The 56,523-nt window shown below is 67.1% G+C and carries 52 protein-coding genes, 2 tRNA genes and 3 pseudogenes (2 of these 57 cut by a window edge); 29 read left to right on the forward strand and 28 right to left on the reverse strand.

Annotation, left to right across the window (positions count from 1 at the left end):
- The 4 genes from J2744_RS04765 to J2744_RS04780 form a co-directional block, all read right to left on the reverse strand.
- Nucleotides 1-616: the 5' portion of a 2-phosphosulfolactate phosphatase gene (locus J2744_RS04765; RefSeq protein ID WP_209545226.1), read on the reverse strand. The gene continues 131 nt to the left of window position 1, outside the view; the window shows 616 of its 747 coding nt (coding positions 1-616); it begins with the start codon at nt 614-616; its stop codon lies off the left edge, out of view.
- 115 nt (nt 617-731) lie between these two features.
- A complete protein-coding gene (locus J2744_RS04770; RefSeq protein ID WP_209545228.1) occupies nt 732-1,541 on the reverse strand; it encodes an energy-coupling factor transporter transmembrane component T family protein in 810 nt (269 codons plus the stop codon).
- Complete coding sequence (locus J2744_RS04775; protein ID WP_209545230.1) at nt 1,541-3,286, reverse strand: ABC transporter ATP-binding protein; 1,746 nt, start codon at nt 3,284-3,286, stop codon at nt 1,541-1,543. The genes J2744_RS04770 and J2744_RS04775 overlap by 1 nt, the downstream gene beginning before the upstream one ends.
- A gap of 4 nt (nt 3,287-3,290) precedes the next feature.
- Entirely contained in the window at nt 3,291-4,145 is an 855-nt protein-coding gene (locus tag J2744_RS04780; protein ID WP_245203194.1) for a hypothetical protein, read from the reverse strand.
- A gap of 209 nt (nt 4,146-4,354) precedes the next feature.
- Between J2744_RS04780 and J2744_RS15620 the strand changes: the two are divergent.
- From J2744_RS15620 to J2744_RS04790, 4 genes and pseudogenes are all read left to right on the forward strand, one after another.
- Nucleotides 4,355-4,453, forward strand: a pseudogene (locus J2744_RS15620) (IS6 family transposase); the annotation flags it as partial.
- Between the two features lie 106 nt (nt 4,454-4,559).
- Nucleotides 4,560-4,841: pseudogene (locus J2744_RS15475) on the forward strand (hypothetical protein); the annotation flags it as partial.
- A gap of 208 nt (nt 4,842-5,049) precedes the next feature.
- Nucleotides 5,050-5,660: pseudogene (locus J2744_RS04785) on the forward strand (peptide-methionine (S)-S-oxide reductase).
- Nucleotides 5,661-5,765: 105 nt separating this feature from the next.
- Nucleotides 5,766-6,212, forward strand: coding sequence for an FKBP-type peptidyl-prolyl cis-trans isomerase (locus J2744_RS04790; protein WP_321169791.1), 447 nt, complete (start codon nt 5,766-5,768; stop codon nt 6,210-6,212).
- On the opposite strand, the gene J2744_RS04795 is transcribed toward J2744_RS04790, so the two are convergent.
- A complete protein-coding gene (locus J2744_RS04795) occupies nt 6,209-7,099 on the reverse strand; it encodes a DMT family transporter (protein ID WP_209545234.1) in 891 nt (296 codons plus the stop codon). The two genes, J2744_RS04790 and J2744_RS04795, sit on opposite strands and share 4 nt — an antisense overlap.
- Here J2744_RS04795 and J2744_RS04800 point away from each other — a divergent pair.
- Nucleotides 7,035-7,295 (forward strand): hypothetical protein, encoded by a 261-nt coding sequence (locus J2744_RS04800; protein ID WP_209545720.1) that lies wholly within the window; start codon nt 7,035-7,037, stop codon nt 7,293-7,295. The two genes, J2744_RS04795 and J2744_RS04800, sit on opposite strands and share 65 nt — an antisense overlap.
- A 149-nt stretch (nt 7,296-7,444) precedes the next feature.
- Here the strand turns inward: J2744_RS04800 and J2744_RS04805 are convergent, their stop codons facing one another.
- Nucleotides 7,445-8,389 carry a DMT family transporter gene (locus J2744_RS04805; RefSeq protein ID WP_209545236.1) on the reverse strand — a complete coding sequence of 315 codons (945 nt, stop codon included), beginning with the start codon at nt 8,387-8,389 and terminating at the stop codon, nt 7,445-7,447.
- Between the two features lie 209 nt (nt 8,390-8,598).
- On the opposite strand from J2744_RS04805, the gene J2744_RS04810 reads away from it, so the two are divergent.
- The gene (locus J2744_RS04810) at nt 8,599-9,393 is read left to right on the forward strand and encodes a helix-turn-helix transcriptional regulator (RefSeq protein ID WP_209545238.1); all 795 of its coding nucleotides are present in this window, start codon (nt 8,599-8,601) and stop codon (nt 9,391-9,393) included.
- A 24-nt stretch (nt 9,394-9,417) separates the two neighbouring features.
- Here the strand turns inward: J2744_RS04810 and J2744_RS15300 are convergent, their stop codons facing one another.
- The 4 genes from J2744_RS15300 to J2744_RS04830 form a co-directional block, all read right to left on the reverse strand.
- On the reverse strand, nt 9,418-9,837 hold the full coding sequence (locus J2744_RS15300) for a hypothetical protein (protein ID WP_245203196.1): 420 nt from the start codon (nt 9,835-9,837) through the stop codon (nt 9,418-9,420).
- Complete coding sequence (locus tag J2744_RS04820) at nt 9,834-10,031, reverse strand: hypothetical protein (protein WP_245203197.1); 198 nt, start codon at nt 10,029-10,031, stop codon at nt 9,834-9,836. Before J2744_RS04820 ends, J2744_RS15300 begins: the two co-directional genes overlap by 4 nt.
- Before the next feature lie 86 nt (nt 10,032-10,117).
- Nucleotides 10,118-10,459, reverse strand: coding sequence for a hypothetical protein (locus J2744_RS04825; RefSeq protein ID WP_209545240.1), 342 nt, complete (start codon nt 10,457-10,459; stop codon nt 10,118-10,120).
- Nucleotides 10,460-10,545: 86 nt separating this feature from the next.
- On the reverse strand, nt 10,546-11,397 hold the full coding sequence (locus J2744_RS04830; RefSeq protein WP_209545242.1) for an SDR family oxidoreductase: 852 nt from the start codon (nt 11,395-11,397) through the stop codon (nt 10,546-10,548).
- A gap of 154 nt (nt 11,398-11,551) precedes the next feature.
- Between J2744_RS04830 and J2744_RS04835 the strand changes: the two genes are divergently transcribed.
- The gene (locus tag J2744_RS04835) at nt 11,552-12,556 is read left to right on the forward strand and encodes a Gfo/Idh/MocA family protein (protein WP_209545244.1); all 1,005 of its coding nucleotides are present in this window, start codon (nt 11,552-11,554) and stop codon (nt 12,554-12,556) included.
- Between the two features lie 60 nt (nt 12,557-12,616).
- Here the strand turns inward: J2744_RS04835 and pheT are convergent, their stop codons facing one another.
- Together pheT and pheS are read right to left on the reverse strand one after the other, a co-directional pair.
- A complete protein-coding gene (gene pheT, locus J2744_RS04840) occupies nt 12,617-14,398 on the reverse strand; it encodes a phenylalanine--tRNA ligase subunit beta (RefSeq protein WP_209545246.1) in 1,782 nt (593 codons plus the stop codon).
- Complete coding sequence (gene pheS / locus J2744_RS04845) at nt 14,398-15,927, reverse strand: phenylalanine--tRNA ligase subunit alpha (RefSeq protein WP_209545248.1); 1,530 nt, start codon at nt 15,925-15,927, stop codon at nt 14,398-14,400. The genes pheT and pheS overlap by 1 nt, the downstream gene beginning before the upstream one ends.
- Nucleotides 15,928-16,049: 122 nt before the next feature.
- Here pheS and J2744_RS04850 point away from each other — a divergent pair, with 122 nt between their 5' ends.
- Nucleotides 16,050-16,346 carry a HalOD1 output domain-containing protein gene (locus J2744_RS04850; protein ID WP_209545250.1) on the forward strand — a complete coding sequence of 99 codons (297 nt, stop codon included), beginning with the start codon at nt 16,050-16,052 and terminating at the stop codon, nt 16,344-16,346.
- A gap of 32 nt (nt 16,347-16,378) precedes the next feature.
- Here the strand turns inward: J2744_RS04850 and J2744_RS04855 are convergent, their stop codons facing one another.
- From J2744_RS04855 to J2744_RS04890, 8 genes are all read right to left on the reverse strand, one after another.
- Nucleotides 16,379-17,083: a peptidase gene (locus J2744_RS04855; protein ID WP_209545252.1), complete on the reverse strand. Its 705-nt coding sequence runs from the start codon at nt 17,081-17,083 to the stop codon at nt 16,379-16,381.
- Between the two features lie 76 nt (nt 17,084-17,159).
- Nucleotides 17,160-17,810 (reverse strand): nucleotide-binding protein, encoded by a 651-nt coding sequence (locus J2744_RS04860; RefSeq protein WP_209545254.1) that lies wholly within the window; start codon nt 17,808-17,810, stop codon nt 17,160-17,162.
- Nucleotides 17,807-18,625 carry a DUF7857 domain-containing protein gene (locus J2744_RS04865; protein ID WP_209545256.1) on the reverse strand — a complete coding sequence of 273 codons (819 nt, stop codon included), beginning with the start codon at nt 18,623-18,625 and terminating at the stop codon, nt 17,807-17,809. The genes J2744_RS04860 and J2744_RS04865 overlap by 4 nt, the downstream gene beginning before the upstream one ends.
- Before the next feature lie 59 nt (nt 18,626-18,684).
- Nucleotides 18,685-19,578 carry a DUF7856 family protein gene (locus J2744_RS04870; protein WP_209545258.1) on the reverse strand — a complete coding sequence of 298 codons (894 nt, stop codon included), beginning with the start codon at nt 19,576-19,578 and terminating at the stop codon, nt 18,685-18,687.
- On the reverse strand, nt 19,575-19,913 hold the full coding sequence (locus tag J2744_RS04875; protein WP_209545260.1) for a DUF7855 family protein: 339 nt from the start codon (nt 19,911-19,913) through the stop codon (nt 19,575-19,577). Before J2744_RS04875 ends, J2744_RS04870 begins: the two co-directional genes overlap by 4 nt.
- A gap of 106 nt (nt 19,914-20,019) precedes the next feature.
- Nucleotides 20,020-20,313, reverse strand: coding sequence for a DUF7854 family protein (locus J2744_RS04880; protein ID WP_209545262.1), 294 nt, complete (start codon nt 20,311-20,313; stop codon nt 20,020-20,022).
- Nucleotides 20,314-25,959, reverse strand: coding sequence for an LAGLIDADG family homing endonuclease (locus J2744_RS04885; protein ID WP_209545264.1), 5,646 nt, complete (start codon nt 25,957-25,959; stop codon nt 20,314-20,316).
- 105 nt (nt 25,960-26,064) lie between these two features.
- Nucleotides 26,065-26,427 (reverse strand): TRAM domain-containing protein, encoded by a 363-nt coding sequence (locus tag J2744_RS04890; RefSeq protein ID WP_209545266.1) that lies wholly within the window; start codon nt 26,425-26,427, stop codon nt 26,065-26,067.
- A 206-nt stretch (nt 26,428-26,633) separates the two neighbouring features.
- Here J2744_RS04890 and J2744_RS04895 point away from each other — a divergent pair, with 206 nt between their 5' ends.
- Both J2744_RS04895 and J2744_RS04900 read left to right on the forward strand, forming a co-directional pair.
- Nucleotides 26,634-28,976, forward strand: coding sequence for a DEAD/DEAH box helicase (locus J2744_RS04895; RefSeq protein ID WP_209545268.1), 2,343 nt, complete (start codon nt 26,634-26,636; stop codon nt 28,974-28,976).
- Between the two features lie 346 nt (nt 28,977-29,322).
- Nucleotides 29,323-30,090: a topoisomerase DNA-binding C4 zinc finger domain-containing protein gene (locus J2744_RS04900; protein WP_209545270.1), complete on the forward strand. Its 768-nt coding sequence runs from the start codon at nt 29,323-29,325 to the stop codon at nt 30,088-30,090.
- Nucleotides 30,091-30,098: 8 nt separating this feature from the next.
- On the opposite strand, the gene J2744_RS04905 is transcribed toward J2744_RS04900, so the two are convergent.
- From J2744_RS04905 to J2744_RS04915, 3 genes are all read right to left on the reverse strand, one after another.
- Entirely contained in the window at nt 30,099-31,085 is a 987-nt protein-coding gene (locus J2744_RS04905; protein ID WP_209545273.1) for a tyrosine--tRNA ligase, read from the reverse strand.
- Nucleotides 31,086-31,172: 87 nt separating this feature from the next.
- On the reverse strand, nt 31,173-33,227 hold the full coding sequence (locus J2744_RS04910; RefSeq protein WP_209545275.1) for a DUF460 domain-containing protein: 2,055 nt from the start codon (nt 33,225-33,227) through the stop codon (nt 31,173-31,175).
- Nucleotides 33,228-33,302: 75 nt separating this feature from the next.
- The gene (locus J2744_RS04915) at nt 33,303-34,484 is read right to left on the reverse strand and encodes a M50 family metallopeptidase (RefSeq protein ID WP_209545289.1); all 1,182 of its coding nucleotides are present in this window, start codon (nt 34,482-34,484) and stop codon (nt 33,303-33,305) included.
- A gap of 112 nt (nt 34,485-34,596) precedes the next feature.
- On the opposite strand from J2744_RS04915, the gene J2744_RS04920 reads away from it, so the two are divergent.
- Nucleotides 34,597-34,977: a cupin domain-containing protein gene (locus J2744_RS04920; protein WP_209545291.1), complete on the forward strand. Its 381-nt coding sequence runs from the start codon at nt 34,597-34,599 to the stop codon at nt 34,975-34,977.
- Nucleotides 34,978-35,019: 42 nt separating this feature from the next.
- Here J2744_RS04920 and J2744_RS04925 read toward each other — a convergent pair whose 3' ends face one another.
- Both J2744_RS04925 and J2744_RS04930 read right to left on the reverse strand, forming a co-directional pair.
- On the reverse strand, nt 35,020-35,823 hold the full coding sequence (locus J2744_RS04925) for a M14 family metallopeptidase (RefSeq protein WP_209545293.1): 804 nt from the start codon (nt 35,821-35,823) through the stop codon (nt 35,020-35,022).
- An 82-nt stretch (nt 35,824-35,905) separates the two neighbouring features.
- Nucleotides 35,906-36,454: a DUF309 domain-containing protein gene (locus tag J2744_RS04930; protein ID WP_209545295.1), complete on the reverse strand. Its 549-nt coding sequence runs from the start codon at nt 36,452-36,454 to the stop codon at nt 35,906-35,908.
- 136 nt (nt 36,455-36,590) lie between these two features.
- On the opposite strand from J2744_RS04930, the gene J2744_RS04935 reads away from it, so the two are divergent.
- The 9 genes from J2744_RS04935 (at nt 36,591) to J2744_RS15305 (ending at nt 44,128) form a co-directional block, all read left to right on the forward strand.
- Nucleotides 36,591-37,472 carry an EamA family transporter gene (locus J2744_RS04935; protein ID WP_209545297.1) on the forward strand — a complete coding sequence of 294 codons (882 nt, stop codon included), beginning with the start codon at nt 36,591-36,593 and terminating at the stop codon, nt 37,470-37,472.
- Between the two features lie 180 nt (nt 37,473-37,652).
- Nucleotides 37,653-38,537, forward strand: a complete 885-nt coding sequence (locus J2744_RS04940; protein WP_209545299.1) for a DNA adenine methylase — start codon at nt 37,653-37,655, stop codon at nt 38,535-38,537.
- A gap of 74 nt (nt 38,538-38,611) precedes the next feature.
- The gene (locus J2744_RS04945; RefSeq protein ID WP_209545301.1) at nt 38,612-39,706 is read left to right on the forward strand and encodes a restriction endonuclease, SacI family; all 1,095 of its coding nucleotides are present in this window, start codon (nt 38,612-38,614) and stop codon (nt 39,704-39,706) included.
- Between the two features lie 60 nt (nt 39,707-39,766).
- Nucleotides 39,767-40,012: a PadR family transcriptional regulator gene (locus J2744_RS04950; protein ID WP_321169787.1), complete on the forward strand. Its 246-nt coding sequence runs from the start codon at nt 39,767-39,769 to the stop codon at nt 40,010-40,012.
- Between the two features lie 161 nt (nt 40,013-40,173).
- Nucleotides 40,174-40,257 (forward strand) — tRNA-Leu (locus J2744_RS04955).
- A gap of 585 nt (nt 40,258-40,842) precedes the next feature.
- Entirely contained in the window at nt 40,843-42,498 is a 1,656-nt protein-coding gene (locus J2744_RS04960; RefSeq protein WP_209545303.1) for a CTP synthase, read from the forward strand.
- The gene (gene guaA, locus J2744_RS04965; RefSeq protein ID WP_209545305.1) at nt 42,499-43,416 is read left to right on the forward strand and encodes a glutamine-hydrolyzing GMP synthase; all 918 of its coding nucleotides are present in this window, start codon (nt 42,499-42,501) and stop codon (nt 43,414-43,416) included.
- The gene (locus J2744_RS04970; protein ID WP_209545312.1) at nt 43,416-43,796 is read left to right on the forward strand and encodes a DUF7126 family protein; all 381 of its coding nucleotides are present in this window, start codon (nt 43,416-43,418) and stop codon (nt 43,794-43,796) included. Before guaA ends, J2744_RS04970 begins: the two co-directional genes overlap by 1 nt.
- Nucleotides 43,793-44,128 (forward strand): glutaredoxin family protein, encoded by a 336-nt coding sequence (locus J2744_RS15305; protein ID WP_209545314.1) that lies wholly within the window; start codon nt 43,793-43,795, stop codon nt 44,126-44,128. The genes J2744_RS04970 and J2744_RS15305 overlap by 4 nt, the downstream gene beginning before the upstream one ends.
- Nucleotides 44,129-44,169: 41 nt before the next feature.
- On the opposite strand, the gene J2744_RS04980 is transcribed toward J2744_RS15305, so the two are convergent.
- Nucleotides 44,170-45,819, reverse strand: a complete 1,650-nt coding sequence (locus J2744_RS04980; protein ID WP_209545316.1) for an HVO_2922 family protein — start codon at nt 45,817-45,819, stop codon at nt 44,170-44,172.
- 118 nt (nt 45,820-45,937) lie between these two features.
- On the opposite strand from J2744_RS04980, the gene J2744_RS04985 reads away from it, so the two are divergent.
- A complete protein-coding gene (locus tag J2744_RS04985; RefSeq protein ID WP_209545318.1) occupies nt 45,938-47,122 on the forward strand; it encodes a metal-dependent hydrolase family protein in 1,185 nt (394 codons plus the stop codon).
- A gap of 83 nt (nt 47,123-47,205) precedes the next feature.
- Complete coding sequence (gene ligA, locus J2744_RS04990) at nt 47,206-49,374, forward strand: NAD-dependent DNA ligase LigA (RefSeq protein WP_209545319.1); 2,169 nt, start codon at nt 47,206-47,208, stop codon at nt 49,372-49,374.
- 73 nt (nt 49,375-49,447) lie between these two features.
- Here ligA and J2744_RS04995 read toward each other — a convergent pair whose 3' ends face one another.
- Nucleotides 49,448-50,863 (reverse strand): GntP family permease, encoded by a 1,416-nt coding sequence (locus tag J2744_RS04995; RefSeq protein WP_209545321.1) that lies wholly within the window; start codon nt 50,861-50,863, stop codon nt 49,448-49,450.
- A gap of 282 nt (nt 50,864-51,145) precedes the next feature.
- Between J2744_RS04995 and J2744_RS05000 the strand changes: the two genes are divergently transcribed.
- The 4 genes from J2744_RS05000 (at nt 51,146) to J2744_RS05015 (ending at nt 54,901) form a co-directional block, all read left to right on the forward strand.
- A complete protein-coding gene (locus tag J2744_RS05000; RefSeq protein ID WP_209545323.1) occupies nt 51,146-52,132 on the forward strand; it encodes an ABC transporter ATP-binding protein in 987 nt (328 codons plus the stop codon).
- A complete protein-coding gene (locus tag J2744_RS05005) occupies nt 52,129-52,944 on the forward strand; it encodes an ABC transporter permease (RefSeq protein WP_209545325.1) in 816 nt (271 codons plus the stop codon). Before J2744_RS05000 ends, J2744_RS05005 begins: the two co-directional genes overlap by 4 nt.
- A gap of 131 nt (nt 52,945-53,075) precedes the next feature.
- Nucleotides 53,076-53,738 (forward strand): MjaI family restriction endonuclease, encoded by a 663-nt coding sequence (locus J2744_RS05010; RefSeq protein WP_209545328.1) that lies wholly within the window; start codon nt 53,076-53,078, stop codon nt 53,736-53,738.
- Nucleotides 53,739-53,788: 50 nt separating this feature from the next.
- Nucleotides 53,789-54,901 (forward strand): DNA-methyltransferase, encoded by a 1,113-nt coding sequence (locus tag J2744_RS05015; RefSeq protein ID WP_209545330.1) that lies wholly within the window; start codon nt 53,789-53,791, stop codon nt 54,899-54,901.
- 214 nt (nt 54,902-55,115) lie between these two features.
- Here the strand turns inward: J2744_RS05015 and J2744_RS05020 are convergent.
- Nucleotides 55,116-55,189 (reverse strand) — tRNA-Val (locus J2744_RS05020).
- 60 nt (nt 55,190-55,249) lie between these two features.
- On the opposite strand from J2744_RS05020, the gene J2744_RS05025 reads away from it, so the two are divergent.
- The 3 genes from J2744_RS05025 to J2744_RS05035 form a co-directional block, all read left to right on the forward strand.
- The gene (locus J2744_RS05025) at nt 55,250-55,729 is read left to right on the forward strand and encodes a DUF192 domain-containing protein (RefSeq protein ID WP_209545331.1); all 480 of its coding nucleotides are present in this window, start codon (nt 55,250-55,252) and stop codon (nt 55,727-55,729) included.
- Nucleotides 55,730-55,796: 67 nt separating this feature from the next.
- The gene (locus tag J2744_RS05030) at nt 55,797-56,213 is read left to right on the forward strand and encodes an SHOCT domain-containing protein (protein WP_209545333.1); all 417 of its coding nucleotides are present in this window, start codon (nt 55,797-55,799) and stop codon (nt 56,211-56,213) included.
- Between the two features lie 132 nt (nt 56,214-56,345).
- Nucleotides 56,346-56,523, forward strand: the 5' end (the start) of a protein-coding gene (locus tag J2744_RS05035) for a hypothetical protein (protein ID WP_209545335.1). 503 nt of this gene lie beyond the right edge of the window; 178 of the gene's 681 nt are visible here — the first part of the coding sequence; its start codon is at nt 56,346-56,348; the stop codon falls past the right edge of the window.

Consider the following 56,523-nt stretch of genomic DNA (forward strand, 5'->3'; position numbering starts at 1 on the left):
TTGGTCCCTTCCCGAACTGGACGACTTCCCGGTAGATGTCGCGCTGTTCGGGCGTAAGCGGCTCGTCGTGTAATTGTCGAGCGATATACAGCGCGCCAACGAGGTCCTCCGGTGACGGTTTGCCTTTCGACCCGGCAGCGACGAAGTACGTCTCACGATCACTGTCTGCGAGGTGGTTGGCCACTGCCTTCCCGTTTGTTAGGCCGCCGACGTAGATGTCGATGTCGTCACCGCCGGCTAAGCGAAGGTCCGTGACTGCATTCCCACCGTTTGTCGATGTCATCGCTGTCGGCCGCCCATCAACATCGACGTCTTGAACGAAACTCGGCGAATTGAAGAAGTCGTAGCCCTCCTCACCCTGATAGTTTGGACCGGAACTTCCACCAATTTTGGCGTCCGGATGGTCAGCCTTGAACGCCGGTTCGTTCCCCCGCTCCTCAGTGATGTAGATGTACGCTGTACCGTTCGCAAACAGTTCCGGGACCGTTGTTGAGAACTGCGCGACATCGACGACGACATAGTTCCCGGGATCGGGGTCGTCCGGAATCTTCGATCGCCCCAGAATCACCGTCTCCAGCAGCTTCGATTCGAACGGGTCGCCGGTAACCAAACTCATGTCTTTCAACTCTGACCATCGTCGTAAAAAGACCGCTAAGAGTGCTATACACCCGATATACTCGGTATATATCGCTCAATAGATCCGCAACTACAGGACCGTCTACTGAAACGCGTCAGAGGAAGCGTGCGAGCCCGGCCACGACGAGGAGGGAGCCGACGAAGAACCCGACATCGATGGGTCGGAGCTGCATCTCTGCCAATCGAAGCTTTGTGCTCGCCTCGTCATTCAGCGAGTGTGAGAACCCGCGAGCCTCCATCGCCTCGACAGTGACGCGACTTCGCTTGGCGACGTTGAATATCATGGGATAGAACGCTCGCATTGAGAGTTTCAGCAGATACGCATAGTGCCGCCAGCGGAACCATCCCGGTGAGTTAGGGGCTGTACTCCGTAGTCGAAAGGAGTTCACTAAGTCGTGGTATTCTTCGAACAGCACCGGAAGCATCCGGTAGCCGTAGGTGATGAGGAACGTGAACTGCCGTGGAATCCCGAGACTTCGAAGCCCTTGGGAGAGGGTCTTCGGACCCATACTTGAGAAGACTGCCAAACTCGACACAGAGATGATCGTCAACTTCAGCGTGAACGGAACTAGCGCTCGAACTGCCGCGACTGGGTCACCCGTGAAGACGGTCACCACGGCGTACGACGCCAACGTCGATGCGACAGTAAACGCCATCAACCCGACGAGAAACAGACTGACGCGTGAAAGTACTGCGAGCACCGACACAAATGCTAAGAGTCCGAGGAGAACTGCTGTGTCGTAGAACAGCCACGGCACGAACAGGAAGACGACGTACCAGAGCAACAGGACTCTGGGGTCCAAGCGGTGGAGAAACGACCCCTCGTTTTCGTAGGCCGTCCGGAGCAGGTCAGCCTTAATCGTCTCAACGGACGTCGCATCACGGAGCTTGTCGAGTGCCGGCATCACTGCTCTCCCACGATCGGCTTTGTCGTTTCCGTTGCCGACGAACCTGTGGTACCGAATCGGTTTACGAACGCCTCAACCGTAAGTGGCGCAGGGTCGAGACCGAGTTCCGTCCCCAAACGAACGACCTGCGGTGGGCGAAGATTTGCTTGTTCGAGCACACCGAGGTCCGCAAACACGTCGCCTGGCGGGCCGTCAGCGATGACCTCACCGCCGTCAAGCACTACCATACGCGTCGCCCATGACGCTGCGAGTTCAAGGTCGTGGGTTGCAATCACGACCGTCTCGACCCGCTCGCCGGCCCTGTTGATGGTACGACCGACCTCTTCACGGCTTGCGAGGTCGAGACTCCCCGTTGGTTCGTCGAGCAAAACGATCGACGGGTTCGTCGCAAGTCCAATTGCCAGCGACGCCCGTCGCTGTTGGCCAACACTGAGCAGTCGGCCATCCCGCGTCTGTAGGTCTTCCAAGTCGAGAAATTCGATCACGTCGTCGACGCGTTGCTCAACATTCGGGTAGCTTCTGTCAGCGAGATAGTGAGCGACATCAGCGCGGACACTATCGTCGATGAACATCTCCTCCGGATTCTGCTTGACATAGACCACTTCCTCGGCCAGTTGTTCCGGGAGTACACCTGTAGTGTCTGTTCCATCCACAGTCACAGTGCCTTCGTCGGGCGTCTCCAAGCCGGTAACCAGTTGTATGAGCGTGGATTTCCCAGCACCGTTGCTGCCGACGAGCACCACCCGTTCGTCCGGGTACAGGTCTACTGAAAGGTTATCGAGGACATCTTTCGTCCCGCTTCTAAGTGTGTCGTACGAATGCGACACGTTATCGAAGGAGATGACAGGCTCTCCCGTCGGGTTTGTTTCCGGTGCGCCATCAGTTCGCACCCCACCGTCGACGGAGCGATCGATGAATTGAGCGAGACCGTCCGCGAGTGTCACCGGTAGCGGGCCATCATCACCGAGGACACGCTCAGCGATTCGCGTGACCTGTGGCGGATGAACGTCCTGAGCTCTGAGGTCTTCTAACTGGTTGAGCGCTGTCTCCACAGGTAACTTCCAGCTGACAACGCCGTCTTCCACGAGGACCACGCTATCACAGTACTCCGCGATGAACTCCGTCTGATGCTCGATCGTGACGACTGTCTTCCCGTGGTCTTCGTTGAGGGTGGCGAGACGGTCGTAGGTTTCACGAGCATTGACCGGGTCAAGTTGGGCTGCTGGTTCGTCGACGACGAGGATGTCTGGATCAAGTGATAATGCTGCTGCCAGCGCAATCAAGTGCTTTTGCCCACCGGAGAGCTCCCAGACGAAACGGTCTTCGAGCCCGTCTAGGTCGAGCAGATCTAGTGTACGATGGACGCGTTCGCGGTAGTCCTCGTGTCCGTAGTTCATCGGAGCGAATGCGACTTCCTCGAACACCGTGGGGCTGACGAGCTGGTTGTCGAATTCCTGAAACACGTAGCCAACGTGCTGGGAGAGTTCCGAGACAGAGCTCTCAGAGACATCATGCCCCGCGACAGTAACCTGTCCTTGCATGTCACCCTCGTAAAAATGGGGGATAATCCCATTGAACGCCTTACACAGCGTTGTCTTACCCGAGCCGTTTCCCCCGATAACGGCGACGAACTCGCCTGGCTCAATCGCCAGATCTGCGCCGTCCAACACGGCTTCATCAGTCCCAGGATACCGGAACTGTAACTTCTCAACATCGATACGAGAGTTGTGTGTGGCTGTCATCGTCTCAGGCCGGTTTGGTCGCGCGGTACCAGATGGCGACCGCAACGATGGCGGAAACGACGATCGGGACCGCAATGTAGCTCTGTCCGTACATTGCTAGGAACTCCGGCTCCCAAACCACGTTGATCGCCCCACCGACTTCGCTGGCAGCCTCAGCGATGAAGGCGATGGGGAACGCGATGAGCACCGCCGCCAGCGCCTTGAACGAGAAGCCACTCAGCATCGACGCTCCACGTTCGCCTTTGAACGGTTCCATGCCGAGCAGCGGTTCAACTTTGCCGTGGAGTTTGGGATAGAGGTACAGCGCCGGAATCACTCCGAAAATGATGCCGGTGATAAGCATCTGGGTGATGAAGTCGACGCCTTCGAGAACGATGATACTCTCGGGGAGACCGGGCACGGCTTCTAATTCCTCGACGCCGACGTACACCTTCCCGATGTCGATGAACGTGGCGAAGAGTTCTTCCAGCGCCTCAGCCAGGAACACGACAATTGCCAACTGTGTGGTGTTTTCCGGATCCTGGAGCAGTTTCGCCGCGAAGTAATAACAGACCGGAATTAGAAGCAGTCCTTCCATCGCTCCCAGTCCGTCGAACTCTCCGAGCAGTATTTCACCGAACACGATTTCGCCGACTGGGACAGCCAGTGCGGCCCAGTACGTTCTGAAGAGCAGCACCAAGACTATCGGGATGAAGATAAACCCGCCCACGCCCAGTTCCACCGGGCCGACGGTGAACTCGGGCATAATCTCCGTGAAGGCGTTCTGTAACCCAGTAAGAGACATGACGAGAATGAACACCATCATGTCCTGTTTGTCGAACGAGAACAAGTTCTCCGTATCTGCCGACAGTGTGCTCATACTACACCGGAACGCATACTGGACACCTATTTGAATGATTATAATATTTCTACTTATTGATATGAAACATCCACGGCAGCATATATGACTATATATCAATTATCTGTCTCTATTGACCTCCTCTTCTTTAGATCTATTTTTGACTGAAATTGTGGGTCGCTGATTGATCACAGAGGGGATCGAGTTTTCTTTACAAAAAACGCGACTGGGAGTGGACGATTGAAGTAGGGATTCGCCGTCACTTGGCTGGTATGTCGCTTCGTGAAGTAAGTAAACCTCTCGAAAGCTTTGGGGTCGATCGGAGCCACGGACCCTTGTGGGGTCGAAGCCGAAAGCGCGGCCGCATCCAAGTCGGCGCGACCATGTGTTTCAGACGGACCCTTGTGGGGTCGAAGCCTCTACGGCGCCGATGTCGACAGCGCTCGGATCGACATCCAGTGGAGCGACCAGGAGATGTATTCGTTTCACTACGTCGATGCCAACGATGTCAACTAGCGATTCGATCGCCACCCCAATACACACTCACCCGAGAGTCATTTCCACCCTCCACCTGACGCCGCGACGACGGCCACCGAACCATCCTGTATCGATGTGACCGAGGTGTCACTCGTGACGCGTGCCGTCCATGCGATGTGGCGAGCAGCGTACGAGAATGAGGATTTAGATCGATTGAACAGCGCATCACATCCACCGTGACCTCGAGTCGATTTACAAGTATGCTAGTTCGTTGCGAAGCAGATCCAAAGTCGACGGGGCCAGATTGAACGACCGTGTGTCTTATCTACACGCCACCTGGCTACGAGATACACCAACATTCAACATATCCGTCTGGGAGCCTGACTAAGCGTAGATGCGGTCCGATCCACGACCCGCTCTGCGACGACTCGACAGGCAACTACTCCCCATGGACCTCACAGAACCCCAAATCAGAGAGTACGACCGTCGTGCGATAGAGAGAAACGAGACCGAGACGGCGACGTTCGGACTCGGGTGCTTCTGGGGTCCAGATGCGCGGTTCGGCGCCATCGACGGCGTGGTCCGCACTCGCGTGGGTACGCTGGCGGCACGACACGCGACCCAACGTATCACTCCTTAGGAGATCACACCGAAGTGTTCCAAGTCGAGTTCGATCCCGACACTATCACGTACCGGGATCTGCTGAACCTGGTCTTTGAGTCGCACACCCCACACCATCAGACCAGAAACACGCAGTGCCAAAATGTCGTCCTCACGGCGACAGGAGCCCAGCAAGCGACCCTCGAAGAGTTCCTTCTCTCACAGGGCTTTACAGCCGATGGCATCGGCACACGTATCGAACAGCTCTCGCGGTTCTCCCCGGCGGAAGACTACCATCACAAGTACAAGCTCCGGGCCGTCTCCTCGCTCATGGACGCGTTCGACGCGGCGGACTACGACGACGAAGCACTGCGTGGGTCGCTGATCACCGCCACGCTGAACGGCTACGCCGCCGGACACGATGTCGCGCTGGTCGAAGAGCCCTCGGCGTCTGGGTAAGCCCGCTGGTTCTCGATTTGCGTGGGGTACCTGCTGTCCACAGATGCCACAGCCTTTCCGTGTGGCACGTCTCGTGTTCGTATGTCGATAGCTACTGGCGATTCTGTGACGCTTGAGTACACTGGCAAACTAGACGATGGGACCGTGTTCGACACCTCCAAGGAGTCAGTCGCCGAGGAAGCCGGCCTCGCCGAAGCGCAGCCCGACCGCGAGTATACACCGCTGACGGTCGAAATCGGTGGCGGACAAGTGATCGAGGGGATGGAGGAAGGGCTACTCGGATTGGAAGCTGGCGAGACAGAGACGCTGACCATCCCGCCGGAGAAGGCCTACGGGCAGCCCAGCGAGGAGAATATTGAGGAGTTTGAGACTGATGAGCTCCGAGAGATGCTCGGTGGACAGCTCCCCGAGGAGGGAGCCTATCTCGAGGCCCAAGACGGCAGCCAAGGCGAAATCATCCACGTCGACGAGGACGTCATCCGCGCGGATTTCAACCCGCCGCTCGCCGGGGAGACGCTGACGTTCGACGTCGAAATCATCGAGACCAACTAAGTCCCACGTAGCGCCCGCCACTTCGCGGCGACGAACCCCGCGAGGATGAACACGAATCCGACGACAGTTGCGGGCGTCACTTCCTGCCCGAGCACGAGCCAGCCCGCCAGCGCCGCGAACACGGGAATCACGTACTCGATGAAGCTCACCTCGATGGGACCGAGATCCTCGAGGAGCGTGAAGTACAGCAGGAAGCCGCCGACGCCGGCGACCGCGGAGAGGTACGCGAGTGCGCCGAGCGCGGACGGCGTCCACGTGGCGGTCGCGAACGACTGGCCAGGGAGGACGAGCACGGCGGCGTGAAGGACGACCGCGCCGACGGCCATCATCCACGCCTGCGTGGAGAGGAACGGCATCGACGGCGAGCGGCTGTGGGTGACGACCGCGGCGACGGCGAACGCGAGCGCGGCGGCGAGCACGAGCGCGACACCGAAGACGCTGTCCGCGAGGTTTGCCGGGTCGGGGTTGGCGATGATGACAACGCCGACGAACCCAAGGGAGACGCCGAGCGCGGTGGCGGCGGTGAACTCCTCGTCGGTGGCGACGAGCCGCGTGAGCGCGGGGGTCACCACCGGGACGAGACCCAACAGCACCGCGGCGACGCCGCCCGTGACGTACTGCTGGCCGGCGAAGAGAAACGCGTGATGGGCGCCGATGATGAGCGCGCCACCGACGAGCACGTAGACGTAGTCATCCCGAGTCCGGGGGCGGATGTCCACGCCGGCGACGAGCACGGCGGCGAACAGCAGTCCGGCAGCGACGTCAAAGCGCACGGCGGCGAACGGGACCGCGGGGAGGTCCACGAGACCGACGTCCGTCGCCATGAACGCCGTCCCCCAAACTGCACACAACAACACAAAGCGGCCGGCCGTCCGGGAGCGACTCATCCACGCGGAGGTCGCCGCCAACGACGAAAGGTGCTTCGAACCGCTTTCGCGATTCGTCTTCGAGAGCGTCGTAGATGTCTCGGTTCGCATCGCGGTCGTCCGCCGCGACCCGCCGAACCAGTTCCCGCCGGGTGTCCTCCATCACGTTGTCAAGCGGGGAGGTCGTTTCTGCGCCTTCTTCGGTAGCCATGCCTGAACGGACGCTTCGCAGGCCGTTAATCGTTCGAGTCCGTCGAATCGCCGGTCAACTGGTCGACCCCGTACCGGACGACCCCGGCGGGAGTGTCGGGGTACTCGCGCCGACGTCGTCTTCGTGTAGCTGTTGCCATCGATGAGAGAAACCGGTCAAGCGGATCTATCCTCGACGAACCGTTTCGGGGCCACCGAGCGGATGATCGTCGACACCCGAACAGAGAGACCACTGACAAGCAGGAAGCCAACGAAAATCACACCGAATCCTGCGAGCGACAGCACGGAGAGGGTCTCTCCGAGCACTGCCCATCCGCCCACTGCGGATACGATCGGAACGAAGTAGAACAACAGGTTCGCTCGGGTCGCATCGGTCTCGTCGAGTAACGCAAAGTACGCGAGGTACGCGATGGCGCCCGAAAACACACCAACGTACAGTAATGCGGCGACCGCGACAGGCGGCACCGAGAGCGAGGCCACAGACTCACCAGCGCCGACACTGAGGACGTGCGAGAGGATAGCAGCCAGCGGAACCCCCCAGACGGTGCGGGCGGTACTCGACAACGTCGCATCGGCACGGCGAATCGCCACCGCACCGAACGCACTCGTCACCGCGGCCGCAAAGAGGAGCGGGACACCCAACCCACCACCGAGTATCGCCGACGGCGACGGATTCGCCACAAGGATGACACCGAGCAGTCCAACCCCCATCCCGACGACAGCGCGGCGGGAGAGTCGACTATTCGTAAGCAGGAGGCCGGCAAACACCGGTGTCAAGATCGGATTCAGGCTGAAGATGACGGCTGCCACTCCGCTCGTCACGTACTGTTGGCCGACGAATAGCAGCGCGTTCGTCAGTCCGATCACCAGCCCGCCGGTCGCGAGTATTCCGGCGATGTCGCCGACGGTCCGCGGACGGAGTTCCGCACGCGAGAGGTGCGTCATCGCGAACACGACGAGGACGACGGCCCCGATATCGAATCGAACGGCGACGAAGAACAGCGGTGGCAGGTGTGCGAGGCCGGTCTTCGCCGCAACGAACGTCCCGCCGAACAACAGCGCAGAGACGACAAACAGCAAAGCAGACCGTCGAGTGAACACGTTACCGTAACACCTCAGTCTTGCTGTCACGCGAGCGGACAATTGGAGGCAGCATATCAGTCACAATTCAACGAAAGTCTCCCAGACATATAACGAAACTCAGAAAATATTCGGTGTTGAGAAACGTCCGCCCATAGTGACAGCATTTCATGACGTGAAACCCACGCGGGGAGCGAAGCCGGTTTATCCGCGAGGTGATAGAAGCTTGTATGGAGGCGCCGCTCGAAGAGATCGAGTTTCTCGCGCGCTCGAGTAACCGCGTTGAGGTACTCCGGCTGCTGGCGACCCGGCCCCATACTCGAGGAGAACTCGCGGCGACGACCGGGGCGTCACAGGCGACGCTCGGTCGCATCCTCGAAGACTTCGCTGAGCGGTCGTGGGTCACGCGAGAGGGAGGGAAACACGTCGCAACCGCTACGGGAGAGCTGGTGGCAGACGGGATCGACGACCTCGTCGCCGTACTGGAGACTGAGGGCAAACTCCGTGATGTGGTCGCGTATCTTCCCACAGCAGAATTCGGATTCGACCTCCGTCATCTCGCCGACGCGACGGTCACAGTACCGAGTCGGACTCGACCAAGCGCCCCCCTTCAGCGCGTTCTTGAGGGAATGGACGGTGCGAGGACCGTGCGTGCGGTCTCGCATACACTAAACGAGCAGAGCCTCGCGACAGCCCATAGTGGCGTCACCGCGGGCCACCAAACATTCGAGGCCGTGCTCTCGTCAAGCACGCTCGAGGCCCTCGCAGCCGAGGATCAGCTTTGGGCGCAGGTGCGAGCGCTCGCCGACCACGACGACGCAGCGATTCGAGTCGCCGACGGGAACGTACCGCTTTCAGTCACGATCGCCGACAACACGGTGTACCTCCTCGTTCGCGACGAGGGTGGGATCCTCCGCGCGGCGATCCACACCGACGACTCGGCGGTTCGCGACTGGGCCGCAGAGACGTTTTCGGACTACTGGGAGCACGCGACGCCATTTGATCCGACGCTCTTCGAGGAGTGATCTATCGGCGATCCGGTCTACAGATCAGGTTTGACTCTGGTATAACAATACCACGATCGCAATCCCGATGAACAAGTCCGGAAGGAAGCCAAACACGCCGATATCCGGACGAGGACTGAACCCAAACACCACCTGTACGACAGGGTTCGACGTAAATGCATAGAGCAAAAGCGTGAGGCTAAGCAGAAGGAGACTCCGCGTGTACTTGTTCGGCAGATCACGATAGAGGGTGATGTAAATAGCCGTGAGAGTGAGGAGGAGGAGGAAATTGAGTGTCGTGATAAATACCTTAATCTGGAAGAGTATCGCTATTTCAGGCGGGAGCATACCCCACGGTGGCGAATACAATCGCTCGGGCAACACGAATACGAGGCCGAATGCCAGGATAATCGCTATGCCCGTTACGAGCGCTGTTATCGACCGCGGTTTGAGGTCACGCTTCATTGGTATCGAAGTCCGTTTGCTCCACAACCTCTTCGAGAGGGATCGAGAATCTCTTCAGCACGATCGGAGTCGAGCATCACGTCGCGGACGTTCTGCCCGTCTCGCAACACGGGCGACCGCACCATCGTGTGGAGCTCGCCGACGACGGCGTCGATGCTCTCGAGCCATTTCACGAAGACGCGAATCCTGTCCATCTGGGTCTTCTCCGTGGCTCGCGCGGGATCTCTCTTCTCGCAACGCTACCAGAGACGATACTCGTGAAGGGTCCGTCCGCTCGCGGTCACTCGTCGGACGCGGAGACCACGTCGTCGTCGCCCCTCGGCGCCTCGATATCGACGGTGTGGCGCGTGTGTCGCGCGTGGGTCCGCGCCCAGCGCCGCGCGGGGCGCTCCGAGAGGAACCGCTCGCCGTCCGGGCAGCGTCGACACCGAACGACCCACGGCGTCACGTCGTCCGGGTAGTGGCCCGTGTGACGCTCGTGGTCGAGCGCGAACTGCTCTCTCGCGTGTCCCCCCGCCTGGAGTTCGTCGAGTTCGCGGTCGAGATCCCACTCGCGGTCGCAGCGCGCACACGAGACGGTCGGTGCCTCGGTTCCGTCGTCGAGAGAGGAGTCGTTCGTCACGGCTTCGTTTCGGTCCGCGGCCACTTGAACGCGGCCACGCCGCCGCGAACGGAACGCGCCGCTGCCGGGCCGCTCGATCGACTCGATCAGGCCTCGCGCTCGAACTCCGGGTCGAACAGCCGCGCCGACATCGGCGCCGGATCGCCCTCGGTGAGGTTGTACGCCGAGAAGTCGGCGACGCCCGCCTCGCGGAGCAGCTCCTCGTCGTAGAAGCTGTTGCCCGTACACTCGGCCGGGTCGCGCGAGAGGATCTCGAGGACCGCGTCGGAGACGACCTCCGGGGTGCGCCAGTCGTCTTCGGTCCCGAGTCCGAAGTAACGGGTCGCACGCGTGTCGATCGTCGTCACCGGCCAGAACGTGTTACAGCCGACGTCGTCGCCCGCCAGCTCCTCGGCGAGCGAGAGCGTGATGAACGACATGCCGAGCTTCGACCACGCGTACGGCGCCTTCCCGGGCGAGCGGTCGGTCACGACCGGCGGCGAGTTCGACAGCAGCCACGCCCCGTCCTGTTCCGCGAGGTGGTTGGCGAACGCGTGCGCGACGAGGTGGCTGCCGCGGACGTTCACGTCGGTCAGGAGGTCGAACCGGTCGGCGGGCAGGTCGGCGACGTTCGCCAGCTGGATCGCGCTCGCGTTGTTGACCACGATGTCGACCTCGCCGAAACGATCGATCGCCTCCTCGGCGACCGCCTCGACGCGATCCTCGTCGCGGAGGTCGAGTTCGAGCGCGAGCGCCTCCACCCCGCGGTCGCGCACCTCGCGGGCCGTCTGCTCGATCGATCCCTCCAGCTCGGAGTCGTCGTCGTCCGTCGTCTTCCCCGTCGAGACGACGTTACAGCCCTGGTCGGCCAGCGCGAGCGCGATCTGCTTGCCGATACCGCGAGTCGTTCCCGTGATGAACGCCGTCGAACCCGAGAGGTCTGGAGCCGCGAGTGCCATACGCTCGGATCGGCCGACCGAACTATAATTCCCGGTGTCCGAGCCGAAGAACCGGGCGACCGGTTCGGCGGGGGCCGGCGACCCAGCGGCCGGAATCGACCGACGCCACCTGCCGGACACAAACCACTTGACCGGGGGGCGCGTCGCCCAGTTTATGAGTACTCCGGCGACCAACTCGGACCGACTCGAATTCGGCGTCCTCGGCACCGCGGGCATCGCCCGCAAGGCGGTGATCCCCGCGATCGCCGCGAGCGACCACGCGGTCGGCGCGGTGGCGTCCCGGGACGCCGACCGCGCGGAGTCGTTCGCGACCGAGAACTCGATCCCCCGCAGCTACGGCTCCTACGAGGCGCTGCTCGGAGACGACGCGCTCGACGCGGTGTACGTCCCGCTCCCCAACGGCCGCCACGCGGAGTGGACCAAACGCGCCGCGGACGCCGGGTTGGACGTCCTCTGTGAGAAGCCGTTGGCTGCGGACGCCGACGAGGCGCGGGAGGTTGTCGACCACTGCGACGAGCGGGGCGTCACGCTGATGGAGGGGTTCATGTACCGGTATCACCCGCGCACCGAGCGCGCCCTCGCGCTCGCGGCGAGCGAACTCGACGACGTTCGTACGGTGACGGCGACGTTCCGCTTCCCGCTGTACGACCGCCCGAACGACGTGCGCCTCGACCCAGATCTCGCCGGCGGGTCGCTGATGGACGTCGGCTGCTACCCCGTCTCGCTGGCCCGGACGGTGCTCGGGACCCCCGACCGGGCGTACGCCCACGCCGGCGACACCCGGGACGCCGGCGTCGACACCGAGTTCGCGGGCGTGCTGGCCTACGACGACGGCCGGTCGGCGCGGGTCGCCGCCGGGTTCGACACGCAGCTCGTCCAGCGCTACCGGATCGAGGCGACGAACGGCTGGGTCGAGGTCGAGCGGGCGTTCGACGCGCCGACCGACGAGGCGGTGGAGCTGGCGTACGAGATCGACGGCCGACGCGGCGTCGAGACGTTCCCCGCCGTCGACCAGTACCGGCTTCAGGTCGAGCACTTCGCGGACCGCGTCGCCGACGGACACGCTCCCCTAACCGACGGCGAAGCGGCGATCGCGAACATGCGGGTCATCGACGCGCTCGCCGAGAGCGCCGCCGCCGGCGGTCCCGTCGACTGCTGACGCCGCCCCCGCTCGGCCCGCCGACCGCCGCGCTGGACGCCGCCGCTCGCTCGACGTCCGTTACCGCAGGGCGTCGAGGTCGAACTCGAAGGCGGCGACCGGCACTTCGAGGTCGTGTTCGACGAGCACCGCGGGGTGGAGCTCGCCGATCACGCCGACGCGCTCGCCGTCGACGACGACGTCGGCGGCGCGCCCCTCGATGAACGAGGGGTGTTCGGTCCGCGGCGTCGCCAGGTCGGCGTCGAAGTCGTCACAGATCGCCTGGAGCCGCCCTTTCGCGGCCTCGTAGGAGGCGTCGCGGCGGGCGACCGCACCGGCGACGTGCCGCGATTCGGCGACGCCCGTGTCCGCGTCGGCGTCGCGCTCGGCGACGAAGCCGACCTCGGCGACGTCCTGCGGGTAGGCGTTGTGGGTGTTCCGCTCCAACAGCATCACGAGCGACGGGAGCGCCCACGTCCGGAGTTGGGTGTACTCCTCGCTGTACGGCTCCGTGATCGCGATCGGGTCGCCCCCGCCGAAGACGCCGGCGCTCGCGTTCGGCTCGTCCGCGTCGGCGACCGCGGCGCCGCCGGTGCCCGGCTCGATCCGCATCCGGTCGTAGTTCTCAGTCCCACTCGTCATGTGGAAGTTCAGCAGGTCCTCGAAGCCCAGCCCGACGAGGCTCGTCCGGACCGCGTCCTCCAGCCGCGAGCGCTCGTGGCGCCCGCCGACGGTGCCCACGTCGGGGTAGCGCGGCTCCAAGTTGTCGAAGCCGTAGGCGCGCCCCACGTCGTCGACGAGGTCGAGCGGGTGGAGCACGTCGACGCGGTACGGCGGAATCTCGACCTCGTAGCTCACGTCCTCGCCGAGCGTGTAGGAAGCGTCCAGCCCGGCGCGCTCGAAGCAGTCGACGACCTCCTCCGGCTCGAAGTCGACGCCGAGCAGCGTCTCGATCCGGTCGTGCGAGACGGTCTTCTCGTCGACGTCGAGGTTCGGACGGACGAGTTCGGGACCGTACTCGCTCGGATGTGTCGCGCCGTCGGCGTAGTTCACCTCGACCGCCTCGATCGTCGCGCCGCGGGCCGACAGCGCGTAACAGATAATCGTACACATCCGGTCGATCGTCCACTGGTCGGTGCCGGTCAGCTCGACGAACAGCTCGCGGGAGCCGGTCGTCACCTCGGTGCGCTTCCCGTTGATGACGGGCGGGAACGAGAACAGGCCGAGATCGTCGTAGATCGCCGGGTAGCGGTCCAGATCCGCGACAAGGTCGGCGTAGGTCGTCCCCGTGTCGTGTTTCTCCAAGACCTCGGCGGGAGTCAGCTCGTCGTTGGCGTCGAGCGGGACGAACGTGTCCCCGTCGGGGTCGACGCCGCGGTAGGTGATCGACGGCTCCGCGCCCTCCTGGAGCGGCGCGCCCTTCACCATCGCGAGGTCGTGGACTCCGATGGCGCCCTTCGCGCGGCCGCGGCCCATCGTCGCGTGGAGCTTCTCTTGGAGCTGGATCAGCGACTCCAGCGCCCCCTCGTCGAGGTCGAGGCCGCGGACCACGGCGCCGGTGACGTACGGGCGCTCGTCCGGGACCGACTCGTCGACCTCGATGGTCCACTCCGGATCGTTCGTGTTCGGGACGTAGACGCCGCGCGCGTCGCCGTAGTGGTAGCGCAGCGATCGGGCGACCCCCTCGACGGAGAGCCGGTCGAGTCGGTCGGGCGCGAACTCGAACTGGAACTCGCCGTCGTCGGTCTCGCCCTCGAACTCCAGGCCGAGACCGAACAGGTCCGCCTTGAGTTCCTCGTCCTCTTTCTCCTCGTGGCCGGTCAGCTCGCGGAGTTCGTCGGGGTCGACGTCGACGACGGGCATCAGTAGCTCACCTCCGCGTTCCGCAGGAAGTCGATGTCGGCGAGCGTCCCGTGGAGGTCGCGGATGTCCTCCGCGCCCGTCGTCAGCATCGCCAGTCGCTCCAAGGCGAGCCCCCACGCCATCACGTCGCAGTCGACGCCGAGCGGGCCGGTGACCTCCTCGCGGAAGACGCCGGAGTTGCCGATCTCGATCTCCTCGCCCGTCTCCGGGTGCTCGCCGAACAGCTCGAAGGACGGCTCGGTGTAGGGGTTGTAGTGCGGCTTGAACCGGATGTCCGTGATCCCGAACTGGCGGTAGAACTCCTCGAAGGTCCCCATCAGGTCGCGGACCGACAGGTCCTCGGCCATCACCCACCCCTCGATCTGGAAGAACTCGAGCAGGTGCGTCGGGTCGAGCGTGTCGTTGCGGTACACCTTCTCGACCGAGAAGTAGCGCTGCGGCGGCTCAAGCTCCGCGCCCGCGACCCCGGAGAGGTAGCGCATCGACAGCGACGTGGTGTGCCCCCGCAGCGCGACCTCGCGGGCGAACTCCTCGGACCACGGCGAGTGGTAGCCGTCGCCGTCCTCGCCCCAGCCGTCGCGGTGGGCCGATTCGACGCGGGTCATCAGCTCGTCGGGAATCTCCTCCATCGGGTCCACGTCGAGCGCGAACCGGTCCCAGTGGGTCCGCGCCGGGTGGTCCTGCGGCATGAACAGGCAGTCGTTGATCCAGAAGTCGGCGTCGGCGTGGGGACCCTCCATCTCCGAAAAGCCCATGCCGACGAGCACGTCCTTCACGCGGTCGGCGGTCCGACGGAGCACGTGCTTGCGGCCGCCGCGGGCCGTCTCCGCCTCGGCCTCGACGTTGTACTCGGCGAACTCCGCGTCGCGCCACTCGCCGCTGGCGAGCAGCTCGGGCGTGAGCGCGCCCACCGTCTCGGTCGCTTCGACGCCCGTCATCAGCGCGTCGACGCCGTCGTCGGTGAGCGTCACCGTCCGGGTGACCGACTCCGCGACCGCGATCAGTCCGCGCGAGTCGAGCCGGTCGATCACCGCGTCGTCGACGGCGATATCAGCCGCGCTGCGACTCTCACCGTCGGCGTCCGCGAGTGCCGCGAGCGCCGTCGCCTCCGGATCGGCGTCGGGGTCGGCATCGGGGTCGACCGAAAGTTCGCCGTCGTCGACGCTCCCGAATCCCTTCCGCGCGAAGTTCGCCAAGGCGATGTCGACCTCGGGTCCGTCCAGGTCGGCCCCGCCGATGACCGCGCCCATCGAGACCGGCTCGGCGTCGGCGCCGGCGTCGAGACCGGCCCGGTAGAGCCGCGTCTCGGGCAGCCCCGCCTCGACGTAGGCCCGTCCCTCGTCGGTGAGTTCGAGCGTCTCGTCGGTCACCGACCCGACCTCGACGAGGCCCTCCTCCGCCAGGTCGAAGGCCGCGCCCGCGACCGTCTCCGGCTTCAGGTCGGTCTCCGCGGCTATCTCCGCCACCGTTCGTTCGTCCGTCGCGCTCGCGGCCTCGAGGACCGCGAGCTGTCGTTCCGGGAGTCGCATTCGAGTTGTCCTTACACGCGTGCGGCTGGTTGGTAACGGTTCCGGGACCGAGACGCCACGCCAACATCGTTTCTGATATATTGAACGTCTGAGTTATATGCCGATTCACTGAGAGGGAGGATATGCGCAGCGTCCCGACCGAACCGAACGATTCCGATTCGGTACCCGAGACGACTCGCGTCCCCCACGGCGGCGACGGACCGAGTCCCAGCCTCGCCGTCGTCGAAGCGATCGCCGACCTCGCCGGCGTCGATCCCGGTGACCTACACGAGGATGGCGCCGTGCTGTACGAGCACGTCGACCCCGACGCGCTCGTCTCCGGCGGGTCCGGCGACGACATCGACGTCTCGCTCACCGTTGCGGGCTACGACGTGCGCGTCGGCCCCGAGTCCGCCGTCGCCCGGCGGTCGCGGAACTGAGGCGCGGACCCGACTCGGACCGTTTCCGCCCGCTACTCCGATTCGGTCGATCGTTCGCGGAGCCGCGCGATCCGGTCGCCGAGCGGCGGTTGGACCTCGAACCACGTCGACCAGTCGCCGGTCTCCGGCTCGATCCCGCGGCGCTCCGCGACGCGCTCGAACGCGTCCGCGACGCGGTCGGCGCCGACGGCGTCCGCGGCGCGGGCGTCCGCCGCGTACTGGACCCGACGGCCGGCCCAGAAGGAGACGAGTCCGACGGCGACGACGGCGGCGAAGCCGGACCCGAACGGGACGAGCGTCGTGACGACCGCTGTCAGCAGCGCCAGCACGCCCCCGACGGCGACGGCGCGGAACTCGGCGTAGTACGTCGTCACCCGACCGGCCTCCGCCGCGAACAGCCCGACTACGACGTTCTCGTCGAGGTCCGTCAGCACGTCCTCGGTGAGGAACAGCACCCGTCGGCGGGGCGGCCCCCGAACGCCCACCTCTGCGGGACCGACGGCCGAGTCGTCGTCGCCGACCGCTCCGCCTCCGCTCGCGCCGTCCCCGTCGACGGATTCGATCGCGATCCGGTCGACGTCGAGTCCGCCGGCCTCCGCCAGCGCCGCGATCTGTTCGCGCTCCGCCTCCGTCGGCTCCCGCAGGTCCCGAAAGCGGTCTGCCGCGTACAGCGGTCCAACCGAGACCGCGAGCGCGGCGACGACGGCGACGCCGACGAGGAGCGCGACGCTGATCATCGCTCTCGACGACGGGGCGGCCGGAGTAAAAAGGCCCGGTGTCGCGGCGTATCTCCCGCTTTGCCCTCATCCCTCCTCACTCCGGGACGCGTCGCGCGAGCGCCCGGACCGCCGCCGCGGCCTCGCTGTCGGGTGCGGCGTCCGCGACCGGTCGCTCCGCAGCGACGGACCGCCCGACGCGCGGATCGGCCGGGACCACCTCGACCGGCGCGCCGAGCGCGTCGCCGATCGGGTCGACCGGCGGCGGCTCGGTCACGCGGTTGACCGCGCACCCGACCAGCCCGGCGTCGAGCTCGCGCGCCAGTTCGCGGGTCCGGATCGCGTCGGCGAGCGCGAACGCCCGCGGCGAGACGACGAGCAGGCAGGCGTCCGCGACCGCCAGCGGCACGCCGGCGTCGGCGCGGCGCCCCGCGGGACAGTCGAGGACGACGGTCCCGAACTCGCGCTCGACCGCGGCGACTGCTCCCTTCAGTCGCGTCAGGTCCGCGGCGCGCGCGCCGGCCAGCGTCCGCCCGCACGGGACGATGTCCACCGGCCCGGGGCGGACCGTCTCCATCGGATCGGCCGTGCCGGCCAGCACGTCGTGGAGGTCCGGGCCGCGGCCGTCCGGGAGGTCCGCCATGCCGAGGTCCGCGTCGACGACGACCCCGTCGAGTTCGGCGGCGACGTTGTACGCCAGCGTCGTCTTCCCGACTCCGCCCTTCCCGCCGGCCACCGCGAGGATCACGCCAGCGCCTCCAGCGCCTCCGTCGGCACCTCGCTCTCCTCGGCGCGCTCCGCTAGCGTCGCTGCGCGGTCGCGGATCGCCTTCAGGCGCTCAGCGTCGGCCGCGACGCGCTCGTCGAGTCCGTCGACCGCGTCGAGACCGCCGGCCTCCTCGACGACCGCCGTCGCCGTCGCGAGGTCGGCGTCGGTCAGCCGCTCCGCCCGATCGATCCGGGTCTCGACGCTCGCGAACCACGCGTCTATCTCGTCGGCCGTCGCCGTCCGTGATGTCGATTCCGCGGTCGCCGCCCGGCCCGAGTCGCTTCCGACCGTCGACTCGACCGCCTCTGCGCCGCCGCCGGCTTCGCCCCCTCTCCGATCGACTGAGTTTCCGTTCCGGGCGGTCTCTCCCGCGCCTCGCCCGGCTTCTCCGCGGTCATCGGGGTCGATCGCTCCCGTGACCGCTCGCCGCGGCGGGCGATGGGCTTCGAGGTCCCGTACCGCCGCCCGCGCGAGGTCGGATCCGGTTTCGTCCGCCGCACGAGTGTCTTTCTCGCCCGGATCGACGGACTCGACGCTCGCGATCTCAACCGGCGGCTCGACCGCGTCCGCGAGCGCCGCGAACCCGAACGTCTCGCGCTCGCCGGGGCCGACAACCGCCGTCACGCCCGCGGCGTCCCACCCGGTCTCAGCGACGCCGCCCCGCCGCGGCGGGAGAACCGGACCCTTCAGCCGACTCTCGATCCGGACCCGTCGCGGGACCGCCCCGTCGTTGCGCACCCGGAATCCGACGAGCGACGCGTCCCCCTCGCGGTCGACGGACCAGTCGAGTTCCATGCGCCGGATCCCGCGGAATCGTATTTAAGCGTCGGGGCGGCCCAAGACGCTGCCCGAGTTCAGCGTTCGTCCGCTCCGTCGGAGCCGCAGGCGCTGCCGGACGCGTTGGACGTTCCTGACGCACCTGACGCAGCGAACGTTCCTCCCATACGAACGTCCCTGGTTCGGAGCAGCGACCGCGCGCTCCGCTCGGACGCGGCGACCGCCCGCGCCGCGTCGCCGCGCAGTTCGACCGGGGCGTCGAGCGCCGCGATCCTGACCGCCGCGAGCGACGCCGTTATCGGGTCCCCGTCGTACGCGTCCGGTCCCTCACCGGCCGCGCTCGGGTCGCCGGCCGGAACGACCGCGAGCGCCCGCCGGAACTCCGGATACATCGACTCGGCGAGCTCGCGACGGGCTTCGCGCCGTCGGTTCCGAAGCCGATCGCGGAGCCGTAGCCGTCGCCGTCGCTCGTCGCGGGCGCGGGTCGCCTCGGCTCGCGCGCGTTCGAGCGCCTGCTCGGCCGCGATCGCTTCGGTCTGTGCGGCCGATAGCTCCGCGGCCGCCGCCTCGAGGTCGTTGAGCGCCTCGTCCGCGTCGGCGTCGACCGCGCGGCGCGCCCGAGCGTCGCCGCGGAGCGCGGCGACCCGCTCTTTCAGCCGCTCGATCTCACCGGTCGTCTCCGCGACCCGTCGCCGCGCCGCGGTCAGGTCGACCGGTTCGACCTCTATCGCCGCGAGTTCGGCTTCGATCTCGTCGATCTCGTCCGCGGTCGCCGCGGTCCGCCCCCGAGAGCGCGCGGCCGCCGCGAGCTGGCGTCGGAGTCCCGCATCGGTGGGTACCCGTCCGAGTACCGCGCTCGGCTTCGGACGGGCTTCGACGGTGGCAGACTCGTTTTTCCCGTCCGATCCGGCGGATTCGTTTTCGCGGTCTTCGCGGTCCGGCTCCGACGGTGTCGGCCCTGCTCCGGTCACAGCTCTCGGCCGCGCATGGCGTCCGGGTCCGGATGCTCCGTCCCCGCGGCGAAGGCGGCGTACGGCGTCGCCTTCGCGGACCGATCCGCGTAGGCCGCGGCGGCCTCCCGCACCGGCTCGTCGACGGCGACGAACTCGTTGAACGGCTCGGTGCGTTCTATCTGGACGTCCCCGCCGTGTGATTCCCGCAGCCGCAGCGCGAGGAACGCGGCGTACACCGTCTCGTCGAGCAGCGCGGCCCGCCCGAACCGGCGGGCGACGACCGATTCGTGGCGGCGACACAGGTTTCGGAGGCCGGTTCGGGCGGCCGCCGAATACGTCACGACCAACAACACGGCCGCCGTTGGTCGATTTTGGAATTTATTCGTTCCGAACCGGAACGTTTCAGCCGGCTTCAGCGACCGCGTTCCGGCCGCGTTCTCTCGATCCAGCGATCAGAAGTTAGAACCGCTCGACCTCGAATGCGGGCCGATCGCCGTCGTCCGGATCGGTGTCGCCGTCACTCACCGCGAGGACGCGCTCGCGTGCGGCCGGCTCGGATGGCGCGACGACCACGGTCCCGTCGACGGGGTCGTCGCCGACGGCCCGGAACACGTCGTCGTCGCCGTCGAACTCGGTGGCGTACGTCCGAAGCACGGCCGCGACGCGCCGCTCGGTGGCCGCGAGGTCGGTCTCGCCGTTCTCGAACTCGCGGAGCGCGTCCTCGACGTTCCGTATCGCGGAAATCCGGTCCATCTACGTCGTCCGCAGGTGGCCCTGCTGGGGTTCGTACACCTCGCCTTTCGTCCGGAGCTTCTCGATCTCCTGTTCGGCCTTCCCCGGGTCCATCCCGATCTCGCCGGCGCGATCGAGCACCTCGTCGACGGGCGCGCCCTCCTGATACTCCTCTTCGATGTCAGCGATGAGGCCCTTGATGTTCTTGATGCGGTCGCGCTGGCTCTTCGAGGTGCCCGTCTCGACTACGTCGGCGTCGAACTGCCCCGTCTCCGGGTCGACGCCGATGTCCTTGAGACACGACTCGACGATGTCCGTCGCGCGGTCGGCGTCCTCGCGCTCGACGGTGTCCGAGAGCCGGACCCGCGCGCTCGCCTCTGAGAGCCGAACCATCGCCTCCAGCTTCCGGGCGGTGACCGGCACCGGCGCGTCCTCGTCGGCGCCCTTCGAGCGGAGGTCGACGTAGAACTCCTCGATGAGTTCCTTCGCCTCCTCCGTCATCGTCGGGTAACAGGAGCGCTTCGCGTGGGCGACGTACTTTCGGAGCAGCTCCGCGTCGATCTCCGGCGCGACCTCCTCGGTCACCTCGGCCACCTGTTCCGACGTGAACTCCGAGCTCGCCAGCTCCTCGCGCTGGGTGTTGAGCTCGCCGGCGTAGTTCGTCTTGATGATGTGTTGCGCCAGCCGGGAGTCGTGTTCCGGGTCGGGGCTGTCCGTCACGGTGAAGATGAGGTCGAACCGCGAGATGAGCGCGGGTTCGAGGTCGATCTGTTCGCCGATCGGCTCGTACTGGTCGAACCGGCCGTACTTGGGGTTCGCGGCGCCGAGCAGCGAACACCGCGCCTTGAGAGTGGCGTTGATCCCGGCCTTCGAGACCGAGATATTCTGTTGTTCGAGCCCCTCGTGCATCGCGGAGCGGTCAGAGGAGTTGTGGACGACCAGCCCGTTCGCGACGAAGTTGTGCGTCTCCTCGACGGTCAGGTCGTACACTTTCGGCTGCCGTCCGTCCTCGATCCGCGCCAGTATCGACCGCAGTTCCGCCTTGACGGCGTCGACCTCTTCCGCGACGGCCTCGCCCAGATCCCCGAGCCGGTCCGTTTCGACGGCGCCGGACAGCCACCGCGACACGGTCGCCTGAGTCACATCGAGCCGAGACGCCACGTCGGATTGACTGATGCCGTACACGTCGACTGCCGCCGACAGCTCCGCCCGCGTCTTGCCGACCGGACCGCGATCCAGAAGCTCGCGAGCGCGCTTTTCGGCCGTCTCCCCCGGTCCCTCGATAACGTCTGCGAGACGCTGTCGGAGCACCTCGCCGCGGTGTTCGGTCGACTCCGGCGGAACGGTTTCGACGGACTCGACGCGGCGCCACTTCACGTCGCCGCGGACGAACTCTCGCAGGTCGTCGAGGTCAGTCTCCGTAACCTCGGTGAGGATCTCCCGGAGTCGATCGGTCACCGTCCGGCGGACCTCGTCGCTGTCGCCCCACTCGCGGGAGATCCGCTGTTGGGACAACGCGGTTCCGCCCGCGAGTTCGGACTGCGAGACGTGGTACCGACTTCGGAGATCCGCGAGCGTCTCCCACGTCGGTTCCTCGTCGAGTCGGCGCCGGTCCTCGGTGGCCGTCTCGAGTCTGTCCTCGAACGCCGCGAGCACCCGCCGAGCGCGGTGGAGCGAGACGTTTGCGGTCCCGCTCTCGAAGTCGTGGTACGTGACCGCGTCGAGTTCGCACTCGCGCTGGTGAAGTCGGAGCGACTCGCGACACCGCGCGAGCACGCTGTCGATCTCGGGGACAACGTCGAGGATCGTGCGGTTGCCGTCGGCCGAATCGACGACGCGGTCGAGCGCCTCGGCCTTCCGCGTGGCCGTGAACCCGACGTACCGCCGTAACGCCGCGAGCGACTCCGCGTCGGTCACCGTGAGGTAGTACACGTCGCGGCCGCCGTCTCGTTCGCGGTGCTGGAGCTGGCTCGACACGCCGAACCCTAAGAGGAGGTTCCGCGTGCCATCCAGCAGATCTCGGCTCGCAGACGCTATCCGAACGTTGCCGGCCGACTCGTCGACGTGCCCCTCGCTGTCGGCGAGCGCGCGGACGAACGCGGCCTTCGCCGCGCGGCTTCCGGTCGAAACGGGGGCCGGGAAGCACTTCTCGTCGTACCGGCCGAGGTTCATCCCCGCGTCGAGGACGGCATCGGCGTGTTCCTTTCCGGTGACGCGGACCGTTTCGGTGCCGTCGTCGCGCTTCTCGCTCGGCGGACGGGTCGGCTCCGCGTCGAACGCCTCGCGCGCCGCGCGCTCGAAGTCGGCGAGTAGCTCCTCATCGGCGTTGGTGAACCGGACACCGTAGACGCCCTCGCCGCGGTCGTAGTAGACGTTTCCGTCCCCGGAGAGGTATCCGAGAACGCTCGCCATCGCCGCATCGATTCCGTCGCCGTCGACGGGGGCAGCGTCCGACCGATCTCCGCCGTTCACGGTCGCCGTTCCGCCGTTCGCGGCCGCCGCGCCGCCGTCAGCCGCCTTCGTCGGGATCTCTCGGGGGACGTACACCCAGTCGCCGTCGTCGAGCGCGGCCGCCTCGCGCTCGACGCGCTCCCCGTCGTCGAGGACGAAGAACGGGTGATCGGCCGTCGCGGTCAGCGATTCCCCGGTCGCCGTCGTCACCCGGGTCAGCGCCGACGGCGCGTCGTACTCGTGGACCGCGGAGACCGGCCGCTCGACGAGGTTCCCGTCCTCGTCCATCGACCAGACGTCGAGGTCGACGTCGCGGACGCGGCGGCCGTTCGAGAGTTCCTCGATTTCGCCGTCCGCGGCGGCCTGTCGCGCGAGCTCGTCGATGCGCTCGACGCGCCCGTCCGCGAGCGAGACCAGCGTGTCGCCGGTGACGCAGTCCATCTTGTCCAGCTCGTCGACCGCGGCTATCCCCTTGTCCGCGAGGACGAGCGCGCCGGCTTCGAGCGACCACTGCTGGCCGTCGCCGAAGTCGTCTCTTACGGCTGCAGCGGTGAGGCCGGCCGCAGAGCTACCTTTACCGGACGTGTAGACGGACCGCGGTGCGATGTTCTCGACGTACGAGATCATCTGGGAGTTATGCGAGACGACGCCGTTTCCGAGATACGTATGCGTGTCTGCGACCTCCAGATCGTAGACCCACTCGTAATCCGGATCGACCGATTCGATCGACTCGATCTGGTCCCAGTGAACGTCGTTCGCACACAGACGATCGAGTTCGGAGACATCTTGGACGACGGATAAGGCCTCATCGAGACGACCCAAAATCACGTCCTTTGCGTCCGCGGTCTGTCCACCGTCGGGAGCGACATCGTTCCGCTCGTAGTAGCTGATCGCGGTTTGAGAGACGTCCATACCCTCCGAGAGCATCTTCTGAGAGATATTCAGTTCCTCCCGCAGTGTCTCGACTGCCTGCCAATCGCCGTCCAGCAGCTCTCCGCGCTTCTCGCGAAGCCAGTCCAACCGAGTTTCGAACGTGTCGACAACGGCTCTCAGACTCGATTTACTCGGGTTTCTGTCGCCACGTTCGTAGTGTTGATACGTCGGACGCGGCAGCCCGATATCGAACTGCGACAGCGCGAGCGCCTCGCGGATCCGCCGGAGGTCGTCACTCAGTCCGGGAATTACGTCCGTGTTTGTGTTCTCTGGAACGTCGTCGAACGCTTTCGAGGCCGTCGCTTTGCGATCGGTGACGAACCCGATCTCGTCGACGTATTTGACGAAATCCCGTCCACTGATGCGCAGTCGATAGCTGTCGTTGTGTCGTCTCCGAAGATGGCTCTGGATCCCGAACGCGAGGAGTAACGTCTGTACTCCGGTCAGCAGTTCTCTGCTCATCGAGGAAACCGTGATCTCGCGTTCTTTGGGTGAGACCGTCCCCTCGCTGTCAACGTACGCCTGTAGGAACGGCTTCTTGTTCTCCGGACTCGCCCGTTTGAGACAATCGGGGACGAGTTGATCCTCCGAGTTTTTGAGGATCGCCGGTTCGAGTTCTCTGAGGAACCGGACGAACTCCAACGAGGAACAGCGGACGATTTCGGCAGTCTCGTGATCCCATTTCTCTAGGCGGGACCACCGAACGCCCAACTCGCGGAAGCAGTTTTCCACGTCTGTCAGTATCTCTTCGTCGACGTTCGTAACCTCGGTAGCGGCACTCGATCCCGAGAGATAGGTATGACCCTCGGCGATGATATAACCGAGGAGTCGTGCCAGAGCGGGATCGATTCGAGTGGGCGGCGTGAACGAATTCGCGTTGTAGGCTTCGACCCGCTGGAACGAAACGTCAAGCGAATCATCCCAATCCGCATCGATGTTTCCGGGGACAGCAATGAGATCACCTTCCGTCAACTGGTCAGCCCGCCGGGGAGACAACCCTCTGTTCAACTGCTTGAACAGCGGGTGCGACGGTGTTACCTCCACCTCGCGCCCCGATGCCATCGAAATTCGGTACATCCTATTCGGCGCTTCTCGTTTCCAGACTTTTGTCGCGGTCCCAGTCTCGACGCCTCCCGATTCCGTTACTGTTTGAACACCGATATTCACCGGCTCGTATACCCCGTCGTCGACCTCTATCGGATCTTCGAGGCTTGACTCAACTATCTCTCCGATGGCCCGTTCTGTCCCGTCGGCAAGTGTTATCCTAGTATCGAATTTTTGACACTTTCCCGTACCCGGATCCCCGATCAGGAGCATGTGGAGGTCGCCGCGGATCCGCGAGCCGTCGGGGAGGTGTTTGGTGACGCCGGAGAACAGCTGGAGGATCATCGCGAGCTTCTCCTCCTCGTAGCCGTAGATGGCGGGCGCGATGGAGCCGACCATCGCCTCGTAGATGTCGTCGCGCTCGGAGAGCTCGATGATGTCGCGTTTGTCCGCCTCGGTGATGTCCATGTCCTCGAACTCCTCGTCCTCGATGGAGATGGAGACGCCGTCCATGTACAGGTCGAAGATGGCGGACTTCTCGTTGCCCTGCTCGACCTGCTCGATGTGGAGGACGCCGACGCAGGTGACGTGGTCGCCGGGACTCACCTCGCCGGTGATGTCGTCGACGATGTCGACGTCGAGCGACTGGGGGGTCTCGCCGCCGCGCAGCCCCTCTGGCGACTCCTGGATGCGGAGCTTCTGGGAGTCGACGAACTCGGACTGGTCGAAGTTGACGCGGAACGGACCCTGTCGCTCGCAGCCCTGACACTCGTGGGGTTCCTGGAAGCCGCCGTCGGACTGCGGGATGTACGTCATCGTGCCGCAGCGCTGGCACTCGAAGGCGGCCTCGGTCACCTTCGGGCGCACGTCGGTCGCCTTCCGGACGATGCCCTGAATAGAAACGAGCTTGCCGATGTGGTCGTCGTGGACGCGGATCCCGCGGATGTCGACGCTCTCGGGGAGATCTTCGATCCGGACGTGCGCGCGACCGAGACTGACGTCGGCGGGGAGGTCGTAGAGCCGCAGCGCCTCCTCGGCGTACTCGCGCATCTGCTCGGGCTTGTTCAGGAAGTCCTCGGCGAGGTCGCGGTCGAACTGGAAGAGGTCGTCGTAGGAGACGTACAGCGAGCGCTGCTCGTTGGGGTACCGCTGCGCGAGCTGTCCGATCTCCTCGCGGTAGTAGTTGCGATAGAACTGAATGAACCGCTCCGTGAGGTCCTGGGTTCCGGCCTGTGCCATTGCGACGCCACTTCGTCGCCATCACGTATGAACCTCCGGTTCGGGGCGGACGTGGTCCGTTGGGCGAGGGGGTAGTCGAGTAGGGCGGGCGGGTCGGTCGCTCGGCTATGCGCGTCCGACGAACGTCGCGTCCGCGGAGGTGCGCCCCTCGTTAAACGAGAGCACCTTCGCGCGGATCACGTCGCCGGGTTCGAGTCCGCCGGGGATGTCCTCGGTGAAGACGACGAACCCCTCGACCTTCCCGACGGCGACCTCCGAGCCGGAGTGGTGGTCGGTCAGCTCCGTCACGCCGAACTCGTAGGTCTCCCCGATCTCGACGGGCGCGTCGCGCTCCTGAGCCGCCTCGTGGGCGCGTTTCGACTCGCGCGCCTCGGCGGACGGAGCGCGGAGGCGGCGGACGAGCACGAACAGCGCGAGCAGCGCGACCGCGACGGCGAGACCGATCACGACCGGCGACGAGGGGATCATACCCGTGCGGTCGGCCGCGGTCACCTAAACGATGTGGGTCCGCGGCGGCGACGCTCCGACCGCCGGCCGGGACCGCGAACGCGACCTCGGGACCGACTCGATCCGTCGCGCCCGTATGAGAAACGCCTTTGCCCTCGAAGCCCCCCTCTCGATCCGATGCGACACAGCCGCGGTTCCCGACGACTCGCGCACGGGTGTGGTGTGCCGTGAAGGTCGCGGACGCGGTGCCGGAGTTCGCCGACGCCTTCGGGTTCGACGAGTTCAACCGGATGCAACGGGAGGCGCTCCCGGGCATTCTGGAGACCGACCACAACGTGGTCGCGTCGGCGCCGACGGCCTCCGGGAAGACGGCGCTCGCCGAACTCGCCATCTGTAAGACGCTCGCGGCGGGCGGCACCGCCCTCTTTATCGCCCCGCTGCGCGCGCTCACGAACGAGAAGGAGAGTGAGTGGGAGCGCTTCGAGGAGCTGGGCTACTCCGTGTACGTCGTCTCCGGCGAGCGCGACCTGAACCCGCGCCGCGCCGAGCGCGCCGACGTGCTGGTGACGACCCCCGAGAAGGCCGACAGCGCGACCCGGAAGCACGACTCCGCGCGCTACTCGTTCATCACCGACGTGGACTGCGTCGTCATCGACGAGGTCCACCTGCTCGACTCCGAGAAGCGCGGTGCCGTACTCGAAGTTACCGTCTCGCGGCTCCGCCGGCTCCAGGACCCCCGTGTGGTCGCGCTCTCGGCGACGATGCCGAACATCGACGACGTCGCGGAGTGGCTGGACGCGCCCGCGGAGACGACCTACGCCTTCGGCGACGAGTACCGCCCGGTCGACCTCGAGACCGGCGTGAAGACGTACTCGCACGGGTCGAACGCGTTCGCCGACAAGTACCGCCGGCTCTACCGCGCGCTCGACCTGGCCGAGCCGCACGTCCGCGAGGACGGGCAGGCGCTCGTGTTCGTCTCCTCGCGACAGGACACGGTCCAGGCGGCCAAGAAGGCGCGCGACGAGATCACCGAGCGCGACATCCCGATCGACTCGCGGGACGACTACGACTTCCACAACGAGGCGAAGGAGCTGACCAACGACACGCTCCGCCAGTCGGTCACCGACGGCGTCGGCTTCCACCACGCCGGACTGGGGAAAGACGACCGCGACCGCGTCGAGGAGTGGTTCAAGCAGGGGAAGATCAAGTTCCTCTTCTCGACGTCGACGCTCGCGTGGGGGGTGAACCTCCCCGCGCGCTGCGTCGTCATCCGCGACACGAAGTACCACGACCCGCTTGAGGGGGAGACCGACATCTCGCCGCTGGACGTGCTCCAGATGCTCGGGCGCGCCGGCCGCCCGGAGTACGACGACGTGGGGTACGGCTGGGTGGTCTGCGACCGCGCCGACGCCGACAAGTACCGGAAGCTGCTGCGCGACGGCAAGGAGATCGAGTCGCGGCTCGCGGCCGACCTCGAATCCCATCTCAACGCCGAGATCGCGATGGGGACGATCCGGGGGTTAGAGGACGTGATGGCGTGGTTGGAGACCACCTTCTACTACGTCCGGGCGCGGTCGGAGCCGGACGCGTACGACTTCCCGACGCTCCGCGACCGCGTGCGCGACACGCTCGAATCGCTCGTCGACGACGGGTTCGTCGCGGCCGACGACGACCTCGCGATCGAGCCGACCGGGCTGGGCCGGCTCGCCTCGAAGTACTACCTCCGACTCGACACCGCCCGCCGCTTCCGGCGCCTCGCCGACCGCGAGACCCTGACGGTCGACTCCGTGCTGGAGACGGTCGCGTCGGCCGGCGAGTTCGACTCCGTCTCGGCGCGCTCGGCCGAGTCGGACGCGATCGACCGCATCCTCGACGGCCGCGACACCGACCTGGAGGACGGCCACCGGAAGGTGTTCGCCATCCTGCTCGCCGGGATGGCCGACTCGATCCCCTCGGACCTCCGCTCCGACGCGTGGGTGATCCGGCAGAACGCGCTCCGCCTGCTCGCCGCGCTCGCGGAGTTCCTCGACCGCTTCGCCGGTCCCCGCGCCGCCAATCTCGCGCGCCGCGTGGAGGCCCGCGTCGAACACGGCGTCTCCCGCGAGGCCGTCGCGCTCACCGCCATCGAGGGCGTCGGCTCCGGCCGCGCCGAGCGCCTCGCGGACGCCGGTCTCACCTCGCCCGCCGACGTGGTCGACGCCGGCGCGAGCGAACTCGAACACGCCGGCATGAGCGACTCCGTCGCGGAGCGGATCGTCGACGCCGCGCGCGACTGCCCCCGGATCGACGTCGACTGGGGCGACTTCCCCGAGGCCATCGCGGTCGGGGAAAACGAGATGTGCGAGGTCGCCGTGACCGCCGTCTCGGGGAGCGCTCGCGCCGGGATCCGCGTCACCGTCAACGACGTGGAGATGACCGCGACGACGACGTACCTCGACGGCGAGGCGACGGTCCCGGTCGGCGTGTTCGGCACGCCCGACGCCGACGAACTGGAGTTCGTCGTCGAGGTCGTCTTCCCGGACCTCCCGCTGCTGCCTGTCACGGCGACGCGGACGGTTCGGGTGGCGTAGGGACACCTGCGGGGCTGTGGCGCGTGCCGGTGAGCGCCCGAAGGGCGCGAGTCGCACGCGCGAGGGAGTCGCTGGCGCCGGCGGCGCCCGCGACGAGGCTGGGGAGGCGTGAGGTGCGGTCGCTGTGCGGTGCGGGCGGGACTCAAAGGGGCAGTCGCGAGTCCTCGCGCTGGGGCTTTGGAAGTGTTCTCTGTCGTTCCGCGAGCGTTCGATTATAACCGGGCGTCCGGGGGGTTCGCGAAATCTGCCACCTCGTCGCATCAGCAGTATTCGTCGCCACCCGCTCTACATCCCCAATAAACTCCATCAACGACCGCTTTTCACCCATCCCGCGGCCACCCGCCCCATGCCGCAACGACTCCGTGTGCTCGCAGGCGACTGTCAGGTGACCGACCGCGGCGACCGCACCCGCACGCACCGCGGGCGCGTCGTCGTCCTGATCAAACCGGACGACACGACGCTCGTCCACGACGCCGACGGCTACCAGCCGGTCGCGTGGCTCACCCGGCCCGAGAGCGTGGTCGTCGAGGGCGACGGCGACGGGTTCACCGTCACCGCCCGCGACGGCTCCCGGCGGCTCCGGGTGGTCGCCGAGGAAGCGACCGCGTGCCGGGCGCTCCCCGTCACCGAGGCGGGCGTCCCGGTCGGCGCCTGCCCCGACGACGGCGGGCCGCTCGTGCGCTCGCGCGGCGACGTGGTCTGTCTCGACTGCGAGACCCGCTGGGGGCTGCCGGCGGGCGCGAGCGTGACGGACGCGACCTGCGACGACTGCGGCCTGCCGAAGATCCGCGTCGAGCGCGGGGAGCCGTTCCACCTCTGTCTCGACCCCGCCTGCGACCCGATGGAGGACGCCGTCAGCGACCGGTTCGACCGAGCGTGGGACTGTCCCGACTGCGAGGGCGACCTCCGCGTCCGCTCCGCCCCCGGCCGCGTCTACCTCGGCTGCGAGAACTACCCCGACTGCGAGACCACCTTCTCGTTTCCCGCCGGCGTCGTTGTCGACGAGTGCGACTGCGGGCTGCCCGTCTTCGAGACGGCGGCCGGACTCGGCTGTCTGGACGGGACCTGCGCGGTCGGCGGCCATACGGCGAGTAAAAAGGCGAAGTCTGAGTAGCGGCCGGCCTACTCCGCGAGCTGCTGGCGGCCCGGCGCGATGAGGCGGTCGAGGTACTCCGCGAGCGCGCCCTTCGCGTCCGCGGGGTGGAGTTCGCCCGACTCTAGGTCGGCCTCCAGGTCGTCGTAGGCGTCGTACTCCAGGTTCCCGCCGTACTCCTCGGGGCGCTCGACGGTCACCGCGTCGAACCGCGGGAACACGTGGTACTCGAACACCTGGAGGACGGGGTTGTCGCGCTCGGCGCCGTCGTCGGTCGGCTCGGGGTCGGCCGTCGGCGGGCAGTAGGCGTCGTTCACCTTCGACTCGATATCCTCGCGGGAGTCCTCCATCGAGATGGTGACGCCCTCGCTGGAGGACATCTTCCCGCGGCCGGTGCCGAGGTCCGCGATGAGCGGCGTGTGGAGGCTCGTCGGCGGCTCGCGGTCGATGCTCGGGAGCACGTCGCGCGCGAGCATGTGGACCTTCCGCTGTTCCATCCCGCCGACCGCGATGTCGACGCCGAGGTACGGGATGTCGAGCGCCTGCATCAGCGGGTAGACGGCCTGGGACACCTTCACGGAGTCGCCGGAGGTGATCTCGGCCATCGCGCGCTCGGCCCGAGCGAGGGTGGTCTCAAGCTCCAAGGCGTGGAGGTCGAGGGTGTAGTCGTCGTCGAGCTGGAAGTCGGAGCCGAGGACGAACTGCGTGTTCGACTCGTCGAGCCCGTAGGCGATGAACTGGTCGCGCATCCGCTCTGCGGTGTGGCGGATCTCCTCGAACGACCCCTTGTCGTTGAGGTATGCGTGTACGTCGGCCAACAGCACGGTCACCTCGAACCCGGCCTCCTGGAGGTCGATGAGCTTGTTCGCGGTGAGCATGTGACCGATGTGGAGCACGCCCGAGGGCTCGTAGCCGACGTACGCCCGCTTGCCCTCGGGGTCGTCGGCCAGCGCCTCGATCTCCTCTTCGGTGACCACCTCGGCCGCGTTCCGGGTGATCAGCTCGTGAGCGTCCATACGTCCGACTGTGCGTTCCCGGACATATGACTTCTGGATGCGTGTCGACGGATCGCGCGGAGCGCCGCCAGTGCGGCCGTCGGCCGCTCACTCCTCGGTCTCCGGGAGCGTCCGCCCCGCGCGGTGTTCGGAGATGATCCGGTCGATCCGCTCGGCCTTCTCGTCGCGGCGGCGCTCCTCGGCGCGCTCCTCCCAGTCGTCGACGGCGGCGGCCAGGTCCTCCTCGCTCGCGACCGCCAGCTCGTCCACCTCGCGGACCGGCACCGCGTCGGCGGGCACCACCGGAACCGCGCGCTCGAACAGCACCTCGTCGGCCACGTCCGAGATCCGCCCGTCGCCGCGGATCACCGCCCGCGGCTCCGTCTCGGCGAGCCGCTCCGCGGTCCGGCGGCCCGCCCCGGACGCGTCGCGGAGGTACACCACGTCGCCGGCGACCAGCCCGTACGCCTCGTCGGCGGCGTCGAGCGCGTCGAGCGTGAACTGCTCGACCACCTTCACGCTCACCAGCCCCTGCCCCTGCGCCACGTCGCCGAAGTTCGAGTGGTCGAGCCGCCACAGCTCCTTTAACGTCTCCACCTTCCGTTCGAGGTCGGCGACGCGCTCCTGTGCCTCGTCGCGCTCGCGCTCCAGCCGGTCCGTCTCGCGTTCGAGCCGCGAGACCGCCCGCCGGGTGCGCGCCTCGATGCGCTCCTCGCGTTTCGCGTCCTCCAGCTCCGACTCCAGCTCCGCGATCCGCTCGTCGCGCTCGTCGAGGTCGTCCTCCAGCGACTCGGCGTGCGACTCCAGCCGGTCGACGCGCTCGCGGAGCCGCCGGATCGTCTCCTCCTCCTCGGTGCGCTCCGGCTCCGTTGGGTCGGTCTCTTCGTCGTCCTCTCCGTCGCCGTTTCCGCCGCCGCCGTCGTCCTCGCTCAGCTCCTCGATGACGGACTCCACCGACGAGCCGCCCGCGACGACCCCGGCGACCACCGCCCCGCGGTCGAGTCTGGGCGGCGTCTTCGCCGCGATCCGCTCGAACTGGTCTGCGTGGTCGTCGAAGGCGTACAGCGCGGCCGCCAGCGCGTCGCGCTCGTGGTCGTTCGCGTAGCTCGCCTCGCGGGTGCGGTGGAGCTTCTCGTCGACCGGGAGGTCGGTCGTGGGCTGCCACCCCGCGGCGTCGAACGAGCGCCGGAACTTCTCGACGGTCTCCGGCATCGGCTCCACGTCGGCGGCGACGATGATCGGCTGGCCCTGCTCGACGATCCACTCGGTCACCTCGGCGGTGTCGCCGGTCCGCGAGGAGTATAACGCGTGGACGGTGCCGTCGAGTCCGACGACCGCGGCCGCGGTGGTGGTGCCGGGGTCGATCCCGACGATGACGCGGTCGCGCCGCTTCACCAGGGGCTCGTACTCGATGCCGTCGCGGCGCTCGCGCTCGACCTCGACGCGCACGTCGCCCGCCCGCGAGTTCGAGACGGGGATGTCCTCCGGACGGGCCTCCACCGTGAACGTCGCGTTCGCGTAGCCGCCGTACTTCTCGGTCACGTCGCGCTCGAAGTCGAGGTTCGTCTCCTTCAGCTTCGACTGGACCTGTCGCGTCCGCTTCCGGACGTTGCCGTGGATTCGGCGGGTGTAGCGGTCCTGGCTCCACCCGCCCTTTCCGGTCGAGCGACCGCGGGACACCTTCACGGTCGTCTCGTCGGTGAACGCGGTCACCTCGTGGCCGACGTTGGCCGCGGCGAGCCGCGCGGCCGCCTCCGCCTCCTTCATCGGCTCCTTCCCGTAGGGGATCCCGTGTCGGGAGGCGACCCGGGAGAGGGGTTCCGGGCGCTCCGCGCCGGTCACCTGGACGAGCCGAGTCCCGTCCGGTAGCGACCGGAGGAACCCCACCAGCTCACCCTTGTCCGCCGCCAGCTCGTAGGCGTTATCGGTGGCGACGTAGAGGGGTTCGCGGTCGTCGATCAGGCGGCAGAGCTTCCGGAAGGAGACCACGTCGCGGGTGACTCGCGCCATCGGCCCGTCGGCGTCCGGGGCGTCCGGGTCGTCCTCGTCGACCGGGTCGAGGACAACGAGGGCGTAGGAGGGGCTGTCGCCGCGGACGTCGCCGCTGTGGACGTCGACGCCGAACACCGGCCGGTCGCGGGCGCGGATGGTCCGGGTTGTCACGGACCGAGGTAGGTCGTTGCCGCGTATATACCCCACGCCGGGGGAGGGCGCGGCGAGTATCGAGCGCGCGGCGCCTCAGAAGACTCCCGGTTCGTCCTCGATCGACCCGCGGCCGCCGATGACCCGCGGCGTCCCGCCGGTCTGGATGATGTTGAACGCGGTCATCAGGTCCGACCGCGAGATGAGACCGACGAGTTCGCCGTCGGCGTCGACGACGGGAAGCCGCCCCACGCCGTGTTCCTGCATCGTCTGGAGCGCGGTCAGGGCGTCGGCGCTCGGGTCGGCCGCGACGAGGTCGGTCGCCATCACGTCGTCGACGCGGTAGGCGTCGCGCTCGACCTCGCGGACCGACCGGGCGTCCTCCAGGGTGACCATCCCGACGAGTGCGTCGCCGTCGAGGACGGGGTAGCCCGTGTGGCGCTCCTCGAACATCCGATTCATCAGGTCGGCGACCGAGGTGTCCTCCGTCACCGTGTGGAGGTCCTCGCGGCGCGTCATCACGTCGGCGACGGTGACGTCCTCGAAGGCGGCCTTCAGCGTCGTCTGCTGGGCCTCGCCCGAGGCGGCGATGTAGACGAAGAAGGCGAGCACGATGAGCAGCAGCTGGAAGGAGAACAGGCCGATGATTCCCATCAGGAACGCGAACACCTTCCCCACGGCGGCGGCCCGCTGGGTCGCCTGCGCGTGCGGCTGGTTCCGCGCGAGCAGCGCCCGGAGGACCCGCCCGCCGTCCATCGGGAACGCGGGGAGCATGTTGAACACGGCGAGGACGACGTTCAACAGCGCGAGGTAGCCGAACACGAAGAGGACCGCGTCGGCGCCGCCGGGCGCGACGAGCACGACCCCGTAGCAGGCGACCCCGACCACGACGCTGACCAGCGGGCCGGCGATCGCGATCCAGAATTCGTGTTTCCAGTCCTCGGGGAACTCGGCGAAGCTGGCGAGCCCGCCGAGCAGCCACAGCGTGATCGACTCGATCTCGTAGCCGTAGCGCATGGCGACCAGCGAGTGGCCGAACTCGTGGAGCAGCACCCCGACGAACAGCCCGACCGCGGCCGACAGCCCGAGGATCCACGGGGTGTTGCCGGCCGCGACCGCGGCGGTGTCGATCCCGAGTCCGGCGGCCTCGTTCATCACCTCGGCGATGGTGTCGACCTCGCCGCCGATGAGGTACGCGAACAGCGGTAAGACGAGCAGAAACGTCCAATTGAGCCTGATCGGAATCCCGAACGCGGTCCCGATCTTGATTCCACGCATGCCACCGGGTTCGGTCGGTGACCGGTTAAGTCACGGGGTCCGCTCGGTGATCGATTGAGTCACGGGGGCCACTCAGTGAGCCGTTAAATACCCGCCCCGCGTCACGGACGCCATGAGCGACGCAGGCGATCCCGACTCGGTCGTGAAGCGCGGCGACGAGGTCTCGTACGAACCCGTCGAGGCCGCCGAGGGCCTCTCGAAGGGCGTCCTCCTCGACGAGTCCGACGGCGCCCCGAACTTCGCGATGCGCCGGTTCGAACTCGCGCCGGGCGCCGCAGTCCCCCGGCACACCAACGCGGTCGAACACGAGCAGTACGTCCTCGCCGGCAACTACGTCGTCGGAATCGGTGAGGAGGAACACGCCGTTTCGCCCGGCGACGCCCTGTTGGTCCCCGCCGGCGTCGAACACTGGTACCGAAACGAGGGTGACGAGCCCGGCGCGTTCATCTGCGCGGTGCCGAACGGCGACGACCGTATCGAACTCGTCGAGTAGGCGGCGGGCGGTCGCCCGCGCGCCGCGGCCAGGAGGGGCCGACTACTCCAGCGTGCCGACGCGGTCGGCGACGTAGCCGAACTGGTCGCGGTAGCCGTTCGGCGACAGCAGCACGGGGTAGAACGGCTCGTCCGCGAGCAGGGGTTCGCCGTCGGCGGCCGCGAACCGCTCGCCGGACTCGACGCGCTCGAAGTTGCGCGCGAACACCTCGTAGGTGTCGGCGGCGGGCTTCGGGATCCGCTCGCGGAGCCGGAACACCGCAACGTCCTCGCGGCCGCCGGCGTCGAGGACGTCGTCGGCGCCGGGCGCGGAGATGGCGCCGGTCGCGGCGAGGAACGCGCGGGCCAGCCAGTAGGCGTTGTCCGCGGCGGTCTCGGAGCCTTGGAGGCCGGCCTCCACTTCGAGGGTGTGGGGATGTTCGATGAGCCGTCCCTCGGTGAACGCGTCGGTCTGGATCACGGCGTCGACCGGGAGGTGCGGCGCGACCGCGCGGGTCACCTCGTCCATCGAGTCGATGACGGCGAACGGCTCGGCGTACGACTGCGTCGAGTGGATCGCGAGGGTCGTACACCCGGCCAGCGCGTCGAGCAGCTCGACCGCGAGCCGCACCTCGTGGGCCTCTCCGTCGGGATTCCCCGGGAACACACGGTTGAGGTCGGCGTCGAGGTACCGCTCCCCGGCGTCGAGCGCCGCCTCGTTGGCGACGATCAGCCGCACCGGCCGCTCGGGGTCGAGGTCGGCGTCGAGCAGGCGCTCGACGGCGCGGGCGCCGCAGGGCTCGTCGCCGTGGATCGCGCCGACGACGGCGACCTCCGGCTCCCCGTCGCCCAGATCGTGGACTTCCATACGAGGTACAGGTGCGCGGCGGATAAGTGGCGTTCGGTCGGCGGCGGTCGCCGTTCCGTCCTGCCCGCGCCGACTCGTCACCTCAGTGCCCCTCGTCGACCCGCTCCGCGTACTCGTAGTCGGCGGGGTACGCCGGAGGACGCGCGTCGTCGAGGGCGATCCGCCAGTCGTCGACCGCGGTCGGGTCGTCGAGCGCGGCCCGGAGCGTCTCCCGCACGTCGTCGACGTCGACGCCGTAGAAGTCGCTCGGGACGCCGTCGAGGTACTGGAGCGCGGTCTCGAACAGCGACCGCATCCCGGCGTCGTTCTCGAAGTCGACGCGCTTGTACGCGCCGGCCGCGACCTGGACCATCCCGTGGAGGAAGGCGCTCTCGGCCGTGCCGCTCCCGTAGTTGTACCACTCGCTTTCGAAGCAGTCGTGGCTCTCGTGGTAGGCGCCGTCGTTGAACAGCCGCACCCCGTGTTCGGTCGCGCGCCGCAGCGTCGCGTGTTCCCAGTAACCGCCGATCACGCGTGTGTCGGGCCTCGCAGACGACTCGTCCGTCGCCGCGGCGGGACCGTCGCCCGCGTGCCACCCGGTCGGGTTCCCGAGCGGCGGGGCGACGCCCGGGTCGCGGGTGTGGTCGTCCATGTGCGCGCCGTTCGCGCGGGAGCGACCTAACCGTTTCGCGGTGAGGGGGACAAAACCGGTTCGCGGCGCGGGAGACGGCGCCGGTTCGCGGACGGATCGAACCCTTCTTTCCTCCGGTCGCGCTCACGTCAACCGAATGGACGCCGGACTCCTCTTCGCGCTCGCCGCCGCCGTCGTCTGGGGCGTGTACCTCTTCGCCCTGAAGCGGGCCTTCTCCGGCTACCCGCCCGCCGCGCTGACGGTGGCGATCAACGTCGCTGCGGTCGGCTGGTTCCTCGCGGGGACCGGACTCACGGTCGGATTCGGCGACGCCGCGGCCGGATTGACCGGACTCGTCGCCCCCCGACGGTTCGCCGTCGTCGCCGTCACGAGCCTCGGGACGGCGGCGGCCTTCGTCCTCTTCTTGCGCGCCATCGAGGACGGAGCGGTGTCGTACGTCGCGCCGATCAACAAGATCGTCCCGATGTTCGTCCTCCCGCTGGAGGTCGGGCTGCTCGGACAGGTGTTAGCGCCGATCCAGGTCGCCGGTGTCGTCGTCACCACGCTCGCGGTGTACGTCGCGAACTACGAGCCGGGGGACTTCTTCGCGCCGCTCGCGCGGGCCGCCCGCTCGCGACCCGCGCAGCTGGCGCTCGCGAGCGCGGCCTGCTACGCGGTCGCCGACGTGGGCAAGCGTGTCGCGCTTCAGGAGCTCGCGATCCCCGGGACGCTGTGGGTCCCGCTGCTGCTCGTCGGCGTCGCGGTCGTACTGCTCCCCGCGGCGGTCCGAAGCCCGATCGACGCGACCCGGCGGGACGTCCCGAAGTTCCTCGCGGTCGGCGCGCTCGTCGCGCTGGGCGAGCACCTGACGACGGTCGCGTTCGCGGCGCTGCCCGCGAGCGTCGCCTCTCCCGTGATCAACACGCAGGCGATCGTCGCGGTCGTCCTCGGGGGCGTGCTGCTCGGCGAGCGCCACTTCCGGATCCGGCTCGCCGCGGCCGTCCTCGCGGTCGTCGGCGTCGCGATGATCGCGGGATAGGGGGGGCACGCGGGGTGGTGAGGCGCGGGATGAGGAGACGCGGCTGAGTCCCATCGAGCGCGGCGAGGCGGTCGTCGTCGCGGAACCGACGACATGAACCGAGAGCGACGAGCCCGTTCCGCGAACTGGTACCGACATCGGGAATCCTTATAACCGATAGCGAACCAACTCAAACCACGTATGGCCAAGGCGCTTCCATTTCGCTGGTACGGCGGTAAATACAGCCACCTCGATTTTATACTCTCACAGCTTCCGCAGACGCACCAGTACGTGGAGCCGTTCGGCGGAAGCGCCGCAGTCCTCATCAACCGGGAGCCGAGCCCGGTCGAGACGTACAACGACCTCGACGGGGACGTGGTGACGTTCTTCAAGGTTCTCCGCGAGAACAGAGACGAGCTCCTGGAAAACATCGCGCTGACGCCGTTCAGCCGGGAGGAACTCGCACACGCCGTCGAACAACAAAACAACGATGAGTTGAGCGACATGGAGCAGGCCCGGTTGTTCTTCGTCCGGGCGGGACAGACCCGGTCCGGGTTGGCTCAGGAAGCCACTCCAGGGCGATGGGCGTACTGTAAATCCACCTCGCGTCGGGACATGTCCGGAGCGGTCTCCCGCTGGCACGGGCGGCTCGAACAGCTGTACGATGTTGCGGACCGGCTTCGTCGGGTTCAGATCGAGAACAAGCCCGCCATCGAGGTCATCGAGCGTCACGACGACGAAGAGACCCTCTTCTACTGCGACCCGCCGTACCCGCACGAGACGAGAGGCGACACCAACTCGTACGGTCACGAGATGACGGACGACGACCACCGAGAGTTAGCCGAGGTCCTCCGGAACGCGGAGGGGAAGGTCGCCGTGTCGGGGTACAAATGCGACCTGTACGAAGAGGTGTTCGAGGAGTACGGGTGGAACCGGGTCGACGCCGAGGAGAAGACGATGCACACGACGAAAGACCAGCGGCAGGAGAGCCTCTGGTTGAACTACGAGCCGCCGAACCGCGATGTCGACCCCGGTCTCGACAAGGACGCCGACCAGCAAACCCTGCTCGAAGCGTCGGACGAGTAGATACCTCTCTTCTTCCTTTGTATCGGTTTTAGCCGACATTTGTTATTTCTGCGCCATATCGGAACCATGAGCCGGTGTCTGATTTGGCGGAAGAAAATGTCAGTCCTGAAGCGGCCTCGGAGATCCTGAACCGCGAGTGGAAGCATGTTCTGTCCGACGACGCGACCGAGTACGTCGACGACTCGTTCGTCCAGTCGAACGTACGCGACGTGTTAACCGATTCGAGCAAGACGTATCGGTACATACTGGTGAACGCCGCCCTCTCGAAGGCGGCGAATCCCGAGATCCACTATCGGGCGCTACAGGCGGGCTCCTCGCTCGACGGGGCGTACGACGCCCGCTCCGTCGCACACAAGGCCCTCGTTCCGTGGGAAAAAGATCACGGCGAGCGGCTCGGCGGCAGTCCGGAGCCCTTCGTGAACAATCCCGCTCGCCATCCCGAGGTCGACACCGGCAACCGCGCCCGCTCCAGTCGGAAACAGGAGCGGCTCTACAACCTCTTACAGCGGCTGGAGGACAAAGTCGCGCAGGGCGCCCTCGAACCCACCGACGTCCTCCGGGAGACCTTACAAGCGGTTTCCGAGTTGGAATCGAAGACGGTCGAGTTCGAGTCCCCGTCTGCCGCGCCGTACGAGCTAATCGCGGACAAAATAGAGCGGTACATAACCGAATCCGGAAACGGCGAGCGGCTTCCCGCCGTCGTCGCGGGCATCGTCCGGACGTACTACGACCACGCGGGAGGGGAGGACTGGCGGGTGGACTGCGAGCACGCCAACGTCTCCGACGAGTTCTCGAACGCGGCGGGCGACGTTGAAATCTTCCGCGGTGATGCGTTACACAAAGCGATTGAGGTCAAGGACAAGCCGGCCACTCGAAGCTCCGTTCAACACGCCGTCGAGAAGGGCCGGCTGAACGAGCTCGGGGAGTATCTGTTCGTTCTGGGTGCCGGGTTTCGCTCCGGCGAGGAGCGTGACGCGCGGCAAGCGGCCGAAGACGCGCCCATCGAACTCATTTTTATTACTCCCGAAGAGCTTCTGGGGACGCTGAAGCTCGTCGACGACGCCGATCGGCTCTCCTTCCTCGAGGCGGTCGGTGAGTTCCTGAACGACATGCGAGCGAACCAGTCGAACAAGAGGGCGTTCACGGAGTTAGTCGATTCCATCGACTGACTATGTCGTCTGTAACCGATATAATGTAAATAACGGATACAACCGAACCAGACAGACGTCGTGTCTCTCATCGGCGAAACCAAACTTCGGATACTGCGTCTTCTCGATGACGCCCCGTCTCACGGGTACAAGATACACAAGGAAATCGGCGTCACCACGTCGACCGTCTACCAGCACCTCAACGAGCTTGAAGCGGCGGGGATGATCGAACCGCACTCCGTCGACGGCGACACGCGAACTCGAACGGAGTACACCCTCACCGATGACGGGCGTCAGTTGCTCGATCTGCTCTCGCAAGACGAGTAACGAAGTCTTGTGGAACGTATACGCCCGACAACGCACGAGACAGTCCGTCGTTTACCTGATTCTCCTGGCGGTTTCCGGCCGCGTTTCGGAACTCGCGCACAGGGTCTACGAACCCGAATCGGAGGCTTAAACCTTCATCAGGGTATTTGTCCCGAGTGCGTGCGAGGGTAGCCAAGCCCGGAAACGGCGGCGGACTCAAGATCCGCTCCTGTAGAGGTCCGTGGGTTCAAATCCCTCCCCTCGCATCGCCGGGGTCCACCCCCCGTGATGCGGAAGACGCTCTCGGAGCGCTCTTCCCTCGCAAAACTTCATTCGAACGCCGCGAGCGACTGCTATCTCAAATTCCTGCGGTGGCGCGTGCCTCCGAGCGCCCTGTAGGCGCGAGGAGCACGCGCGAGGGAGTCGGTGGTCCGGAGCGAAGCGGAGGACCACCGACGAGGCTGGGGAGGCGTGAGGTGCGGTTGCTGTGCGGGGCGGGACTCAAAGGGGCAGCCGTGAGGACGAAGCCCGGCGCAGTAAGCACCGCAGGGAGCGAGTAGAACGAGCGACTGAGGAGCGCAGCAAGCCGCGCGAGTCCTCGCGGCTGGGGCTTTGGCGGTGTTGCCGCCGATCCGCCAGCACTCATTTATAAGCGAGCGGCAGAGGCCTTGGAGACGTTCGCGGGCTCCCCGCCCAACGATTTGTAGATAACCCCCCGGCACGACGCAGGCATCTCTCACGCCGCCACGACCAACCGCTCAACAGCGTATTGACACGTCCGAAAACGACACGAACGTCCAGCAAAGTCCGGGGTCCGAAACGGTTTTGACCCGGCCTGCCGGACGGTCGATATGCCAGCAGATCCCGACACGGGGTACGACCCCTCGCTGGGTCGGAAGTTCGTGTTCGTCACGGGCGGTGTGATGTCCGGGCTGGGCAAGGGCATCACCGCCGCCAGCACCGGGCGCCTTCTCGCCAACGCGGGCTTCGACGTCACCGCGGTCAAGGTGGACCCCTACCTCAACGTCGACGCCGGGACGATGAACCCGTACGAGCACGGCGAGGTGTACGTCCTCAAGGACGGCGGCGAGGTCGACCTCGATCTGGGCAACTACGAGCGCTTCCTCGGCACCGACATGACGTTCGATCACAACGTCACCACGGGGAAGACGTACGAGCACGTCATCGAGCGCGAGCGCGCCGGCGACTACCTCGGCAAGACCGTCCAGATCATCCCCCACGTCACCGACGACATCAAGCGCCGGATCCGCGAGGCCGCCGAGGGGTCGGACGTCTGTCTCGTCGAGATCGGCGGGACGGTCGGCGACATCGAGTCGATGCCGTTCCTCGAAGCGCTCCGCCAGTTCGCCCACGAGGAGGACGACGAGGACATCCTCTTCACCCACGTCACGCTCGTCCCCTACTCGAAGAACGGCGAGCAGAAGACGAAGCCCACCCAGCACTCCGTGAAGGAACTGCGCTCGATCGGGCTTCAGCCGGACATCCTCGTCGGGCGATCCGAGGACCGGCTGGACCCGGAGACGAAAGAGAAGATCGCCTTATTCTGCGACGTGCCCACGGACGCCGTCTTCTCGAACCCGGACGTCGAGGACATCTACCACGTCCCGCTGATGGTCGAAGACGAGGGGTTAGACGAGTACGTGATGGAGCGGCTCGGTCTCGTCGACGAGGCGCTCCCGAAGGCGGACCGCTCGACCGAGTGGCGCGACCTGGTCACGCGCGACCGCGACCGCGAGATCGACGTGGCGCTCGTCGGGAAGTACGCCCTCGAAGACGCGTACATGTCGATCCACGAGGCGCTGAAACACGCAGGGATCCAGACCGAGACCGAGGTGAACGTGCTGTGGGTCGACGCCGACGAGACCAGCGCGGAACACGAGAAGCGCCTCGCCGAGGCGGACGCCGTCGTCGTCCCCGGCGGCTTCGGCTCCCGGGGGACCGACGGGAAGATCGAGGCGATCCGCTACGCCCGCGAGAACGACGTGCCGTTCCTCGGGCTCTGCCTGGGCTTCCAGATGGCGGTCGTCGAGCACGCGCGCAACGTCCTCGGTCTCTCTGACGCCCATTCCGCGGAGATCGACCCCGACACGCCCCACCCGGTCATCGACCTGCTCCCCGACCAGTACGAGACGGAGGACATGGGCGGGACGATGCGGCTCGGTGCCCACGAGACCGACATCGAGCCGGGCACGCTCGCGGCGCGGGTGTACGGCGCCGACGCCTGTACCGAGCGCCACCGCCACCGCTACGAGGTGAACCCCGAGTACATCGACGCGCTGGAGGCCGACGGCCTCGTCTTCTCCGGGCGCGCCGACAACCGGATGGAGATCTTAGAGCGCCCGGCCCACCCGTTCTTCTTCGGGACGCAGGCGCACCCCGAGTTCCGGTCGCGGCCGGACCGCGCGAGTCCCCCGTTCGTCTCTCTCGTCGAGGCGGCGCTGGAATCGACGGACACAACCGAGCGGAACGCGGACGTGAGGCTATAGATGGTCGAGACGGAGGAATTCATCGCGGAGGCGAAAGCGGAGATCCGGGAGGCGATCGGCGACGCGAACGCCGTGATCGCCCTCTCGGGCGGCGTCGACTCCTCGGTCGCGGCGACGCTCGCGTACGAGGCGGTCGGCGACCAGCTCACCCCCGTCTACGTCGACACGGGGCTGATGCGGAAGGGGGAGACCGAAGAGATCCGCGACACCTTCTCGTTCATGGAGTCGCTGCGGGTGATCGAGGCGCAAGACCGGTTCTTCGACCGCCTCGAAGGCGTCACCGACCCCGAGGAGAAGCGCCACGTCATCGGCGAGGGGTTCATCGACGAGTTCGAGACGGTCGCGCGCGACGTCGACGCCGACTACCTCGTTCAGGGGACGATCTACCCCGACCGGATCGAGTCGGAGGGGAACATCAAGTCGCACCACAACGTCGGCGGGCTCCCCGAGGTCGTCGACTTCGAGGGGATCGTCGAGCCGGTCCGCGACCTCTACAAGGACGAGGTCCGCGAGGTCGCCCGCGCGCTCGGCTTAGAGGAGATCATCTCCGAGCGGATGCCGTTCCCCGGTCCCGGGCTCGCCGTCCGGATCGTCGGCGAGGTGACGCCGGAGAAGGCGGCCGTCGCCCGCGAGGCGACCCACGTCGTCGAGGAGGAACTGGCGGAGTACGACCCGTGGCAGGCGTTCGCCGCGGTCCTCGGGAAGGCGACGGGCGTCAAGGGCGACAACCGCGTCCACGGCTGGGTGGTCGCGGTGCGCTCCGTCGAGAGCCGCGACGGGATGACCGCCCGCGCGCAGGAGCTGGACTGGAGCACGCTCCAGCGGATCCAGAGCCGGATCACCGGCGAGAACGAGAACGTGGCGCGCGTGGTGTACGACGTGACCCACAAGCCGCCCGCGACGATCGAGTACGAGTGATGGCGGGGACCCACGCCCGGCCCGACGGCGGTCGCGCCGCGGGACCGATCGCCGTCGTCGCCGGGTCCGACCAGAACGGTCTCGGCGAGGAGCTCGCCGCGCTCGGCGTCGAGATCCGCCGCATCGACGGTCTCGTCACGGCGACGAAACTCGAGGGAACCGGGATCGCCGACGCCGCCTACTTCGTCCTCACCGACGTCGAGGAGGCGACCGGGATCCCGGTCGCGAAGGAGCTGAACCCGAACGTCCGGGTCGTCACCTACGCGAGCCGGTCGCTGCCGGAGTTCGTCGCGACGGTCGCCGACCTCGCGGTCGACCCCGACCTGCTGGACGCCGCGACGGTCGCCGAGGAGCTGACGGGCGACGACTCGGAAGCGTGACCGGGGACGGCGAGCCGACGGACGGCGGAAGGGACGGCGAGGCAGCCGCGAGCGACGGGTCGACCGACGACGACGCCACGGCCCTCCCGGTCACCCTCTACACCCGCGAGGACTGCTCGCTGTGCGTCGTCGCCCGCGAGACGATCGAGTCGGTCGCGGCCGACCTCGACGGCGTGACGGTCGCGCTCGACGAGGTCGACGTCGACACGGACCCGGAGCTGGCCGAAGAGTACGGCGAGCGCGTCCCGTACGTGCTCGTCGACGGCCACCCGGCGTTCAAGTACGAGGTCGACGAGCGCGAGCTGCGCTTGAAGCTGTTGGCGGCGACCTGACTCGGAAAACGCCGCGACCGACCGCGACGGACCGCTTCCTGCTACTCCTGCTTCTCGACCGTCTCCGCGCCGGGGGCGTTCGCCTTCACGCGCGTCACGGCCTCGACGGCGTTCGACCGGGAGGCGTACCCCTCGCCGGAGTCGGCGAGGACGTTGCCGTTGCGGTGGCGGAGCCGCCAGCGCCACTCCTCGGCGGCGTCCTCGTAGATCTCGAACGCCGCGCTGCCAGCCGCGAGGGCGCTCGCGTCGGGCGCGTACTCGCTCACGCGCTCGACGGCTTCGACGGCGTTCGACCGGGAGGCGTACCCCTCGCCGGAGTCGGCGATGACGTTCCCGTTGTCGTGGACGAGCCGCCAGCGCCACGATCCGCCCCTGTCCTCGTAGGTCTCGAACGTCGCCTTGCTCTCGCCGTCGCCCGCTCGTCCCTCCGCGTCCTCGTCGTCGGGGAATTCGAGGCCCGCGCCGCCCGCGTTCGACCTGACGCTGTCGAGTCCCTGCTGGGCCTTCTGTCGGGAGGCGTACCCCTCGCCGGAGTCGGCGAGGACGTTGCCGTTCTCGTGGACGAGCCGCCAGCGGTACTCGCCGGCGGCGTCGCGGAACACCTCGAACGCCGCGGGGTCGATCCGGAGGTAGTCCGCGGCCGCGACGTGGTCGCGCAGCTTCGAGAGCGCGCGCTTCGCGTTCGACCGGGAGGCGTACCCCTCGCCGGAGTCGCCGACGACGTTACCGTTGTCGTGGCGGAGTCGGAAGCGCCACTCGTCGGCGGCGTCCGCGTACAGCTCGAAGGTCGCTTGGCTCTCCGGTGCGTCGTCGTCGTCCGGGATGGCGACGTCCGGCTTCGCGGCGTCGGCCGGCTCCGGGCCGTCGTCGTCGGCGACCGCCTCCGCCTCCGCGACCGGGGTCTCGATCCGGAGGAGCCCCGCGCCGAGCGCGTTCCGCCGGACGCTGTGGAGGCCCTGCTGGGCCTTCCCGCGGCTGCTGTACCCCTGTCCGGACGAGGCGATGACGTTGCCGTTGCGGTGGCGGAGCCGCCAGCGGGGCTTCCCGCCCGCGTCCTCGAACAGCTCGAACCGGGCCTTGCTCTCGCGCAGCGCCGCGGTCTCCGTCCGGGCCGATTCGAGCGCCGACTCCGTCTCCGACAGCTCCTCGCGGGTCGTTTCCAACTCCGACTCGGTCGCGTCCAGCTCCGCGGTCGTCTCCTTGGCCGCCTCGGTCGCCGCGGCCGCCTCGCCCCGCAGCCGCTCGTAGTCTTCGTACACCGGATCGGAGAGCAGCGGGACGACCGTCCCGGCGAGACCGATCAGCAGCAGTCCGACGCCGTACACCGTGATCACGGTCGGGTCGCCGGTCGCGGTGAACCACCCGTCGGGGAAAATGTTTACGAACCACACGACGCCGAGGACGCTGACGGCCGTCCCCAGGTAGCCGAGGTAGGTTCCGGCTCGCCGGAGCGGGAAGCGGATGACCGCCCCGAGCATGACGAAGGGCGGCGCCAGCGCCGCGAGCGCGTACGCGATCCCCCGCGTCGTCGACTCCGAGCCGGTGAGGAAGAACAGCGCGACGCCGGCCAGCCCGAGCAGCATCCCGAACCCGAACAGCCAGTAGCCGTTCACCTCGTCGTTCGTCGTCGGCGTCCCGATCCGACGTTCGTACAGTCCGCCGGCCTGATCTGATTTGTTATCAGTTCCCATATTCAAGGACAACTCCGGCTACCCGGTTATAAGTAGGGGAGGATAGGGCGGTCCGACGCGGGACTCCCCGACTACCGCGACCCGAGCGTTTACCACGGAGACGCTCCCTCGTGGTGGTATGTACGTACTGCGAGGCGGTCGCGTGGCGGACGCCGCGGGGACCCGCGAGGCCGACGTGGCGGTCGCGGACGGGGAAATCGTCGCGGTCGGCGACCCGGAAGCGGTCGACGACGCGGTCGAAGCGCACGACGACGGGGAGCCACCCGAGGTCGACGCCGACGGGAAGGTCGTCGCGCCCGGGCTGATCGACGCGCACGTCCACGCCATGATGGACGGGCGGCCGGACGTCTCGACCGCGGTCTCGGACAGCGACTACACGGCGAGCTACCGGACCGCGAGCAACCTGGAGGCGGCGGTCGAAGCGGGCGTCACGACGGTGCGCGACCTCGGGAGCCGCGAGACGCTCGCGCTCGACGCCGCGGAGGCGGTCGCCGCCGGCGACATCGACGGCCCGCGCGTCCTCGCGTGCGGCCGCAACGTGATCATGACCGGCGGCCACGGCAACTGGTTCGGTCGCGAGGCCGACGGTCCCGCGGAGGTGCGGAAGGCGGCCCGCGAGCAGCTGAAGGCGGGCGCGGACGTGCTCAAGTGCATGGCCACCGGCGGCGTCCTCACCGAGGGCGCGGTGACGGGCGCCCCCGAACTCACCCCCGAGGAGCTTGCGGCGTTCACCGACGCGGCCGCGCCGACCGACACGCCGACCGCGGCCCACGCCCACGGCGAGGAGGGGATCAAAAACGCCGTCGAGGCCGGCATCTCCAGTATCGAACACGGGACGTTCATGGATCGGGAGGCCGCCGAGATGATGGCCGAGCGCGGCACCTACTGGGTGCCGACCGCGAGCGCGCTCCGCGGCATCGTCGAGCACGGCGTCGAGGCCGGTATCCCCGAGGACGCCGTCGCGAAGGCGGAAGACGCGGCGAACCGCTTCGACGACGCGTGGGACCACGCGCTCGACGCGGGCGTCCCCATCGCGATGGGGACCGACGCGGGCACCCCGTTCAACTTCTTCGAGGACATTCCCCAGGAGCTGGCGCACATGGTCGAGTACGGTCTCTCGCCGGAGCGGGCGCTGGAGGCGGCCACCGTCAACGCCGCGGACCTGCTCGGACTCGACGACGTCGGGCGCGTCGAGGAGGGGTACCAGGCCGATCTCGTCGTCCTCGACGCCGACCCGACCGAAGACGTCGAAGCGTGGCAGGAGCCGGAGGCGGTGTTCGCGCGCGGCGAACGCGTCGCCTGACGGCGGTCGAACCGCGACTTCTCGGACCACCCCGCGCCGCTCGAAACGGTTATTTTTACCCCGCGCCGCCCCACCTTCCGCCGATGACGACCTCGTCGACCCGGCACGCGGACCCGGACGAGAACCCCTACGTCGAGGACCCGCCGACCGACTTCGACCCGGTCGACGACCTCTCCGAAGACGAGGCCGCCGAGCAGGCCGACCTGCTCCGCGCCGCGGTCCGCGAGCACGACCATCGGTACTACGTCGAGGCCGCCCCCCTGATCTCCGACGAGGCGTACGACCGGCTGTTCGCCCGGCTGCGGGACCTCGAAGACGCGTTCGACCTCCCGACCGAGAACTCGCCGACCGGCCAGGTCGGCGGCGAGCCGCTCGACGCGCTGGAGACGGTCGAGCACGTCGCGCCGATGCTCTCCATCGACAACGCGACCGACGCCGCGGCGGTCCGCGAGTTCGACGAGCGCGTCCGCGAGGGGCTGGCGGACGCGGCCGAGTCGGGCGACCTCTCCGGGTTCGGCCCCGACGACCTCGCGTACGTCTGCGAGCCGAAGTTCGACGGTCTCTCGATCGAGGTGGTGTACGAGGACGGCGAGTACGTCCGCGCGGCCACCCGCGGCGACGGCCGCGAGGGCGACGATGTCACCGAGCAGGTCCGCACGATCCGTTCGGTCCCCGGCCGCCTGCGCGGCGACGACCACCCCGACCGGCTCGCGGTCCGCGGCGAGGCCTACATGCCCCGCGACGCCTTCGAGACGTACAACGAGGCGCTGATGGAGCGCGGCGAGGAGCCGTTCGCGAACCCGCGCAACGCCGCGGCCGGCACGCTCCGCCAACTGGACCCCGCGGTCGTCGCCGAGCGCCCCCTCGACGTCTTCTTCTTCGACGTGCTCGCGTGGGAGGCGGACGATGACGGTCCCGAGCGGCCCGCGCGCCACCGCGATGCGCTCGACGCCTTCGAGTCGCTCGGTCTCCGCCGGAACGACCGAGTCGCGGTCGTCGACAGTATCGAGGCCGCGATCGACTACCGCGACGAGATACTGGCCGCCCGCGAGGACCTGAACTACGCGGTCGACGGCGTCGTGATCAAGGTCGACGCCCTCGCGCACCGTGCGGCGCTCGGGACCACGTCGCGCGCGCCGCGCTGGGCGTTCGCCCACAAGTTCCCGCCGCGGACCGCGACGACGACCGTTGAGGGCGTCACGGTTCAGGTGGGCCGCACCGGGCGGCTCACGCCCGTCGCCGAACTGGACCCCGTCGACGTCGGCGGCGTCACCGTCTCGCGCGCGACCCTCCACAACCCCGCCGAGATCGAGGCGCTCGGCGTGAACGTCGGCGACCGCGTCCGGATCTACCGCGCGGGCGACGTGATCCCCTACGTCCCGGAGGTCGTCGAGAAGCGCTCCGAGGGGACCTACGCGTTCCCCGACGCGTGCCCCGTCTGCGGGGCCGACGTCGAGCGGGACGGCCCGCTCGCGTTCTGTACCGGCGGACTGGGCTGCTCCGCCCAGCTGGAGCGGGCGGTCGAACACTGGGCGCGCCGCGACGCGCTCGACGTTGAGGGGCTGGGTCCGGAGCGGGTCGAACAGCTCCGCGAGACCGGCCTCGTCGAGTCGCTGCCGGACCTCTACGACCTGACCGCCGCGGCGCTCGCCGAGCTGGAGGGGTGGGGCGAGACGAGCGCCGAGAACCTGATCGCCGAACTCGATGCGACCCGAGACCCGCCGCTCGACGACTTCCTCGCCGGGCTGGGGATCCCCGACGTGGGCGCGACGACGGCCCGGGCGCTCGCCGCGCACTTCGGGACGCTCGACGCCCTCCTCGACGCGGACGAGGCGGCCCTCCGCGAGGTCGACGATGTCGGTCCCGAGGTGGCCGCGTCGATCCGGACCTTCCTCGACCGCGAGGAGAACCGCGCGGCGATCGACGGACTCCGCGAGCGCGGCGTCGACCCCGAGCCGTTCGAGACCGACGCGGCCGACGGACCGACCGACGCGCTCGACGGACTCACCTTCGTGTTCACCGGTTCGCTCTCCGTCCCGCGGAGCGAGGCGCAGACGCACGTCGAGGCGCACGGCGCGTCGGCGACGTCGAGCGTCTCCGGGAACACCGACTACCTCGTCGCCGGCGAGAGTCCGGGGCGGTCGAAGCGCGACGACGCGGCCGCCGAGGACGTGCCGGTCGTCGACGAGGCCGAATTTGCCGACCTGCTCGAAGCGCGCGGCGTCGACTGGCCGCCCGAGGGCGACGAGTAGCGGCGAGTCGATTCTCGGCGGAGCCGTTCGAGAAAAACTGTCCGGACGAGTCGGTGAAACGACCCGACCGGAGTCAGACGAGCGGAACGATCCTGGAGACGATCAGCACGGTCACGAGCCCGGTCACCGAGATGATCGTCGTGAGGGCGGTCCACGTCTGGAGCGTCTCCCGCTTGGTGAGTCCTCCGATCTCGCTGACGAGCCAGAAGCCGGAGTCGTTGAACCACGAGAAGATGTTCCCGCCGGCGCCGATGACCATCACGAGGTAGGCCGGGTGGACGGTCAGCTGGCCGGTGAGCGGCGCCATGATCCCCGCGGCGGTCAGCATCGCGGCCGTGGCCGACCCCTGTGCGACGCGCACGATCGCGGCGATGAGCCAGGCCGTGATCAGCAGGCCGATACCCACTTCCTGGAGCGCGTTGGCCAGGTAGTCACCGATCCCGGAGGCGGCGAGCAGCGCGCCGAACGCCCCGCCGGCCGCCGTGATCGCGGCGATGTTCCCGCCGCTCTGGAGCGCTTCGGTGAGTTCGTCGCTCCACTCGCTCTGACTCATGTCTTCGAAGCGGTAGAACGTGTACGCGGCCGCGAGCGCGGCGATCGTCAGCGCGACGTTCTTGTTCCCGATGAAGTCCGTGACCGGTTGTACCGAGGTCAGGACCGGAAACAGGTCTTGGAACGTGTTGACGAACGTCGAGGACGCGATCAGCAGGACCGCAAGCAGGATCGGCGCCAGCGACTCGATCACTCCCGGAAGCTCGCTGGTCGGCCGGTCCGCGACCTCCTGTAGCTCGTCCGTCGAGGTCGACATCGTGTCTCGCAGCGGAATGTCGAGCCGGTTGTTGATCCAGCGTCCGTAGACGAGTCCGGAGACGATCGCTGCCGGGATGGCGACCACCAGTCCGACGACGATGGTCGTGAACAGGTTGCTCCCGACCTGATCGGCGACCGCGAGCGGGCCGGGCGTGGGCGGGACGAACACGTGCGTCGTCGCGGCCCCCGCGCCGACGACGACGATGAACAGCGTGTAGTCCCGACCGACGCGGGCGCGCATCGACCGGGCGAGCGGTGCCATGAGGTAGAACACGCTGTCGAAGAACACCGGAATCGCGAGCACCGAACTGCTCCCGAGCAGCGCGATGTCCGAGTTGCTCTCGCCGAGTACGCCTTGGAACCCGCGGACGATCCGCTGTGCCGCGCCGCTCTCTAACATCCCTTTCCCGATTATCGCGGCCATCAGGATCGGTATCCCGATCCCCGCCATACCGTTGCCGAACGCCGTCGCGACTTGGCTGCCGGCGTCGGCGGCTGTGAAGTCGGCGACGAAGATCGTGTTCACTACGCCGACCAGGAACGCCGAGATGATCAGCCCGATGAACGCCGGGAGGTCCAGCCACACCAGTAGGGCCACCACAATTATCAGGCCAATTATGAACGTTAGTAGCGGACTGTGCGCAAACTCGACAGCTGCCTGAAGTGGTATCGGAACCATACCGATGAGGTATGTATGATATTATCATTTAAATTTTTCCACGAGGACAGATCTCCGTTCATAAGCGTTAAAACGCCCAAAATCTGTTCTCTTTCTCCCGCCTACCGGTTCGTCTCGCTTGGCGAAAAGCAGTCAGAGAACTACGAATTGATCTTTATTACTTTTGAGCAAACACTTCCGACGGCGGCAGACTGGTGTGTTCTCCGACATAGTTCTCGAGTGAACGGGCGTTGCGCGTCTCGACCCGCAACCCTTTATCAACTCACGCCGGAACCGGAAGGCATGACCGCGATCGAACTGCGGAGTGTGACGAAGGCGTTCGCCGACGTCACGGCCGTTCATGACCTCGACCTCACCGTCGAAGACGGCGAGGTGTACGGGTTCCTCGGGCCGAACGGCGCCGGCAAGTCCACGACGATCGACATGCTCCTCGACCTCGTCCGCCCCACTACGGGGACGGTCCGCGTCCTCGGGGCCGACGTCGCGGCCGACGGGGTCGAGATCCGCCGGCGGACCGGTGTGCTCCCGGACGGCTTCTCGGTGTACAACCGGCTTTCCGGGCGAAAACACGTCGAGTTCGCCGTCGAGTCGAAGGACGCGGACGACGACCCGGACGCGCTGCTCGACCGCGTCGGTCTCGACGGCGACGGCGACCGCTCCGCCGGCGAGTACTCGAAGGGGATGCGCCAGCGGCTCGCCCTCGCGATGGCGCTCGTCGGCGACCCCGACCTGCTGATCCTCGACGAGCCCTCCTCCGGTCTCGACCCCGCCGGGGCGAAGGAGATGCGCGAAATCGTCCGGACGGAGGCCGACCGCGGCGCCACCGTCTTCTTCTCGTCGCACCTCCTCGGGCAGGTCGACGCCGTCTGCGACCGCGTCGGCATCCTCCGCGACGGCGAGCTGGTCGCCGAGGACTCCGTCGAGGGCCTCCGCGAGGCGGTCGGCGGCGAGGAGACGCTGGAGGTCGCGGCCGCGGGCGCCGACGACGACGCGGTCGCGGCGGTCCGCGCGCTCGCCGGCGTCTCCGGCGTCACCCGCGATGGCGACGATCTGGTGGTGAACTGCGCCAGCGACGCGAAGACCGACGTGATCGCCGCCCTGGAGGACGCCGGCGTCGCGGTCGACGACTTCCACACCCGCGAGGCGTCGCTGGAGGACCTCTTCTTGGCGTACACGGAAGGCGACGCGGCGGAGCGCGACGGCGGCGTCCCCGATTCCGCACCTGACGCGGCGGACGACGATCCGGTGACCGAGGAGGTGGACCGATGAGCCTCGCCGCGATCGCCCGGAAGGACTTCCAGGAGACGGTCCGGTCGCGCGGCATGATCGCTCTCGTGGCGCTGTTCTCGCTGCTCGTCGCGGCGTTCGCGTACGCCGTGCGGCCGACGGGCGGGAACGAGCAGTTCGCCACCGAGGTGCTGTTGAGCGTCTTCATCGGTCCCGTTCTCGTGACGACGCTCGTGCCGCTCGTCGGCGTCGTCGTCGGCTACAACGCGGTCAGCGGCGAGCGCGAGTCCGGCTCGCTGAAGCTCCTCCTGTCGCTGCCGCACTCGCGGGCCGACGTCGTCTTCGGCAAGGTCGTCGGCCGCGGCGCGGCGCTCGCCCTCGCGGTGTTCGCCGGCTTCCTGCTCCCCGCGCTGGTGTTGATGGTCGCTCCCGTCGTGTTCAACGCCGGCGCGTTCCTCGGATACACCGTGTTCGCGGCCGCGCTCGGCGTCGTGTTCGTCGCCATCTCCGTCGGCTGTTCGGCGGCGTCGTCGACCCAGCGCCGGACGCTCATCGGCGGCGTCGCGATCTACGTCCTCTTCGTCATCCTGTGGAGCACGCTCACCGGCCGGCTGGTCGGGGCCGCCAGCCCCCTCGTCGACGCGCTCCCGGTGTCGGCGACGCAGCTCCGGGTGTTCCTTCAGGTGTCGAATCCCACGACCGCGGTGGAGGCGTTATCGAACGCCTTCCTCGGCCAACAGCTGTTCAGCGGCGAGACCGCGAACCAGCAGCTCTCGGCGGCCGCGATGCTCGTTTTCTGGACGCTCGCGCCGCCGCTCGCGGGACTCCTGAAGTTCGACGCGGACGATCTGTAAGCGATCCACCCTTCTCGGATCGCGACAGTTCGGAAGGATCTGTCGAAATACGCGAGCACGGCCGACACCCGTTTTTATTTTCTGAGTTCGTAGCCTAGATATTTTTCACATCTTAATATGTATGGAGAATTATGTCCGGAGAAGACGAGTTCAGGATATCTGAGGATGAGCGTGACCGATTAGTTGCAGAGGAGGTTGAGGGGTTCCCGGTCGACAATCCGAAATACACGACGTACCTGTTGAGACCCGCGGTCAACCTCTCACAGTCTAACCGTCCGAAGGTAGTCGGACAAATGAGTGATATTATCGAGGAGTTCCGGCAGAAACACCCTGATGGGACGTTTGAAGACTGGGTGAACTACTACAAAGAGGAGTACGACGGAGACGATCGACTTGCGGAAGCCACCGAGATCGCGTACCCGATGGTTGAAAAAATGCGAGCTGCGTTCGAGCAGATTAACGAGGATATGACACATGACTTTCTTCGTGATCTGGTCCTGTTCAAAACCTACGAGGGCTTCGACGTTCAGGAAACGGTACTGAGGAAACTGGGCGAGATGTACGATGAAGATGTGACTCGTGCGACCGCTGAGGACGAAAGCAAAGGTATTGACGGCTACATCGGTGACCAGCCTGTTCAAATTAAACCAGTCACATACCCGGACGACCTTCAGGAGGGAATCGATGTCCCGATCGTCACCTATGACGAGAACAAATCGAACAAAGCGATGACGGTCAACGCGTCCGAATTAAGCGAGGAGATGTACAGCGAAAGCGGAGACGAGGATGACTGATCCCGAACTCCACCAATAACTACAAACACCCGCATGAGTAGCTTGTACGCATGGAAACTGCCCACGATATTTTCATCGGGAACTCGCACTCGCTGTCAGAGATAGAGGACGACGGTGTCGAACTCGTCGTGACTTCTCCGCCGTACCCGATGATCGAGATGTGGGACGACCTCTTCTTCTCGCTGAACGCAGACATCGAAACGTCTCTCGACGACGGTGACGGTCGGCGGGCCTTCGACCTGATGCACGAGGAACTCGCCAAGACGTGGGACGAAGTCGAACGGGTCCTCGTTGACGGCGGCATTGCGTGTATTAATATCGGAGACGCGACTCGGAAGGTGGACGACAGTTTCAGAGTCTACCAGAACCACGCGCGTATCACCGAGTACTTCGACGACATGGGGTTCGAACCCCTCCCGGACATCCTCTGGCGAAAACCCGCCAACTCGGCGGCGAAGTTCATGGGATCGGGGATGATGCCGCCGAACGCGTACGCGACGCTCGAACACGAGTACCTGCTCGTCTTCCGGAATGGGAAACAGAGCCGAGAGTTCCCGTCCGGGAACGACGTCCGATACGAGTCGGCGTACTTCTGGGAAGAGCGTAACGAGTGGTTCTCAGACGTCTGGGAAGACGTTCGCGGAACGTCTCAGGAGCTAGCGGACGCCGATACCGAACTCAGGGACCGTTCGGCCGCGTACCCGTTGGAAATCCCGTATCGGCTCATCAACATGTACAGCGTCTACGGTGACACCGTTCTCGACCCGTTCTGGGGAACCGGAACGACCTCTCTGGCGGCGATGATCGCCGGCCGGAACTCCGTCGGCTACGAACTCCGAGAAGAGTTCACGGAGGTCTTCGACGCCGCTGTTTCCGAGGTTGCGGAGCTCGCTCACGCCACGGTGTCGAAACGAATTCGAGACCACGAGGAGTTCGTCGAGCAACGCTTGGAAGACGGCAAGGAGTTCAAATACGACGCCGAAAACTACGACTTCCCGGTCACGACGAAACAAGAGAAGCTGCTCCAACTCTACACGATCGACGACGTCGAGCAGACGGCGGACGGATACACCGTAACGCACACACCGTACAACGAATCCGAGTCAATCGCCTCAGGATCGGGAGATCAGGGACAGGCAACCCTCGGAAGTCAGTTCCAGTAGTTTCCCCCAAAGAGTTCGAACCGCGCCCCTCCACACCTGCGGCTCGCGAGTTGCTCGCCGCAGGAAGTGGGCTCGGGCGGGTTCGAACCTCGGTCGCTCCCGTTCGCTCGCTGCTCGCGGCTTCGCCGCTCGCTCACCTCCCGCTCCCTGCTTCGAACCCGCCCTCGAACACGCACGTTGCTGTCGCTCGCGGAGTTGCTCGCGACAGCAATAGTGGGCTCGGGCGGGTTCGAACCGCCGATCTCAGCCTTGTAAAGGCCGCGTCATAACCAGCTAGACCACGAGCCCTCACCGAAACAACCCTCCGAGAGCGGAAAACGATTTCCTTCCGCGACGCGAACCTCGACCGTGAACCGCCGCCTTATCGGGGTCCCGGCCGCCCTCGCGCTGATCGCCCTCGCCGGAGCCGCCGTCGCCGCGACGACCCCGGCCCTCCTGATCACCGGCTACGACACCGCCACGGTCGAGGCCGTCGACGGCGACACCGGCGAGTCGCTCGCGACCGTCGACGCCCGGGTCGCGGACGGCTTCGTGAAGCGGTACGTCGGGCTCTCCGCGACCGAGGAACTCGGCGAGCGCGAGGGGATGTTGTTCGTCCACGCCGACTCCGCGGAGCGCGCCTACGTGATGCGCGACATGGTGTTCGCGCTCGACATCGTCTTCGCCGACGCGAACGGGACCGTCACGACGATCCACGAGGCGGCGCCGGAGTCGCGGCCGCTCACCCGCTACGAGGGGACCGGGCGATACGTCCTCGAAGTGCCGCGCGGGTGGAGCGACCGTCACGGGGTCGACCGGGGCGACCGACTGGTGATCGACCGGTCGTGAGGCCGCCGCTCGGCCGGGGCGGTCCACCGACGAAACCGCTTTCAGCCTCGCAGGCGTCGCTGCGAGTATGACCGGACTCGCCCGCCGGGCCGCATGGAACCTCCGCCACCGCTGGCGGCGGATCTTCGCGCTCTGCGTCGTCGGCGTCGGTGTCGCCGCTCCTCTCCTCACCAACCTCTGGTGGACCCTCCCGATCGTGTGGTTCTTCGGTCTCGGCATCGCCCTCCCCGTCCTCCACACTCTGACGAAGCCGGTCCCGGACGCCGACCCCGACGACCGCGAGGACGCGACCGGCGACCCCGCGCTCGACGCGCTCCGCGAGCGGTACGCCAACGGCGAAATCGACGAGCGGGAGTTCGAGCGCAAACTCGACCGCCTGCTGGAGACCGAGGACGCCGAGACGGTCGACGATTCGGCCGACGGCGACGTCGCCGACCGTGTCCGAGGCGGCATCCGCCGGGAGATGGAGCGGATCCGGGAGTGACCGATCGACGTTCCCCGCCGCGGGTGCGACCGACACCGTTTTGCGGACCGACTGCGACCCGGTCGAACGTGTTCGAACCGACCGACGGTTGGCCGACACGCGGCGCCGCAGCGCGGCCGAGAGGTGCGTGAGATGTTCCCCGAAGCCCTCCGCTACCCGGTCGCCGACCGAGCGCGGCTGGACGGCACCGCGAAGTGCCTCGCGGCGCTGCTCCTCGGCGGGGCGCTGCTCCGGATCGCGGCGAGCCTCTGGCCGGACTGGGCGCTGCTGGCGCCGCTGCTGCTGGCCGTCGGCCCGCTCGCCGCGTTCC

The organism is Halorubrum trapanicum, from assembly GCF_017873555.1.
In the GTDB taxonomy this organism is placed as follows: Archaea; Halobacteriota; Halobacteria; order Halobacteriales; family Haloferacaceae; genus Halorubrum; species Halorubrum trapanicum.

What these genes read in the sequence shown, in the direction of transcription:
- J2744_RS04820 (WP_245203197.1), bottom strand. Translation starts at nt 10,031, where the DNA reads ATGGACAGGATTCGCGTCTTCGTGAAATGGCTCGAGAGCATCGACGCC.
- J2744_RS04810 (WP_209545238.1), top strand. Translation starts at nt 8,599, where the DNA reads ATGGAGGCGCCGCTCGAAGAGATCGAGTTTCTCGCGCGCTCGAGTAAC.
- J2744_RS04830 (WP_209545242.1), bottom strand. Translation starts at nt 11,397, where the DNA reads ATGGCACTCGCGGCTCCAGACCTCTCGGGTTCGACGGCGTTCATCACG.
- J2744_RS04775 (WP_209545230.1), bottom strand. Translation starts at nt 3,286, where the DNA reads ATGACAGCCACACACAACTCTCGTATCGATGTTGAGAAGTTACAGTTC.
- J2744_RS04865 (WP_209545256.1), bottom strand. Translation starts at nt 18,625, where the DNA reads ATGGAACTCGACTGGTCCGTCGACCGCGAGGGGGACGCGTCGCTCGTC.
- J2744_RS05010 (WP_209545328.1), top strand. Translation starts at nt 53,076, where the DNA reads ATGTCCGGAGAAGACGAGTTCAGGATATCTGAGGATGAGCGTGACCGA.
- J2744_RS04900 (WP_209545270.1), top strand. Translation starts at nt 29,323, where the DNA reads ATGCCGCAACGACTCCGTGTGCTCGCAGGCGACTGTCAGGTGACCGAC.
- J2744_RS05030 (WP_209545333.1), top strand. Translation starts at nt 55,797, where the DNA reads ATGACCGGACTCGCCCGCCGGGCCGCATGGAACCTCCGCCACCGCTGG.
- J2744_RS04960 (WP_209545303.1), top strand. Translation starts at nt 40,843, where the DNA reads ATGCCAGCAGATCCCGACACGGGGTACGACCCCTCGCTGGGTCGGAAG.
- J2744_RS04915 (WP_209545289.1), bottom strand. Translation starts at nt 34,484, where the DNA reads ATGCGTGGAATCAAGATCGGGACCGCGTTCGGGATTCCGATCAGGCTC.
- J2744_RS04920 (WP_209545291.1), top strand. Translation starts at nt 34,597, where the DNA reads ATGAGCGACGCAGGCGATCCCGACTCGGTCGTGAAGCGCGGCGACGAG.
- J2744_RS04855 (WP_209545252.1), bottom strand. Translation starts at nt 17,083, where the DNA reads ATGATCAGCGTCGCGCTCCTCGTCGGCGTCGCCGTCGTCGCCGCGCTC.
- J2744_RS04930 (WP_209545295.1), bottom strand. Translation starts at nt 36,454, where the DNA reads ATGGACGACCACACCCGCGACCCGGGCGTCGCCCCGCCGCTCGGGAAC.
- J2744_RS04770 (WP_209545228.1), bottom strand. Translation starts at nt 1,541, where the DNA reads ATGCCGGCACTCGACAAGCTCCGTGATGCGACGTCCGTTGAGACGATT.
- J2744_RS05015 (WP_209545330.1), top strand. Translation starts at nt 53,789, where the DNA reads ATGGAAACTGCCCACGATATTTTCATCGGGAACTCGCACTCGCTGTCA.
- J2744_RS04980 (WP_209545316.1), bottom strand. Translation starts at nt 45,819, where the DNA reads ATGGGAACTGATAACAAATCAGATCAGGCCGGCGGACTGTACGAACGT.
- J2744_RS04925 (WP_209545293.1), bottom strand. Translation starts at nt 35,823, where the DNA reads ATGGAAGTCCACGATCTGGGCGACGGGGAGCCGGAGGTCGCCGTCGTC.
- J2744_RS05000 (WP_209545323.1), top strand. Translation starts at nt 51,146, where the DNA reads ATGACCGCGATCGAACTGCGGAGTGTGACGAAGGCGTTCGCCGACGTC.
- J2744_RS04835 (WP_209545244.1), top strand. Translation starts at nt 11,552, where the DNA reads ATGAGTACTCCGGCGACCAACTCGGACCGACTCGAATTCGGCGTCCTC.
- J2744_RS04780 (WP_245203194.1), bottom strand. Translation starts at nt 4,145, where the DNA reads ATGAGCACACTGTCGGCAGATACGGAGAACTTGTTCTCGTTCGACAAA.
- J2744_RS04905 (WP_209545273.1), bottom strand. Translation starts at nt 31,085, where the DNA reads ATGGACGCTCACGAGCTGATCACCCGGAACGCGGCCGAGGTGGTCACC.
- J2744_RS04890 (WP_209545266.1), bottom strand. Translation starts at nt 26,427, where the DNA reads ATGATCCCCTCGTCGCCGGTCGTGATCGGTCTCGCCGTCGCGGTCGCG.
- J2744_RS04970 (WP_209545312.1), top strand. Translation starts at nt 43,416, where the DNA reads ATGGCGGGGACCCACGCCCGGCCCGACGGCGGTCGCGCCGCGGGACCG.
- J2744_RS04795 (WP_209545234.1), bottom strand. Translation starts at nt 7,099, where the DNA reads ATGAGTCGCTCCCGGACGGCCGGCCGCTTTGTGTTGTTGTGTGCAGTT.
- J2744_RS15300 (WP_245203196.1), bottom strand. Translation starts at nt 9,837, where the DNA reads ATGAAGCGTGACCTCAAACCGCGGTCGATAACAGCGCTCGTAACGGGC.
- guaA (WP_209545305.1), top strand. Translation starts at nt 42,499, where the DNA reads ATGGTCGAGACGGAGGAATTCATCGCGGAGGCGAAAGCGGAGATCCGG.
- J2744_RS05005 (WP_209545325.1), top strand. Translation starts at nt 52,129, where the DNA reads ATGAGCCTCGCCGCGATCGCCCGGAAGGACTTCCAGGAGACGGTCCGG.
- J2744_RS04935 (WP_209545297.1), top strand. Translation starts at nt 36,591, where the DNA reads ATGGACGCCGGACTCCTCTTCGCGCTCGCCGCCGCCGTCGTCTGGGGC.
- J2744_RS04885 (WP_209545264.1), bottom strand. Translation starts at nt 25,959, where the DNA reads ATGGCACAGGCCGGAACCCAGGACCTCACGGAGCGGTTCATTCAGTTC.
- J2744_RS04985 (WP_209545318.1), top strand. Translation starts at nt 45,938, where the DNA reads ATGTACGTACTGCGAGGCGGTCGCGTGGCGGACGCCGCGGGGACCCGC.
- ligA (WP_209545319.1), top strand. Translation starts at nt 47,206, where the DNA reads ATGACGACCTCGTCGACCCGGCACGCGGACCCGGACGAGAACCCCTAC.
- J2744_RS04800 (WP_209545720.1), top strand. Translation starts at nt 7,035, where the DNA reads ATGAACGCCGTCCCCCAAACTGCACACAACAACACAAAGCGGCCGGCC.
- pheS (WP_209545248.1), bottom strand. Translation starts at nt 15,927, where the DNA reads ATGCGACTCCCGGAACGACAGCTCGCGGTCCTCGAGGCCGCGAGCGCG.
- pheT (WP_209545246.1), bottom strand. Translation starts at nt 14,398, where the DNA reads ATGCCCGTCGTCGACGTCGACCCCGACGAACTCCGCGAGCTGACCGGC.
- J2744_RS04940 (WP_209545299.1), top strand. Translation starts at nt 37,653, where the DNA reads ATGGCCAAGGCGCTTCCATTTCGCTGGTACGGCGGTAAATACAGCCAC.
- J2744_RS04995 (WP_209545321.1), bottom strand. Translation starts at nt 50,863, where the DNA reads ATGGTTCCGATACCACTTCAGGCAGCTGTCGAGTTTGCGCACAGTCCG.
- J2744_RS04880 (WP_209545262.1), bottom strand. Translation starts at nt 20,313, where the DNA reads ATGGACCGGATTTCCGCGATACGGAACGTCGAGGACGCGCTCCGCGAG.
- J2744_RS04850 (WP_209545250.1), top strand. Translation starts at nt 16,050, where the DNA reads ATGCGCAGCGTCCCGACCGAACCGAACGATTCCGATTCGGTACCCGAG.